39 protein-coding genes and 3 tRNA genes (1 of these 42 running past the window's edge) are annotated in these 57,671 nt (G+C 32.4%); 19 read left to right on the forward strand and 23 right to left on the reverse strand.

Annotation, left to right across the window (positions count from 1 at the left end; genetic code table 11):
• On the forward strand, positions 1-2,144 hold a 2,144-nt coding region (locus RH81_RS05330), incomplete at its 5' end, for a T9SS type A sorting domain-containing protein (protein ID WP_033958789.1).
• 162 nt (positions 2,145-2,306) lie between these two features.
• Here the strand turns inward: RH81_RS05330 and RH81_RS05335 are convergent.
• Entirely contained in the window at positions 2,307-2,636 is a 330-nt protein-coding gene (locus tag RH81_RS05335) for a hypothetical protein (RefSeq protein WP_241478959.1), read from the reverse strand.
• Positions 2,637-2,772: 136 nt separating this feature from the next.
• Complete coding sequence (locus tag RH81_RS05340) at positions 2,773-5,322, reverse strand: ATP-dependent Clp protease ATP-binding subunit (RefSeq protein ID WP_033958792.1); 2,550 nt, start codon at positions 5,320-5,322, stop codon at positions 2,773-2,775.
• A gap of 257 nt (positions 5,323-5,579) precedes the next feature.
• Between RH81_RS05340 and gyrA the strand changes: the two genes are divergently transcribed.
• Both gyrA and RH81_RS05350 read left to right on the forward strand, forming a co-directional pair.
• Complete coding sequence (gene gyrA, locus RH81_RS05345) at positions 5,580-8,126, forward strand: DNA gyrase subunit A (protein ID WP_033958794.1); 2,547 nt, start codon at positions 5,580-5,582, stop codon at positions 8,124-8,126.
• Positions 8,127-8,161: 35 nt separating this feature from the next.
• Entirely contained in the window at positions 8,162-9,427 is a 1,266-nt protein-coding gene (locus RH81_RS05350) for a tetratricopeptide repeat protein (RefSeq protein ID WP_033958797.1), read from the forward strand.
• 52 nt (positions 9,428-9,479) lie between these two features.
• Here RH81_RS05350 and RH81_RS05355 read toward each other — a convergent pair whose 3' ends face one another.
• Together RH81_RS05355 and RH81_RS05360 are read right to left on the reverse strand one after the other, a co-directional pair.
• Positions 9,480-10,229 carry a C40 family peptidase gene (locus RH81_RS05355; protein WP_033958798.1) on the reverse strand — a complete coding sequence of 250 codons (750 nt, stop codon included), beginning with the start codon at positions 10,227-10,229 and terminating at the stop codon, positions 9,480-9,482.
• Positions 10,230-10,238: 9 nt separating this feature from the next.
• Positions 10,239-11,417, reverse strand: a complete 1,179-nt coding sequence (locus RH81_RS05360) for an acetyl-CoA C-acyltransferase (protein WP_033958933.1) — start codon at positions 11,415-11,417, stop codon at positions 10,239-10,241.
• Positions 11,418-11,589: 172 nt separating this feature from the next.
• On the opposite strand from RH81_RS05360, the gene RH81_RS05365 reads away from it, so the two are divergent.
• The 5 genes from RH81_RS05365 to RH81_RS05385 all read left to right on the forward strand — a co-directional run bounded on the left by RH81_RS05365 (position 11,590) and on the right by RH81_RS05385 (position 14,664).
• Complete coding sequence (locus RH81_RS05365; protein WP_033958800.1) at positions 11,590-13,632, forward strand: HD family phosphohydrolase; 2,043 nt, start codon at positions 11,590-11,592, stop codon at positions 13,630-13,632.
• Positions 13,633-13,723: 91 nt separating this feature from the next.
• Positions 13,724-13,812 (forward strand) — tRNA-Ser (locus RH81_RS05370).
• Positions 13,813-13,850: 38 nt separating this feature from the next.
• A tRNA-Pro gene (locus RH81_RS05375) sits at positions 13,851-13,925 on the forward strand.
• Between the two features lie 53 nt (positions 13,926-13,978).
• A tRNA-Arg gene (locus tag RH81_RS05380) sits at positions 13,979-14,052 on the forward strand.
• Positions 14,053-14,238: 186 nt separating this feature from the next.
• Positions 14,239-14,664: a hypothetical protein gene (locus RH81_RS05385; RefSeq protein WP_033958801.1), complete on the forward strand. Its 426-nt coding sequence runs from the start codon at positions 14,239-14,241 to the stop codon at positions 14,662-14,664.
• Here RH81_RS05385 and RH81_RS05390 read toward each other — a convergent pair.
• Genes RH81_RS05390 through RH81_RS05415 form a run of 6 tightly spaced genes read right to left on the reverse strand, consistent with a single transcriptional unit; the run spans position 14,651 to position 20,284 of the window.
• On the reverse strand, positions 14,651-15,832 hold the full coding sequence (locus tag RH81_RS05390) for a class I SAM-dependent methyltransferase (protein WP_033958802.1): 1,182 nt from the start codon (positions 15,830-15,832) through the stop codon (positions 14,651-14,653). The genes RH81_RS05385 and RH81_RS05390 overlap by 14 nt on opposite strands.
• A gap of 5 nt (positions 15,833-15,837) precedes the next feature.
• Entirely contained in the window at positions 15,838-16,926 is a 1,089-nt protein-coding gene (locus tag RH81_RS05395; RefSeq protein ID WP_033958805.1) for an AI-2E family transporter, read from the reverse strand.
• A gap of 20 nt (positions 16,927-16,946) precedes the next feature.
• On the reverse strand, positions 16,947-17,450 hold the full coding sequence (locus tag RH81_RS05400) for a TrmH family RNA methyltransferase (protein ID WP_033958808.1): 504 nt from the start codon (positions 17,448-17,450) through the stop codon (positions 16,947-16,949).
• Between the two features lie 8 nt (positions 17,451-17,458).
• Positions 17,459-18,118: a DUF4159 domain-containing protein gene (locus RH81_RS05405; RefSeq protein WP_033958815.1), complete on the reverse strand. Its 660-nt coding sequence runs from the start codon at positions 18,116-18,118 to the stop codon at positions 17,459-17,461.
• A gap of 45 nt (positions 18,119-18,163) precedes the next feature.
• Positions 18,164-19,285, reverse strand: coding sequence for a hypothetical protein (locus RH81_RS05410; protein WP_033958816.1), 1,122 nt, complete (start codon positions 19,283-19,285; stop codon positions 18,164-18,166).
• Between the two features lie 12 nt (positions 19,286-19,297).
• Positions 19,298-20,284 (reverse strand): transporter, encoded by a 987-nt coding sequence (locus RH81_RS05415; RefSeq protein WP_033958818.1) that lies wholly within the window; start codon positions 20,282-20,284, stop codon positions 19,298-19,300.
• 102 nt (positions 20,285-20,386) lie between these two features.
• Between RH81_RS05415 and RH81_RS05420 the strand changes: the two genes are divergently transcribed.
• From RH81_RS05420 to RH81_RS05435, 4 genes are read left to right on the forward strand one after another with little or no spacing between them, the layout of a single operon-like run.
• Positions 20,387-20,668: a DUF4834 family protein gene (locus RH81_RS05420; protein ID WP_033958820.1), complete on the forward strand. Its 282-nt coding sequence runs from the start codon at positions 20,387-20,389 to the stop codon at positions 20,666-20,668.
• Positions 20,669-20,696: 28 nt separating this feature from the next.
• Positions 20,697-23,138 carry a YfhO family protein gene (locus tag RH81_RS05425; RefSeq protein ID WP_033958822.1) on the forward strand — a complete coding sequence of 814 codons (2,442 nt, stop codon included), beginning with the start codon at positions 20,697-20,699 and terminating at the stop codon, positions 23,136-23,138.
• Positions 23,125-24,414: a glycosyltransferase family 4 protein gene (locus RH81_RS05430; protein WP_033958824.1), complete on the forward strand. Its 1,290-nt coding sequence runs from the start codon at positions 23,125-23,127 to the stop codon at positions 24,412-24,414. Before RH81_RS05425 ends, RH81_RS05430 begins: the two co-directional genes overlap by 14 nt.
• Before the next feature lie 26 nt (positions 24,415-24,440).
• Positions 24,441-25,901, forward strand: coding sequence for a polysaccharide biosynthesis C-terminal domain-containing protein (locus RH81_RS05435; RefSeq protein ID WP_033958825.1), 1,461 nt, complete (start codon positions 24,441-24,443; stop codon positions 25,899-25,901).
• A gap of 103 nt (positions 25,902-26,004) precedes the next feature.
• Here RH81_RS05435 and RH81_RS05440 read toward each other — a convergent pair whose 3' ends face one another.
• Positions 26,005-27,204, reverse strand: a complete 1,200-nt coding sequence (locus RH81_RS05440; RefSeq protein ID WP_033958826.1) for a hypothetical protein — start codon at positions 27,202-27,204, stop codon at positions 26,005-26,007.
• Between the two features lie 245 nt (positions 27,205-27,449).
• On the reverse strand, positions 27,450-28,136 hold the full coding sequence (locus RH81_RS05445) for a hypothetical protein (RefSeq protein WP_033958827.1): 687 nt from the start codon (positions 28,134-28,136) through the stop codon (positions 27,450-27,452).
• Positions 28,137-28,357: 221 nt separating this feature from the next.
• On the opposite strand from RH81_RS05445, the gene RH81_RS05450 reads away from it, so the two are divergent.
• On the forward strand, positions 28,358-29,455 hold the full coding sequence (locus tag RH81_RS05450) for a DUF3667 domain-containing protein (protein ID WP_052172430.1): 1,098 nt from the start codon (positions 28,358-28,360) through the stop codon (positions 29,453-29,455).
• Here RH81_RS05450 and uvrA read toward each other — a convergent pair.
• Positions 29,452-32,238 carry an excinuclease ABC subunit UvrA gene (uvrA, locus tag RH81_RS05455; protein ID WP_033958832.1) on the reverse strand — a complete coding sequence of 929 codons (2,787 nt, stop codon included), beginning with the start codon at positions 32,236-32,238 and terminating at the stop codon, positions 29,452-29,454. The two genes, RH81_RS05450 and uvrA, sit on opposite strands and share 4 nt — an antisense overlap.
• Positions 32,239-32,468: 230 nt before the next feature.
• On the opposite strand from uvrA, the gene RH81_RS05460 reads away from it, so the two are divergent.
• Together RH81_RS05460 and RH81_RS17125 are read left to right on the forward strand one after the other, a co-directional pair.
• The gene (locus RH81_RS05460) at positions 32,469-33,053 is read left to right on the forward strand and encodes an RNA polymerase sigma factor (protein WP_033958835.1); all 585 of its coding nucleotides are present in this window, start codon (positions 32,469-32,471) and stop codon (positions 33,051-33,053) included.
• Between the two features lie 57 nt (positions 33,054-33,110).
• The gene (locus RH81_RS17125) at positions 33,111-33,254 is read left to right on the forward strand and encodes a hypothetical protein (protein WP_173424366.1); all 144 of its coding nucleotides are present in this window, start codon (positions 33,111-33,113) and stop codon (positions 33,252-33,254) included.
• 28 nt (positions 33,255-33,282) lie between these two features.
• Here RH81_RS17125 and RH81_RS05465 read toward each other — a convergent pair whose 3' ends face one another.
• Complete coding sequence (locus tag RH81_RS05465; RefSeq protein ID WP_033958836.1) at positions 33,283-33,942, reverse strand: endonuclease III domain-containing protein; 660 nt, start codon at positions 33,940-33,942, stop codon at positions 33,283-33,285.
• Between the two features lie 35 nt (positions 33,943-33,977).
• On the opposite strand from RH81_RS05465, the gene bcp reads away from it, so the two are divergent.
• Positions 33,978-34,433: a thioredoxin-dependent thiol peroxidase gene (bcp, locus tag RH81_RS05470; RefSeq protein ID WP_033958837.1), complete on the forward strand. Its 456-nt coding sequence runs from the start codon at positions 33,978-33,980 to the stop codon at positions 34,431-34,433.
• An 83-nt stretch (positions 34,434-34,516) separates the two neighbouring features.
• Here bcp and RH81_RS05475 read toward each other — a convergent pair whose 3' ends face one another.
• On the reverse strand, positions 34,517-35,968 hold the full coding sequence (locus RH81_RS05475) for a hypothetical protein (protein ID WP_033958840.1): 1,452 nt from the start codon (positions 35,966-35,968) through the stop codon (positions 34,517-34,519).
• Between the two features lie 94 nt (positions 35,969-36,062).
• On the opposite strand from RH81_RS05475, the gene RH81_RS05480 reads away from it, so the two are divergent.
• Genes RH81_RS05480 through RH81_RS05490 form a run of 3 tightly spaced genes read left to right on the forward strand, consistent with a single transcriptional unit; the run spans position 36,063 to position 38,038 of the window.
• Positions 36,063-36,824: an MBL fold metallo-hydrolase gene (locus tag RH81_RS05480; protein WP_033958841.1), complete on the forward strand. Its 762-nt coding sequence runs from the start codon at positions 36,063-36,065 to the stop codon at positions 36,822-36,824.
• A gap of 9 nt (positions 36,825-36,833) precedes the next feature.
• Positions 36,834-37,349, forward strand: coding sequence for a hydrolase (locus tag RH81_RS05485; RefSeq protein WP_241478960.1), 516 nt, complete (start codon positions 36,834-36,836; stop codon positions 37,347-37,349).
• A gap of 17 nt (positions 37,350-37,366) precedes the next feature.
• Entirely contained in the window at positions 37,367-38,038 is a 672-nt protein-coding gene (locus tag RH81_RS05490; protein ID WP_033958843.1) for an HAD family hydrolase, read from the forward strand.
• 6 nt (positions 38,039-38,044) lie between these two features.
• On the opposite strand, the gene RH81_RS05495 is transcribed toward RH81_RS05490, so the two are convergent.
• The 8 genes from RH81_RS05495 to RH81_RS05530 form a co-directional block, all read right to left on the reverse strand.
• Positions 38,045-38,692 (reverse strand): alpha/beta hydrolase, encoded by a 648-nt coding sequence (locus RH81_RS05495; protein ID WP_033958846.1) that lies wholly within the window; start codon positions 38,690-38,692, stop codon positions 38,045-38,047.
• Between the two features lie 3 nt (positions 38,693-38,695).
• Entirely contained in the window at positions 38,696-39,028 is a 333-nt protein-coding gene (locus RH81_RS05500) for a membrane protein (protein WP_033958849.1), read from the reverse strand.
• A gap of 9 nt (positions 39,029-39,037) precedes the next feature.
• On the reverse strand, positions 39,038-40,294 hold the full coding sequence (locus RH81_RS05505; protein WP_033958850.1) for a dihydroorotase: 1,257 nt from the start codon (positions 40,292-40,294) through the stop codon (positions 39,038-39,040).
• Positions 40,291-42,216, reverse strand: a complete 1,926-nt coding sequence (locus RH81_RS05510) for a BatA domain-containing protein (RefSeq protein WP_033958851.1) — start codon at positions 42,214-42,216, stop codon at positions 40,291-40,293. Before RH81_RS05510 ends, RH81_RS05505 begins: the two co-directional genes overlap by 4 nt.
• Positions 42,217-42,301: 85 nt before the next feature.
• A complete protein-coding gene (locus tag RH81_RS05515; RefSeq protein WP_033958853.1) occupies positions 42,302-44,632 on the reverse strand; it encodes a T9SS type B sorting domain-containing protein in 2,331 nt (776 codons plus the stop codon).
• An 80-nt stretch (positions 44,633-44,712) separates the two neighbouring features.
• Positions 44,713-50,373, reverse strand: a complete 5,661-nt coding sequence (locus RH81_RS05520; protein ID WP_052172431.1) for a T9SS type B sorting domain-containing protein — start codon at positions 50,371-50,373, stop codon at positions 44,713-44,715.
• 164 nt (positions 50,374-50,537) lie between these two features.
• Entirely contained in the window at positions 50,538-55,382 is a 4,845-nt protein-coding gene (locus tag RH81_RS05525) for a T9SS type B sorting domain-containing protein (RefSeq protein WP_033958855.1), read from the reverse strand.
• A gap of 515 nt (positions 55,383-55,897) precedes the next feature.
• Positions 55,898-57,671: the 3' portion of a T9SS type B sorting domain-containing protein gene (locus tag RH81_RS05530; RefSeq protein ID WP_033958857.1), read on the reverse strand. Its footprint extends 11 nt past the window's final position; 1,774 of the gene's 1,785 nt are visible here — the last part of the coding sequence; its start codon lies beyond the right edge, outside the window; it ends in the stop codon at positions 55,898-55,900.

Consider the following 57,671-nt stretch of genomic DNA (forward strand, 5'->3'; position numbering starts at 1 on the left):
TAGTAAAAGATTACACATCATGTGGAGGAACAATCACAATTACTTACAATGGTAAGGATTTATGTGAGCGTGACTTAGTAGCAGGACCATACGTAATAAACGTTGATCCAGCACCAACACCAGTATTCTATTCAATAGAAAATGCAGATATTACTTGTGAAGATTTAGGTTCTTATGTTCCTGAAAGTTTAGGATACAGTAATGGTATTGAAGGTCCTTGTGGAATCAATGGAGAAGTTCAAGGTATTGCAGAACAATTTGAAGGTAGCTGTGGTACATTTGAAGTTAATTTCTCTTATGTGTCTTGTGGTGTAGAAATTACTGCTAAACAGACTATTAAAGTAATTGACAATACTGCGCCAACATTTAATGGGGAGTTACCTCAAAATATGACTATCGAATGTGGTAGTGATATTCCTGAGGCAGCAATATTAACCGCTAGTGATACGTGTTCAGATGCAACTGTAGAATATACTCCTGAGGAAGAAATAACTTCAAGAGAATGTAAAGCTGATGATGCTGGTAACCATACATTATGGATTTCTAACAAATCAGGTTTAGGAGCAAGCAGTAAGAACTGGACTGCAACTCAAGCAACTTCATTTGAGCAATTCTCAAATGGTACAGCTAAGTTGACAGGTACTTCAGCAAATGTTGATAACTCTAATCAGATATTCCAATTTGTAGTATGGTTTAAAGATGCAAGTACGTATAATGAGTGGACTTCTACTCCTAATGCAGAATCTTCAACTGGATACCGTCAGCCTAAATTAAATGCTGGTACTACTAATGGAGCAACATTAGATGATGCTCAAACTTGGACATATTATCTAATGGATGAGTCTAAAGACAACAAATTAGTTGGACAAGGTGATTATGCAGGAGTAGAGTTATCTCTATCTCATAATCCTTCTAACTTAGTGTTTGGATTACAATATGGTCAGAAAGCAAGTTTACAGAGCAATGGTTTAGGAGTGTCAACTTGGATTAGAATTCAAGGAGATTACAACGGATCAACTTATAACAGTAATGGTGATTTCAATATCGCATTATCTGATTGTGTTGAAAATCCTAATTTCGAAACTAACGGTCAAAATAACTGTAATAGAACAATTGTTCGTACATGGGAAGCAACTGATGCTTGTGGTAATGTGGCTACACATACACAAACAATCACAGTTAGTGATACTATGGCTCCAGTTATTGATTGTGCAAAAGATGAAGACTTTGGTCTTGTAACTGAAGTTCCAACTAATTTTGCTAATAAAGCACCTTATACAGATAACTGTAGTGCTTCTGGTGAAACTACTGATTTCACAGATAGTGAGATTACTGCAGTTCCTGGAAGTGGTTCGCAGGTTGGATCAGAATTCAGATTTATCTTTGAAGAAGGTTACATCTTAACTTTTGGTGATTCACCAGCAGGAATAGTTAATGATGCTCCTTATTATACTGGTCATGTAACAGATTACGCAGGTAATTTATTACCTCAGTATGGTAACTTTGAAATGATTTTCTACTTCAATAATATTTATCAAGACTATAGTATAGTTCGTAATGGAGAAGAACTTGGTTATGGACCAATGGTTGATGGTTTACCATCATGTGTATCTGAAGATTGGTACGTAGAAAGTGTTAACGGTCATAACAAAGCATTAATTGTTGAGTGTGGACAGTCTAACTCTACTATTGAGTATGAATTCACACGTACATTCTACGCAAGTGATGATTGTGGTAATGTTGGAGAATGTTCTGTAACATACACTTGGACTACTGCAGGAGAAATTGCAAGAGAACAAGCAGCTTCAATGGAAGAGAATTTTGAATTCTTTCCAACTGACAGAGATCCAGAATCTAAAGTCAACCAAGAAGAAGTTAAAATCGACTTTAAAGCGTTCCCAGTACCATTTGATAATGAGGTAACTCTTACATATGAGTTTGATTATAGAACAAACGTAACTATTGAGTTCTTTGATACTAAAGGTTTATTAGTATTATCAGAAACAAACACTAGATATGTTTCAGGTTCAAAAGGTAGAACTACATTTGATCTATCAAGAACTTCTAGTCAAGTATTCTATGTGAAGTTAACGACTAATCAAGGTACAGTTACTAAGAAGATAGTATCTTCAGGTAAGAAGTAAATAGATTAAAATAATTAGGGAATTTCCTAAGGGTATATATAAAAGGCAGCTAGAAATAGCTGCCTTTTTTTGCTTTAGTTTGAACTAAGTAGCATTCGATAGATTGTGTGGTTTTTATTTGTGGGTTGTCTTGAGATAAGAATAATAGAACTAAAAAATATATTACGATTGTTTATGTGATAAATTTATAATAGAGTTTGCCCAAGTTGTGGCTTCATCTATAGTATCAAATATCTCAAAGGGTTTATTTAAGAAGAGTTTTTCTATTTCGGCATTGCGCTTAGCTTTGTAATCTGAAGAAACAACACAGAATCCTGCTAGGTTTTTAATTTTAGACGTTTCATTATAAATGGCAGGATCTACTGCGTAAGAATGTAAACGATGTGTGATATAAACAAAATTTGTGTTTGTAAAGTAGGTATCAGCAACATTTAATAAAACTTTATTATGCTCAGGGGTTACTGTAACGCCTTCATTGATAACTACTATCATATAGTAATCATAAATGTGCATCGTGCAAAAATCATATTTTAACACATCAGTCATATCTAAAGTTAGTAATAACTTCAATGGAAAGCAAAAAAAAACGCCTTGAAATTTCAAGGCGTTTTAATTTTAAGTAATACTATTAAGATTCAGTTTTCTTTTTTGGTTTCTCAATTTTAATAGTTAATTCATCAGACTTAGCATCTAAATCCATAATAATTGTATCTCCATCATGCAATTGAGAATTAATTATTTCTTCAGCCAATGCGTCTTCTATATACTTCTGTATAGCTCGTTTTAGAGGTCTTGCCCCATATTGTTGATCAAATCCCTTTTCGGCTATATAATCTTTAGCTTTGGTACTTAATTTAAGTTCGTAGCCTAAATCTTTGATACGTTCTATCAAGAATGCTAATTCTATATCAATAATCTTATTAATATGCTTTTTCTCTAATACATTAAAGACCATCACATCATCAATACGATTTAAGAATTCAGGAGCAAAGGCTTTTTTAAGTGCATTTTCAATTATACTTCTTGAGTTGTCAGTAGCTTGAGCTACTTTTGCTGAAGTACCAAAACCAACACCTTGACCGAAGTCTTTCAGTTTTCTAGCCCCAATATTCGACGTCATAATTATAATTGTATTTCTAAAATCAATTTTACGACCTAAACTATCAGTAAGATAACCGTCATCAAGAACTTGAAGTAACATGTTGAACACATCTGGATGCGCTTTTTCTATTTCATCAAGAAGAATAACAGCATAAGGCTTACGTCTAACTTTTTCAGTAAGTTGACCACCTTCTTCATAACCAACATATCCTGGAGGAGCTCCTATAAGTCTAGAAATGGCAAATTTCTCCATATACTCACTCATATCTATTCGCACTAAAGCATCATCACTATCAAATAATTCCCGAGCTAATACTTTGGCTAATTGCGTTTTACCGACACCAGTTTGCCCTAAAAAGATAAATGAACCAATTGGCTTATTTGGATCTTTAAGTCCAGCACGATTACGCTGAATAGCTTTAACAACCTTTGCTACGGCTTCGTCCTGACCAATAACTTTTCCTTTTATTAATTCTGGTAATTGAGCTAATTTATTGCTTTCAGTTTGTGCAATTCTATTTACAGGAATTCCAGTCATCATTGAAACCACATCTGCAACATTGTCTTCCGATACAATTTCTTTGTGTTGTTTTGTTTCTTCTTCCCATTTTTCTTGAGCTAAAGCTAAGTCTTTTTCTAAACGTTTTTCATCATCTCTGAGCTTAGCTGCCTCTTCATACTTTTGTTTTTTAACAACAGTATTTTTAGTTTCTTTTACTTCTTCAAGTTTTTTTTCGAGCTCTAAGATTTGTTTTGGAACATCAATATTTGTAATATGAACTCTAGATCCAGCTTCATCTAATGCGTCAATAGCTTTGTCTGGAAGAAAGCGTTCAGTCATATATCTATTCGTCAATTTTACACAAGCTTTAATAGCTTCGTCTGTATATTCAACATTGTGATGTTCCTCGTATTTTCCTTTAATATTATTAAGGATTTCAATAGTTTCTTCAACAGTTGTAGGTTCAACAATTACTTTTTGAAAACGACGTTCTAATGCACCATCTTTTTCGATGTATTGCCTGTATTCATCAAGTGTAGTAGCACCAATACATTGGATTTCACCTCTCGCTAAAGCTGGCTTAAACATGTTTGAAGCATCTAAACTACCTGTTGCGCCTCCAGCACCAACTATGGTATGGATTTCGTCAATAAATAGAATGATATCATCATTTTTTTCAAGCTCGTTCATTACGGCTTTCATACGTTCTTCAAACTGACCTCTATATTTTGTTCCAGCAACCAAACTTGCTAAATCTAATGTAACTACACGTTTATTAAAAAGAATTCGAGATACTTTACGCTTTACAATTCTAAGTGCTAGACCTTCAGCAATGGCAGATTTACCAACACCAGGTTCTCCAATTAATAATGGATTGTTTTTTTTGCGTCTACTTAAAATTTGTGACACACGTTGTATTTCTTTTTCTCGACCTACAACGGGATCTAACTTGCCTTCTTCAGCCATAACAGTAAGGTCTCTTCCGAAGTTGTCTAAAACAGGTGTTTTAGACTTTTTCGCAGACTTTGAACCCGTTTGACCAAAAGGATTTTGTTTTGCTTCGTCGTCTTCAATCGGCTCATCATCAGAAAAAGATTCTGATTTTGGCTCATCTATAAAATCATCTTCGTTTGTTATCATAAATTTAAATTGTTCTTTAACATTATCATAATCTACTTTTAACTTGTTTAAAAGTTTTGTAGTAGGATCGTTTTCGTTTCTTAAAATACATAATAATAGGTGAGCTGTATTTATAGAAGTACTTTGAAAAAGTTTAGCTTCTAAAAAAGTAGTTTTTAAGGCACGCTCAGCTTGTCTAGTAAGGTGAAGATTTTTCTTCTCATTAGATGTTACTGTAATATTAGGATTTGCGGGACTAAGAATTTCAACTTTTCGTCTTAAATGATTTAAATCAATATCTAAAGCACTTAATATATCTATTGCCTTTCCACTACCATCGCGAAGTAAGCCTAACATTAAATGTTCGGTACCTATAAAATCGTGACCTAGCCGTAAAGCTTCTTCTTTGCTAAACGCAATTACATCTTTAACTCTTGGGGAAAAATTATCATCCATAGTAAACTCTTTCTGCTTTAAAAATAGTAAAAACAAGTATAAAAAGGCAAAAACTATACCTTAATATATATTAATAGTCTAATAGTCTAAAAAAACTTTACAAAATCAAAGTTTTTAACCACTAACTTATTAAAAAAAGGTTACAAATTTTGTTAATAAAAAATATTAAAAAAGGGTTTTAAAGGTTCTGCAAACACTATGAAATTGGTTATCTTAGCGTGTTTGTAAAACCTACAAAAAATCTAATAATTTTATTTATGACAGAAGGAGAAAAAGTAATCCCTATTAACATAGAAGATGAAATGAAATCGGCTTACATTGATTATTCAATGTCAGTCATTGTGTCACGTGCATTACCAGATGTAAGAGACGGTTTAAAACCTGTTCACAGACGTGTATTATATGGTATGCATGAACTAGGTGTTAGATCTAATACAGCCCACAAAAAGTCGGCTAGAATTGTTGGGGAAGTACTTGGTAAGTATCATCCACATGGTGACACTTCTGTTTATGATGCGATGGTACGTATGGCTCAAGAATGGAGTTTACGATATATGTTAGTTGATGGTCAAGGAAACTTTGGTTCTATTGATGGCGATAGTCCTGCAGCAATGCGTTATACAGAAGCACGTATGCGTAAGATATCTGAAGATATGCTTGCAGATATTGATAAGGAAACAGTTGATCATAAGTTAAATTTTGATGACACTTTACAAGAACCTACGGTATTGCCTACGCGTATACCAGGTCTTTTAGTTAATGGTGCATCTGGTATTGCTGTTGGTATGGCTACTAATATGCCACCTCACAATTTAAGTGAAGTTGTTGATGGAACTATAGCTTACATTGAAAATAATGACATTGAAATAGATGAACTTATTACTCATGTAAAAGCACCAGATTTTCCAACGGGAGGAACGATTTATGGATACGATGGTGTTCGCGAAGCTTTTAAGACAGGTCGTGGACGAATTGTCATGAGAGGAAAAGCTGTTATTGAAGAAGTACAAGGCAGAGAAACTATTATAGTTACTGAAATACCATATCAGGTTAATAAAGCTGATATGATTAAGAAAACTGCTGATCTTATTAATGATAAAAAGATTGATGGAATTTCTTTAATTAGAGATGAGTCTGATAGAAATGGAATGCGTATCGTTTATATATTAAAACGTGATGCTATTCCAAATATCGTATTGAATATGTTGTATAAATATACAGCATTACAATCTTCATTTAGTGTTAATAACATTGCCTTAGTTAATGGACGTCCGCAATTATTGAATCTTAAAGAGATGATTCATTATTTCGTGGAGCACAGACATGAGGTAGTTGTTAGACGTACTAAATACGAATTACGTAAAGCAGAAGAGAGAGCACATATCTTAGAAGGATTAATTATTGCTTCAGATAATATTGATGAAGTTATTGCACTTATAAGAGCATCGGCAAATGCTGATGAAGCTAGAGCAAAATTAATTGAACGTTTTGAACTTTCAGAAATTCAAGCGAAAGCAATTGTAGAAATGCGATTACGTCAATTAACTGGACTAGAACAAGACAAACTTCGTACTGAGTACGAAGAATTGATGAAAACTATTGAAGACTTAAAAGACATTCTTGATAAAAAAGAACGTCGTATGAATATCATCAAAGATGAACTTTCAGTTGTTAAAGATAAATATGGTGATGATCGTCGTTCTTTAATAGAATATGCTGGTGGAGATTTAAGTATCGAAGATATGATTCCAGATGAGCAAGTAGTAATTACTATTTCTCATGCAGGTTACATCAAAAGAACATCACTTACAGAATATAAAACTCAAAATAGAGGAGGAGTTGGTCAAAAAGCATCGACGACTAGAAATGAAGATTTCTTAGAACATTTATTTGTTGGTACAAACCATCAATACATGTTATTCTTTACGCAAAAAGGAAAATGTTTCTGGATGCGAGTTTATGAAATTCCAGAAGGAAGTAAAACGTCTAAAGGAAGAGCAATCCAAAATCTAATCAATATTGAGCAAGATGATAAGGTGATGGCCTTCATTTGTACTCAAGACTTAAAGGATGAAGATTACATTAATAGTCATTATGTTATTATGGCGACTAAGAATGGTCAGGTTAAGAAAACATCTTTAGAACAATATTCTCGTCCGAGAACTAATGGTATTAATGCAATTACAATTAAGGAGGGTGATGAGTTACTAGAAGCAAAATTAACTACAGGAAACAGTCAAGTAATGCTTGCACTTAAATCTGGTAAAGCTATTAGATTTGAAGAAGCTAAGACTCGTCCAATGGGAAGAAACGCTTCAGGTGTTAGAGGAATTAGATTAGCACATGACAAAGATGAAGTTATCGGAATGGTAACTGTTGAGAATCCTCAAGAAGAATCTGTACTTGTTGTTTCAGGAAAAGGATACGGGAAAAGAACGTATATTGATGATCCAGAAGATGGAGAAGCAGTTTACAGAATTACAAACCGTGGAGGGAAAGGTGTCAAAACCATCTCAATTACTGAAAAAACAGGAGATTTAGTAGCGATCAAGACTGTAACAGATGAAGACGATTTAATGATTATTAATAAATCTGGTATTGCTATAAGAATGGCAGTAAACGATTTAAGAGTTATGGGTCGTGCTACACAAGGTGTGAAATTAATCAACCTTAAAGGAAGCGATTCTATTGCAGCTGTGGCCAAGGTGATGAAAGATGATGAGGAAGAATTAAATGAAGATGACGCTGATATTCAAGATGTTAATGAGGATGGCACAACTCTTGATAATAACGAAGAAGAATAATAACAATAATTAACACCTAATAAAACAAAGTAATAATGAAAAAGCAAATTATAATTGCTTTAGCACTTTTAGTAAGTACTATTTCCTTTTCTCAGAAAAATGAACTAAAAGCTGCAGAAAAAGCAATTAAAAACAAAAATTTCGCAGATGCGAAAGCAGCAATACAATCGGCAGAGTCACTTATTGGCTCAGCAGATGATAAGACAAAAGCAAAATTTTATTTTTTAAAAGGTCAATCTTTATATGCAAATGGAGCTGGATCTAATGAAGATACAGATGAAGCTATTGTAAGTTTTAATATGGTAAAAGATATTGAATCTAAAGCTGGGAAAATCAAATATTCTTCAAATGTAGAAGAAATGAAGAAGACCATGTTAGCTAATTTTCTTACTTCAGCTAACACAGCTTTACAAGCCAAGCAATTCATGAAGTCTTCTGACGGTTTCAATAAAGCATACCGTATGTCTACTAAAGACACATTGTACCTTTATTATGCAGCATCTACTGCAGTTACCGCTCAAGATTATGATGTTTCTTTAACCCTATATAAAGAACTTAGAGATATAGGATATACTGGTATTGAGTTGGAATACTCTGCAACAAACAAGGAAACAGGAGAACCAGAAAACTTTGATAATAAATCTTTAAGAGATTTTGCACTTAAGGCAGGAAGTCATATTGTTCCAAAACAAAAGAAAACAGATTCAAGATCTGGTGAGATTATTAAAAATATAGCACTTATTTACATTAGTAAAGGTGAAGATGAAAAGGCAACAGCGGCAATTAAGGAAGCTAGAGCTGAAAATCCTGACGATGTATCACTTATTATTTCTGAAGCTAACATTGAGTTGAAATTAGGAAACAATGATAAGTTTAAAAGCTTAATGGAAGAAGCTACATTGAAGGATCCAGTCAATCCAACACTTCGTTATAATGTTGGAGTAATGACAATGAAAGAAGGTGATTTTGAATCAGCTAGAAAATCTTTTAGTAAAGCTTTAGAATTAGATCCTTCAATGCAAGATGCTGCGATCAATATTTCTACAACATTTATTGATGAAGGAAATAAGCTTGTTGAAGAAATGAATAGCCTTGGTACATCTAGTGCCGATTTTGAAAGATACGATGTGTTAAAAGCGCAAAAAGTTGATTTGTTTCAAGAAGGTGCAAATATTTTAATTCAGTTTTTAGAAAACAATCCTAATGGTAGTAATAGTATTTTTCAGCAACTAAACAATATCTATTTGGCTATTGGTGATGTTGATAAAGCTAAAATGTATAAAGGAAGGATTAAAGAATAGTTAATATATTTATTCGATATAAAAAAAGCCACTCTAAACTGAGTGGCTTTTTTTATATTATTTTTTTGATAACCCTGAGCTTATGAGTATGTGATTTCTTATCAATGTTATAAATACCAGAATGGTCTAAACGATCAATTCTAACTTTACCATGTGCATGGATGATATAATTGTTTTCCATAATAATTCCGACGTGAATTATTTGTCCCTCACTATTATCAAAAAATGCTAAATCTCCAGGCTCACTTTCTTCAATAAAACTTAAGGCTAGGCCTTGAGAAGCTTGTTGAGAGGCATCACGCAGTAAATTGTAGCCGTTTAGTTTATATACCATTTGGGTGAAACCAGAACAATCAATTCCGAAAGGTGTTTTTCCTCCCCAAAGATAGGGTGCATTCAAATACATGAATGCTGTTTTTATCAAGTTTTCTTTTGGTTGTTTTATAGATGACGTCTTCCCATCAAAGGTATGGTTTAATAAACCTAAAGCATTTAAAGAAGCCCCAAGTGGAATGGTATATAATTGTTGGTTTTCATCTTCAATATATTCTACTAAATCATTAGAAAGCAAATGATCTTCACTCTTAATAGACTTGTAGTCTTCTTCAGTAATTTCTAAATACTGTTTGTTGTCAATCCAACCTTCATATTTGTCATGAGCTAAACGAATTCGACTCCAAGATTTACGTTGTTCTAAGACCTTGAAAATTTCACCATAAAGCACTTGAGAGACTAACTCACAAGGGTCATTAGGTTCAACTCTAAGTGGAACAATACTCAGATTACAAATTCCGTATTGCATTAAGATAAATTAATTGCGTTCTAATACTACAGCAGAAGCACCACCACCACCATTACAAATAGTAGCAGCTCCAATTTTAGCATTATTTTGTTCTAATACATTTAACAAAGTAATCAAAATTCTAACACCAGAACATCCCAAAGGGTGTCCTAAGGAAACAGCTCCTCCATTTACATTTATATTACTATCATTTAGTCCTAAAAGTTTCATGTTTGCTAAACCTACAACTGCAAAAGCCTCATTGAATTCAAAAAAATCTACATCGTCAATTGAAATTCCAGCTTTATCTAATGCTTTTGGTAAAGCTTTCGATGGTGCAGTTGTAAACCATTTTGGTTCGTGTGCTGCGTCAGCATAACTTTTTATAGTTGCCAAAGGTTTTAATCCTAATTCTTCAGCTTTCTCCTTGCTCATTAGTACCACAGCTCCAGCTCCATCATTAATAGTAGAAGCGTTTGCAGCTGTTACTGTTCCTTCTTTTGTGAAAGCTGGACGTAATGCTGGTATTTTATCCATTCTAACATTGCTATATTCTTCATCTTTAGATACTATTACAGCATCACCACGACGTTGAGGCACTTCAACAGGTACAACTTCATTATCAAATTTGCCTGCTTCCCAAGCCGCAGCTGAACGATTATATGATTGAATAGCATAAGCATCTTGATCTTCACGTGAGAAATTATGTTCTGTAGCACATGCATCAGCACAAACTCCCATTGCATTTTTATCATAAGCATCTACCAATCCATCTTTTTGCATACCATCTTCCATAGAAGCAGGACCAAACTTAGTTCCAGTTCTTGCATGGTAATAATGTGGTATTAAACTCATGTTTTCCATTCCGCCAGCAACAATAATATCTGCATCACCTAATGCAATAGATTGTGCGGCTTGCATTACAGCTTTCATTCCAGAAGCACATACTTTGTTAATCGTTGTACAAGGAACAGTATCTGGAACTCCAGCATAAATTGCTGCTTGTCTAGCAGGAGCTTGACCTGTACCTGCTTGAACAACATTGCCCATTAATACTTCCTGAACCATTTCTGGTTTTAAATTTATTTTATCTAACGCTCCTTTTATTGCAGTAGCACCAAGTTTTGGAGCAGGAACTGTTGATAAAGCACCTAAAAAGCTTCCAATTGGTGTTCTTGCTGCTGAAACAATTACGACTTCTTTACTCATTTCTATTCCTTTTGTGTTATTTGCCGTAAAATTAATCAATTTTAATAGATTTTTTGCTATCAAATTGAGAACATCAAAAGTTTAATCTATTAATTTTATTACTTTTGAATGAATACAAACTAAGACAAATATTCATTGACTTAAAGGTATTTGTAACTCCTTAATACACAAGATGGAAGATTTAATAAATAAATGGTATAAAAATCATTCACTTTTATATAAAGTGCTTTTGTTTTTGAGTACTACCTTTTTAATTGTGTACCTATTTCCTAAAAGCGGAAAATTTAAATATAATTTTGATAAAGGAAAGCCTTGGCAGTCGGAAAACTTATATGCTCCATTTGATTTTGCAATCAAAAAGTCTTTAGATGAAATTGAGATTGAAGAGACGGAAATTAAAGAAGCTAGTTCAATATATTTTGATATTAATACTAAATTAAAATCTGAAGTTTTTGATACATACAATATCAAATTTGAAGATAAATTTTCTGATACAATACCTAATAAAAAAGTACTATATGATGTAGGGAAGTCTGCAATTGAGAATTTATATATTTTTGGAGTACTTGACGAGAATTATAAGTATTCTGAAGATAAAAATATAATTTTAGTAGAGGATCAAAAACAGATTGCTAAAGGAACTTTTGGACAGTTGACTGAGATTGGAGAGTTCAGGAAAATCCTAGAAGATGCTTTAGTTTATAACGATTTGTCCTCTTATGAAACGACCTTTATATCTTTGTTTTTTGATATCGTTTCTTCTAATGTTTCTCTTAATTCATCACTTACAGAAAATTCACTCCTTGAAGAATTAAATAGTATTTCCAGAGTGAGGGGAAGTATTGAAAAAGAGACTTTGATAATTTCTAAAGGAGAAATTGTTGAAGGAAATAAATTTGATATTTTAAAATCGTTGGAAGCCGAGTATGAGTCTCAAGTTTGGAATGAATCAAATTATAATTTAGTCATTTTCGCATACGCTTTATTAGTTGCTTTGGCACTCTTAATGCTCTTGCTTTTTTTAAGAAAGTATAGGATTGATGTCTTTTTAGATAATACTAAGGTCACTTTTATTTTCTTCAATATTTTGTTGATGATTCTATTGACAACCTTGATTATAAACTACAACTCTGCGCAAGTATATGTTATTCCGTTATGTATTCTACCATTAGTATTAAAAGCTTTTTTTGATGCGCGATTAGGATTGTTTGCACACGTACTAACAGTACTATTATTGGGCTTTATTGTTCCTAATAGTTACGAATATATGTTTCTTCAAATTATAGCAGGTATAGTAACGATATTAACTGTTTCAGAATTATATAAACGTGCTAATCTATTTATATCTGTAGGTCAAATTACATTGATTTATATAATAGCATATTTTGCATTTTTTGTTATACACGAAGGGAATATAACAAACCTGAAATTGGAAACTTTCGGGCTTTTTATTTTATGTGGTTTAGCAACATTGTTTGTCCAACCGTTAATATACATTTATGAGAAGTTATTTGGTTTGGTGTCTGATGTATCTCTTTTAGAACTTTCAGATACAAATACTAAGTTATTAAAAGAACTTTCGAATAAAGCACCTGGTACGTTTCACCATTCATTAAATGTAGCAAATTTAGCAGAAGCCTCTGCCAATGAAATTGGAGCAAATGCCATGTTGGTTAGAGTAGGAGCTTTATATCACGATATTGGTAAAATGAAATCACCTACTTATTTTACAGAAAATCAGGCGACCGGAATTAATCCTCATGATGAACTTTCTTCTCGAGAAAGTGCAAAGATTATTATTGATCATGTTATAGATGGAATAGAAATTGCCAAGAAAAATAATTTACCAGATCGGGTTATTGATTTTATTAGAACACATCATGGTACAAGTATGGTATATTACTTTTATATGAAAGAGAAGGAGCTAGATAGCACGATTTCTGATAGTGATTTTAGATATCCAGGACCAAAGCCATATAGTAAAGAAACCGCGATTTTAATGATGTGCGATAGTGTTGAAGCTGCATCTAAAAGTCTAAAGGAACCTTCTTCTACTAAAATAGATAAGTTTGTAGAATCAATAATTGCAAAACAAATGGATGATGGGCAGTTTTTGAATGCAAATATTACGTTTAAAGAGATACAATCTATCAAGAAAGTCCTTAAAACTAAGCTAGCCAACATCTTCCATTTGAGGATCGAATACCCAGAATAATTTTTTAAAAAAAGTTAAAAAAATAGTTGCGTTCTTTGTAATGATAAGTTACATTTGCATCCGCAATTTATTGCAAAGTTCATATACAAAAGGAGAGGTGCCTGAGTGGCCGAAAGGAGCGGTTTGCTAAATCGTCGTACCTAGAAATAGGTACCCAGGGTTCGAATCCCTGTCTCTCCGCAAATTTCATTAGAAATTTATTAACTAGATAACCAATTCGGAGTGTAGCGTAGCCCGGTTATCGCGCCGCGTTTGGGACGCGGAGGTCGCAGGTTCGAATCCTGCCACTCCGACTAATTATTTTACAATACTCAAGATAATTTATTATTTTGATTTTAAGAGTTACGGGCTCGTAGCTCAGCTGGATAGAGCACCTCCCTTCTAAGGAGGCGGTCACAGGTTCGAATCCTGTCGGGCTCACAAAAAGACTTAACAGAAATGTTAGGTCTTTTTTGTTTTTAGTCGAATTATACATGCATTTCGTCGATAATTGAATTGAAAACATGCATTTCGTCGAAAAAATGAAACATTTAATCGATAAAATAATGTGTTATTGATTTTATTTAAACTACATTTGTACTATAATTTTCATTAAACCCCAAACCAATGAAAAACCTACTTAAAGCAATTGCTTGCGCAATTGTTATTCTTACATGTGCTAATTGTTCTGTTGAATCAACAGATACAATTCAAGAAGATTCTTTAATTACTCAAGAAGAAACAACCGATGTTGAAGTACCAGATGTTCTCTGTACTAGTCAAGATCCTCAGGCTATATTAACTAATAATAGTTTATTGCCTGCTGATTTTGAAGTATTTGATCAGTTTGGACTTTTAATGACACATTCTTATGGAGTTGCAATTGGTGATAGCTCACCAGTATTGACATTTCCTGATGGTGTAACAACATTTATTGTTAGCACTTCAGCTTCTAGTAAAGAGATAAAAATTGATATGGGAAATTGTATGGTTTATGAAGTTGCAATTGATGAATTCAATCATTTAGACACAGACGTGCCTACTCAACTTTAGAACAGAATAAAACTATTTTTTCGTTTAAAAGATTTGTGGTAAAGAAAAGGTAACTGTTACCTCCTTCTTTAATACCAAGCTTTTTTCGAATATACTGAACCGTTTCAGGAAAATTTCTAGTAGTAATATTTGCCTTAGTAGACAACTCTTTTTTAAGGAGTTGTTTATTATAGGGCATTATTTTATTTATTTTAAACCGTCTTCCCGGAAACAAAATTAGATCTTCAGAAGTATAGAGATGGCTATTACTATGCAATTTATGAATTCCTAATTTTGATGACATAAGTTTAAAAGCTCCAGATTTATAAATAGCAACGTTTGGTTCATATAAAAATGAAAGCGGTTGGCTATACGTTGGTTTAGTAATTTGTTCTTCACCTAAATCATAACTAAATTTTTCTTGTTTGTCATTAACTATGTCTACTGCACAAACTTTGATATTATCACAATATTCTTTTTTTAGAATCCATAATAATTCTTTGACTTCATTTTTTACTGAGACAATATGAATGGATTCAACATGTTTTAATTCGTTTAGTCCAATTGAAATATCTAAAAGAGGAGATGTTTTTATCATGATCTGCTCTGTTTTTGAAAAGAGAAAATCTAGATTCTTAGGTACATTTGGTAAACAATCTTCAAGAAAAAAAACTTTACCCTTTTGGTCATGTCTTCTTGATGGATCAATATATATCCAATCGAAACTCTCATCATTACTTTTAATAAAGTCAATACCATCCGTTGGAACAAAATCTATATTATTAGTCTGTAATAATTTTGAATTATATGCTACAATCTGAGAGAGCTCTTTGTTTATTTCGCAATGAATGACCTTAGTAAATCGTTTGGAGAAGTAATGACAATCAATACCATATCCACCTGTGATATCAATAATTCGATTTCCAGAAATTAATTCAGACTTATATTTAGCAGTAATTTCTGAAGACGTTTGCTCTATATTAAGCTTGTTAGGAAAATAAATACTCTCAGTGCCAAACCATGTTGGCAATTTGTTTTTGCTCTTTCGTTTGGCTTCAATTTGCTCAACAATAGCTTTTGTATTAACATTATGAATTTGTTTTCCTTTTAATAATAGCTTTGTGACCTCTTCATTGAGATGGGAATTAATATACGATTGAACCTCAGTATGTAGAATGTCTTGATTCAATTGGATTAGAGATCTTTTGTTAGTTTTTGTACTACTTTGTTTTCTGAAAGAAACTCTTTTAAAATCACTTTTATAGCAGTGTAAGTTGGTATTGCTACTATCATTCCTACTATTCCAAATAGCAGTCCCGCGATTATGATTACTAAAAATATTTCAAGAGGATGAGACTTCACACTCTTTGAAAAAATAAATGGCTGACTGAAAAAATTATCTACTAATTGAGCAATTACAAAGCCAATCATTACATATGTAGTTTTTGGTAGAATTACGGCACTGAAGCTCTCCCCTAAGTTGCTTGACATGGTTAATACAATCATCAAGACACCACTAACTAATGGTCCAACATAAGGAATAAGGTTTAGTAATGCGCATAAAAAAGCAATCACTATGGCGTTATCAATTCCAAAAAGCAGTAATACAATTGTATAAATAACAAAGAGTATAAGAATTTGAAATATCAAGCCTACAAAGTATCTTGATAGCAAATCTTTGATTTTTTCAGATGAGTTTTTCCAACGAGATTCTTTAGAGTCTGGAATAAACGTAATAAGTCCACTTTCAAAAAGACGACTATCTTTTAAGAAGAAAAATGAAATGAATAAAACCGAAAACAAACCAATAAGTGAGCTTCCTAATCCTCCAATAAACGAGTTTAAAAAATCAGGTAATATTGAATAATCTAATTTCGAAAGCATACCTGAGTCTTTTATGGATTGCTCGACATCGACTTTGGTCAACCCAAAATGAGTTGTGATTTCTGAGTAAAGATTTTCAGCGTTTAGTTGTAATTCATCAATATCTAGGAGTGATAAGTTTTGACCTTGCTCTACTACTAATGGAATAAACATTCTAATAAGTCCGAGTAATAGACCGATAAATAAAACCATAGTCACAATTACGGCAATCGTATTATTGAACTTTAGTTTACGTCTTAAAAACAGTACAATAGGTCTTCCAATAAGAGAAATCACTGCTGCAATGGCAATGTATACGATTACAGATTGAATTTTATATAAAAAGAATAGTATGAGGCAAACACCTATTAAAATAGCGAATGCTCTTAATATGCCGTTTGCAATGATTTTTGAATCCATAGTCTAAAGATATAAAACTGTTATAAGAATTGCTTGGTAATTTCGTATAAAGCCACTGAAGTTGCTTGAACAACATTCATACTACTATTTTGACCAAACATTTCTACATGAAGGGTACTATCTGATAAACTCAATATCGCTTCTGAAACCCCAAATTTCTCATCACCAATAATAAGAGCAATAGGTTGTTCATTGGAAAACTGATATATGTGTAAGGCTTTGCTAGTGTCAGTTATTTCTAGTACAATGATTTGATAGCCTTTATTCTTAAGTTGAGTTACAACTTCAAGAGCAGTGTCGAAAACCTCAAAACTTACAGATTTTTCAGTTGCTCTAGATGTTTTATTCATTTTTCGTCCAAGCGGAATATGCTCACCACACAACACTAGTTTTTCTATACCAAATGCATCAGCCGTTCTGAACAAACTACCTACATTAGGCGCATTCGTAACATTTTCACATACTAAAGTAATTGGAAATGTTCGTTTAGTAAACGATGTGGAGTAGTGGTCAAGTTGTTTCATGAATATACTTAGTTCTCAAACGCATATTTCACAATGTTAGCACCCATTTTAAGGGCTTTTTCTCTAACTCCAGGAGGATCGTTATGCACTTCAGGATCTTCCCAACCATCGCCTAAATCACTTTCAAAAGTAAATAGTAATACTAATCTACTTTCATGAAATAGTCCAAAAGCTTGAGGTCGTTTGCCATCGTGTTCGTGAATTTTAGGTAATCCATTTGGAAAAGGATAGGCTGCACTGAAAATTTCGTGAGTTCCTGGTAATTCTATTAATTCTTGATTAGGAAACACTTTTTTCAATTCTTTCTTGATATAAGGTTCCATGCCATAATTATCATCAATATGAAGAAAACCACCAGAGATTAAGTAATTACGAAGGTTTTCGGCATCTTCATCACTAAAAAAGACATTGCCATGACCTGTCATATGTAACATAGGAAACTGAAAAATATCGACACTACCTACATCAACAGTTTCCGGCTTAGGATTCATTTTAGTGTTAATATTCGCATTACAATAACTAATTAAATTGGGTAACGCTGTAGGATTGCTATACCAATCACCTCCACCTTTATATTTAACAATGGCTAAATCTTGAGCTTTAGAACTCAAATTAATGAATCCTATAAAAATTATAGAAAGAAATAAAGTTTTAAAGAGTTTAGGCATATCTCAAAAATATAAAATAACAAGTACCAATACGTGCTTTTAACGTTAATTAAGGTTTTTTCTAAATGTTTTTCTGCGTCTGTATACAACTGGGTCAAAATGTTTCCAGATTTTCTGAATGGCCTCGTTATCTTCTAATTCAGGAGTTCTATAGCAGGTTTCCATTCCTAAATCTTTGAAAGTTTCGTAATATTCATTAAAAATAACAGCATGAACACCTTTGTTTTGATATTCAGGAAGGATACCAATGAGGTAAAAAATAATATCTTTATTATTCTTTTTTGCATCTAAAATATGCCTAAACCCAAAAGGGAATAATTTACCATTTGCCTTTTTTAGTGCATTCGAAAAACCTGGCATAACAATAGCAAAGCCAACTAGATTGTCATCTTTGTCTACAACAAATTTGATGTAATCAGGATTTATAAAGCTTATAAATTTTTTCTTGAAGTATTCCTTTTGAATATCAGTAATTTTCACAAAAGAAGAAAGTGAAGCATAACTCGCATTAAATAAGTCAAACATCTTATCTACATAAGGCATGACTTCTTCCGTTTTCGTGAATTTTAAAGCTGTTAAACTGTAACGTCGTTTAATTAATTCTTGAGCTTTTGCGAAAAATTCTGGCTTAACATTTTCAAAAGGGAATGTGCTCTCAACGTATGTTTTCTCAGGTTGATAGCCTAAAGCTTCATAATGTTTTACATAATAAGGATGATTGTACCACGTAACCATAGGTGCAATAGCTTCAAATCCTTCAGTTATGACACCAACCTTATCTAAGTTTGAAAACCCAACAGGTCCTTCAGTATATTCTAAGTTATTTGCTTTACCGATGCTTTCAACTTCTTTTAGCAATGCTTTTGAAACTTCCAAATCATCAATAAAATCAAACCAACCAAAACGCATTTTCTTTTGGTTTTGCCCATCTACTTCAAGCCAATTAATAATTGCAGCTACGCGACCAACTAATGTATTGTCTTTGTAAGCAAGAAAAAATCGAGCATCAGCATCCTGAAAAATTGGATTCTTGTTTTTGTCAAAAGTTTGTAACTCTTGACTTATAATTGGAGGAACCCAAGGCTTTGAGTCTTTATAAAGTCCAAAAGGAAATTTGACAAATTTCTTTAGATCCTTCTTAGAATAGATTTCTTTTACTGTAATCATATAATTTCAAGATTAAAGACTTCCGTCATCATCAAAGTCAGCATTATCTTTTTTCTTTTTTTTGCCTTTTTTCTTTTTTGGTTTTCTCTTATCAGCATCTTCTCTTGAGTTTCCATTGTCAATTTCCTTGTCTTTATGAAAATCAAGTCGGTAAGAAATCCCTAAATTAACGCTAAATACTGTAGGTGTGTCTTTAGTGTTTAATGTTACTGCTGTGTCCAGCTGAAAGTCTTTACTCCATAAATAAGCACCTCCAAAACGAAATAAATTATCAGCATAATATTCGCTGTCAATTCCTTGTGTTTCGGCAAAAATAACCCATTGAGGATTGAAAGAGTGCGTTAGTGTAAGTATGTATTGGAATTCAGAGAAATCGGTTCCAATTCGATCTTTTATTAAATTCATAATAAATACCCAACCACCTGAAAAATTGTTTTGAGTAGCAATCATAACTTTAGGACTAAAGCCTTCTACGTCTGGAGGTAAATATGAATTATTCTTTGTGTCAAAATTTGCACCAGCATAAACGGCTACAGCTGGAATTAAAGAATTCCATTTAAACGTTCTGTTGGCATGATAACTATATAAGTTAGGTTTTTCTTCTTCTGCATTTTTATAAGGATCGTATACGAGGTATTTTGCACCAATAGTGAAGTTTTTAAAATTAGAACGTTTATCTTCAAAAGCAATAAATCCTCTATTATCAGTTTTAGTATCGTTTTGATAAATTCCTTCAATATTGATTTCTAACTCTTCAAAAAGCAGACCATAACGAGCAGCAAAATCAACTCCAAAACCAGATACTTCATACTTTAAAGGTGTATGTTCTTCTTTAATAATATAAGGTCCAACTTCTAATTGAGCAACATTTGTACCCACTGAAAAAGCGCTTCTAGAAACTCCAGGTCTATTGGAGTTTATAACTTCGGTGTATTGAGCAAAAATGGATTGGGTAGCAAAAACTAGGAGTAAGGTAAAGGATATTTTGATGAAATTCATAGGCTTTTGATTTAATTCAAATATAGAGATTTTATATTTTTTTTAAGTATTTATAACTGTTTTTAAATCCTTATAATTGTATTTTTGTCTAAATATCTATTTATGTTACAAACAGCATCATTCGTGGGTTTTTTTAGAACGATTTTAATTATCCTTTTGGTATATTATGGTATCAAGATTTTAACACGTCTTTTTGCACCATATTTTTTACGATATATGTCTAAAAAGATGCAACAAAAATTTGGAGGACAGTTTCAGCAGCAACAACAGGCTCAAAATCCTAAACAAAAGGAAGGAGAGACTGTTATAGATAAAGTTCCTCAACAACATAAATCTTCAGATAAAAGTGTAGGTGAGTACGTAGATTACGAAGAAATTGAGTAAATTTCGACCTCATTGATAATTCTATTCCATGCCATTATCTTTTAAAAAATTCATTCCACATCTTTTAGTTTTAATTGGTTTTGTGGTTATTTCTTTAGCTTATTTTAGTCCTGTTTTACAAGGAAAGCAAATCTTTCAAAGTGATATCATGCACTATATTGGCATGTCTAAACAACAGAAAGATTTTAAAGTACAATCTGGCGAAGAAACGTATTGGACAAATAGTGCTTTTGGAGGTATGCCAACCTATCAATTAGGAGCAAAATACCCACATAACTACATTAAGAAATTAGATTTATCACTTCGATTTTTACCAAGACCAGCAGATTATCTATTTATTTATTTTTTAGGGTTTTATGTGCTTTTACTTGTATTAAAAGTTGAATATAAATTAGCAGCGCTTGGAGCCTTGGCTTTTGGATTTTCAACCTATCTCATTATTATTCTTGGTGTTGGTCATAATAGTAAAGCACATGCTATTGCATATATGCCATTAGTACTTGCTGGAATTGTACTCACATTCCGTAAAAAATACGTTTTAGGTTTCTTATTAACAACAGTTGCATTGGCTCTTGAAATCTGTGCGAATCATTTCCAAATGACGTATTATTTAATGTTGTTGGTTATTGTTTTAGGAATCGCATACCTTATTGATGCATATAGAAAACAGCTATTACCACATTTCTTTAAGACTGTTGGTATTTTGGTTGTTGCGGTGATACTTTCTGTTGCCTTAAATGCTACTAATGTGTTAGCAACTCAAGAATATGTAAAAGAAAGCACACGTGGTAAAAGCGAATTAACCATTAATCCTGATGGTTCTCCAAGGGAAGTGACTTCTGGTTTGAGTAAAGAATACATTACCGAATATAGTTACGGACTTAAAGAAACGTTTAACTTATTTATTCCTAGGTTTTTAGGAGGTGGTAGTGGAGAAGATGTTGGTAAGGATTCCGAGTTATATAAATTTTATACTAACATTGGTGCAAGTCCGATAGAAGCCCTAAATGAAGTAAAAAATTCGCCAACATATTGGGGAGATCAAACCATTGTTGAAGCTCCGGCTTACGTTGGAGCGGTAGTTCTGTTTTTGTTTGTTTTTGCATTATTCTTAGTAAAAGGCAGACTGAAATGGTGGCTAGTTGGAGGTAGTTTATTATCCTTGATTTTATCTTATGGAGATAGCGAACCATTTGCCTTTATAACCAACTTCTTTATTGATTATGTGCCGTTATATAACAAGTTTAGAGCAGTAAGTTCAATTCAGGTCGTTCTTGAATTATGTATTCCTGTTCTCGCTATTTTCGGATTATCACGATTGTTCAATCAGTATGAAAAGGATGAAGATAAACTGAAAGCCTTAAAATTTTCGGCATTAATAGCTGGAGGACTTGCTTTACTTTTCTTAGTATTTAAAGGGACTTTCGATTTTGTAGGTGCTAATGATGGTTATTACAGACAAACCTATGGTCAATATGGAGAAGCATTTGTTGATGCTTTACGAGAAGACCGAAAATCATTTTTTACACTAGATACGTTGCGTACGCTAGTTTTAGTGTTATTGTCAGCTGGAACGATTTTTATGTTCTTAAGAAAGAAGCTTTCAGAAACTATAGTAGTTGTTGTGTTTGCCGCTTTGATTTTATTTGATTTAGTTGGAGTTGATAGACGTTATGTAAATAATGATAACTTCGTTTCTGCAATAAAAGTTACTAAGCCATACCAAGCTAATGCGGCAGATCTACAAATTTTGAAAGACGATGGTCATTTTAGAGTTTTAGATATCTCTGAAGAAGGTAGTAGAGCTCCAGCAAAAGCAGCATACTTTCATAATTCATTAAATGGTTATCATGCGGCCAAATTGAAACGTTTTGATGAATTGTACGATTTTCATATTTCTCGAAACAATATGAATGTATTGAACATGCTTAATACAAAATTCATCATAGCTGAAGAAGAAGGTCAGGTCTTTCCATATGAAAATGAAGATGCTAATGGTAATGCTTGGTTCGTAAGCTCTTTAGAGAAGGTGAGTAGTGCTAATGAAGAAATTCAAAAGCTAGATAGTTTAAATACAAGCATTAAAGCGATTACAACATCTGAAGCCTTAAGTACAAAACAATTCATTGTTGATTCTACAGGCAGCATTAAACTGACAGAATACAAGCCAAATTATTTAAAATATATTTCATCTAATAATAGCGTAGGCTATGCTGTGTTTTCTGAAATGCATTATGGAAAAGGTTGGCAAGCTTATTTAGATGGAAAAGAAGTGCCACACCAACGTGTAAATTATGTATTAAGAGGATTAGAAATTCCTTCAGGAGAACATAATATTGAATTTAAGTTTGAACCACAAGTCGTAAAAACAGGAAGTAGCATTGCATTGGCAAGCTCTATACTTTTCGGATTGTTACTGCTAGGAGGATTGTTTGTAGAGTTTAAAAAGAAAACCAATGAAAGTGCATAAAAAAGCACTTATTATCACGTACTATTGGCCACCAGCTGGAGGCCCAGGAGTTCAGCGATGGTTGAAATTTGTAAAATATCTTCCAGAATTCGGTGTAGAGCCTATTGTATATTGTCCAGAAAACCCGAATTACCCAATTATTGATGAGAGCTTGTTAGATGAGATTTCTGAAGAGATTACCATTTTAAAACATACCATTAAAGAACCGTATGGCTTAGCCAATCTGTTGTCTAAAAAGAGTTCTAAGCAAATTAGTTCTGGTGTGATTCCGAAGCAGATGAAACAAACATTTATCCAGAAGTTATTGCTTTACATTCGTGGTAATTTCTTTATTCCTGATGCGCGAAAAAATTGGATAAAGCCTTCGGTATCGTTTCTTTCAGAATATATTTCAAAACACCAAATAGATACGATTATCACAACAGGACCACCACATAGTTTGCATCTCATCGGACTTCAGTTAAAGCAAAAATTAGATATCAAATGGTATGCAGATTTTAGAGATCCTTGGACAACTATAGGTTATCACAAACAATTAAAATTATCGAAGTCATCCGCAAAAAAACATAGAGAATTTGAGTCTCAAGTGCTTCAAACTGCAGATCAAATTATAGTTACTAGCGAAAACACTAAAAAGGAATTTGCAGCAAAAACGAAACAACCAATTACAGTGATTACTAATGGTTATGACGCACATCATATTGAACGACCAGAGAAGGATTCAAAATTCACTATTGCTCATATTGGCTCTTTATTATCTGAACGTAATCCAAAACAGTTGTGGGAAGCGTTAAGTGAGTTAGTAAAAGAAAACCAATCTTTTTCAGACGCATTTCAATTACAACTTATAGGAGTTGTTAGTGATGATATTATGGAAACTATTAACCAGTTTGGATTAGCTAACAATGTCAAAGCCCTAGGTTATGTGTCTCATGAAAATGCAATAAAAGCACAAATGAGTTCTAGGTTATTGTTGTTGGTTGAAATCGATTCCGAAGACACCAAAGTGATAATTCCTGGAAAATTGTTTGAATATATGGTTTCAGAAACCCCTATCATTGCTGTCGGTCCGAAAGACTCAGATGTAGAAGTGATTTTGAAGTCGACTAATACAGGTCAGTATTTTTACTATGATCAAAAGCAAATAATAAAATCTCAGATTTTATCGTACTTTGAGGCTTATAAAGCCAATTCATTGACGGTAAATGCAATTGGATTACAGCAATACAGTAGAAAAGCATTAACCAAGTCACTAGCCGATTTACTTAAGGATTAGCTTTAAAATTTCAGAATTTTAAATTTATGGGAATAGTCATTAACCAGTCGTTTAAAAACACAATTACTACCTATCTTGGTTTTGGGCTTGGTGCTATTAATACCTTATTCCTGTACACCGAGTTTATGAGCGACCAATACTATGGTTTGGTGGCTTATATCTTATCTACAGCAAATATTATGATGCCTTTAATGGCTTTTGGTGTTCATAATACAATGATCAAATATTATTCAACATTTAAAACCAAAAACTCACTTAATAGTTTTATGACATTGATGTTGTTTTTGCCATTAGCGTTGACAATTCCAATTGGTATTATTGGTTATTTAAGTTACGATTCTATTGCAAGTTGGTTATCGCAAAAAAACGGCATTGTTGAAGATTACCTTTGGTATATCCTTATTACGGCATTTGCAATGGCTTATTTTGAAGTCTTTTTTGCTTGGGTAAAAGTGCAAATGAAAACAGTGTTTGGAAACTTCATGAAAGAGGTCTTTCATAGAGTAGGTGTTATGATATTGTTATTTGCATTGTATTTTGAATGGATAGCTGTTGAACAATTCCTAATTGGCTTAGTTGGAGTTTATATACTAAGAATGATAGCAATGCTAGTAAATGCCTTTTATATTAGACTTCCTGTCTTTCGATTTAATAAAATTGATAGACTTAGTTCTATATTGAAATACTCTAGTCTAATAATTATTGCAGGTTCTATTGCAACTATGATATTAGACATAGATAAGTTTATGCTTAATAACTATATTGAAATTGAAAAAATAGCTTATTACAGTGTTGCTACATTTATAGCAACAGTTATTGCAGTGCCACAGAGAGCGATGCATCAAATCATGATGCCATTAACCGCTAAATTTATAAACGATAATAATAGAGAAGAACTCAATGACTTATATGAGCGTAGTTCCCTAACTTTATATATTATTAGTGGCTTTATTTTCTTATTAATCGTATTGAATATTAACGAGCTCTATAATATTATTCCCGAAGAGTTTTCTGGGGGAATTGTTGTTGTTTTCTTAATTAGTATTGCCAAACTCTATGATAATCTTTTAGGAAATAACAATGCTATTTTATTTAATAGTGATTACTATAGAATGGTCCTTGTGTTTGGTGTGATACTGGCTATTTGTGCCATTATACTCAATGTTATTTTGATTCCTTTGTATGGAATTAATGGTTCTGCATTAGCAACTTTAATAGCTGTTGTAGTATACAATACTATAAAAGTGGTATTTGTAAAAATGAAATTTGATATGTTGCCATTTACAACGCAGACTTTGAAGATTTCAGGTTTACTTATTCTTTGTGTTCTTACATTCTATTTTTGGGAATTCCCATTTAATGCATACATCAATATTTTATTGAAATCTTTACTAGTTGGAGTAGTGTATGGTCTTTTGGTGTATAAGCTTAATGTTTCTGAAGATATTTCGGAGATGTTTAATAAGTACCTAAAATTGAAAAAGTAGTTTAACTAACTTATATAAACGGGAAAATCCCATAAGGTGCTTTAAGGCATACTGCTTATGGGATGTTCCAACTAACCAACCAAAATTTTAATATTTTTAGAACTTATCTTGTTCTTTTTGTTTTTGAACTTGAGCGGTTTTGCGTAGTTCTTTTACTTGCTTTTTTAGCTTGAGAATTACTTCTATTTTGCTTAACAGCTTTCGATGTACTTACGCTTCGCTTGTTACTAGATATACGAGTATTAGATGTTTTTGGTTTTCTAATTGACGCATTTTTTTTAACCGTTCTAGTGTTTGCTTTATTATTAGACACAGAAGTATTGGTTCTGGTCACATTTTGTCTTGTATTTGTAGCACTTCTGTCATTTGTTCTTCTAGTTGTGGTAGATAAACTTCTAGTGTTTGTGCTTCTCGTATTGCCATTAGTAGATAAGCTACCAGTGTTATTATCTCGTCTTGTATTACTTGAGATGCTTCTATTATCGTTACTTCTTGTCCCATTGTTAATTGAAAGAGAACGTGTCGTGTTTCTTCCAGAAGTACTAGTTAACGCTCTATCATTATTTCTAGTAGAAGTACTTCTAACGGTTCTATCGTTACCTCTTGTAGTAGCTTCTTGACTATATCTTGTATTTACACTATTTCCTCTTCTGCCAGTTGTAGCAACTGTATTACGTCGACCATTAACTCTTACAAGTTGTCTGTAATTATCTCTATAAGGTCTGTAATATGTGTGTCTTACAGGTGTATAATACTGTCTGTATGGTCTAGCGTAAACAACGCAGTAATTTATTGGTGGAATAACGTAATAACTGTGCCATGGTCTAAACACATAAGCTCTGTTGTATACATTAATATATCCTGTGTAATGTGTATATAAATTATGACTATTATAATGAACATAAAGCCCTCCAACTCGAGCAATTCTCCCATAGTTATTATAATGAATGTTTATGTGACCAACTTGTGATACGCGTCCATAATAATCATAAAAGATAGCTGTGTTCTCTATTTGAAGAATAGCTCCAAAATCGTCATACTGAACATAAGGATTGTAATCATATCCAGAGTTGAAACTAATAGACACTCCTGGTGTGTTAACTCCTACGTTAACATTTGGACCATAATCTTGCATGTAAAAATCAAACTGACCATCAGGAAAGATTGAAAATTCAATACCGTTTTCAACAAATATGAAAGAATTACCATAACCTTTAACAAAGTTGTTTGATATGTTGTTGGTTGCGAAAACTGATGTTCCTCCGAGGAATAAAACAGTCATAAGTATAATTAATTTTTTCATAATTGTAAGGGTTTTTTGTTACAACTGATAATAAACAATTAGTGTGCCAGAAATTCTTATGACATTGTAAAATATTGAATATCAATATTATAAATAATAAATTAAAGATTAGTGTTCTGTTTTTATTATGAGAGAACTATTTGAATTCATTCGGAACTGTTAGACTATTATTTTATATATAAAAATCCCGAAGGCTTGGGGAAGCGCTTCGGGATTGATAACTCATGTTAGTATTTAGGGATGAGTTATGATCGTTTAAATTTTTTGTTTTTCTTCGTTTTTTTGATTTTACCATTCTTTCTGTAGTAGTAAAAACCCTCGTCATAATCATCTATATCATTTATAGTGGTAAAGTTATTGCCACCATGACCAGAACCAACACCACAGTTTAATTCTGCGTTATAATGGTTTACAATTCCTGAAGTATGAATTAATTCTCCCCTACGATTGTAATTAACTCGAAGTCCACCAACTTGTTTAAGTAGGCCATTTCCTCTTTGGTAACTCATATATACAGATCCAGCACGTTTAATTCTACCACTTCTATCATAGTTAATAAATACATTTCCGATTCTACGAACTTGTCCATTATTATCATGTGTAATAACCACACCTCTTGGTCTTGGGTTAGAATAGGGAACTCTACTTACTGCTCCAGGAGCTCCATAAGTTGAATTTACAGAGGTTCTTCGTGTATTCGATCTGTAATACACATTTGATGTATTGTTTGTAATTTCAGTATTGAAATCGAAACTTCCATCTGGAAAAATTAAAAATTCTACACCTCGTTCAATGAACACTATAGGTTCGGCAAAACGAAAGCGAGCACTATCAAAATCTTCCCCATTTGAAACAGCATGTCCTGCTGTTGTCGCTGTTGCTGATGTTAATCCTATTAACACCGCTGCAATAAAAAGTAATTGCTTTTTCATAATTATAGGTTTTTAGATTTTACCATCGTTTCCAACTCGTTTGGAAACTTTTAGGTCTACATTATTTGTTTGAATTATTTCAATATGCGTGCCAAAATTGTAAAACACTGAACATCAGCACTCTAAAAAAGTATTTTGATCCGGTTATAAGTTCTAAGAATAAACCAAACCTATTTACATCTAATTTTTTATTACATTTATATCACTAACCAATAGTTGATATGTCAGACCAACCATTAATCACTTCAAATGAGCCTTCAAATTGCCAAAATTGCGATTCTATTGTAGAAAAAGCGTTTGAATTTTGCCCACATTGTGGACAAAAGACTAACGATGACCTTACTATTAGTGTCTTATTTTATAACACGATTAGCAATTACTTTTCATTTGATGCTCGTTTTTTCAAAAGTTTTGTGCCTTTGATGTTTAGACCTGGATATTTAGCTGAAAAATTTTTAGAAGGCAAGCGATTATTGTATTTGCATCCTGCTCAGATGTACTTGTTCATTTCTGTGGTTTTCTTTTTTATCATTTCGTTTAGTACAAGAGAATTGGTGCAAGAAGCCAATAAAATGAATGAAAAAGTAGCAAAGTCAGAGTTTGTAAATAACGGAGTTGATGCTTCTAAACCTGCTTTAGATTCCATTCAAATGGAGAAGATATTGAGTCCGCTCAAGGATAATCAGCAAATTATGGGACTTAAAGATTCTGATATAAAATTAGCAGATTCCTTACTGAAAACTGAAGGTGTTATGCCAAAAAATGTAGGCACTTCATGGGATTTTGATAAAGAAAAAGTAGATTCGTTAGTTGCAGCTGGTGCAGAAAAAGATGTTATATATAAAGAAATGGGCATGTCTGATGATCCCAGTTTTTTTGAAAAACGCCTTTTTGCGAGAATGTTGAGTTTGGTTAAAGGGCAAGGCGCAGGCTCGATTGTTCAGGCCTTTTTTGATAGTATCCCAATTTCAATGTTTTTCTTACTTCCGTTTTTTGCTTTAATACTTAAGATTTTCTATTACAATAAAGGGAGGTATGTGTTTCATTTGGTTTTCAGTTTCTATTACTTTTCATTCATATTTACAGTATTTAGTATTCTTTTTGCTGTAAATAGATTTGTGTATGATATACCTGATTGGATAGATTGGTTGATTGCTTTTTCTACGTATTTGTATTTCTTATTTGCTTTAATACGCTTTTACAAACAGCATTGGTTCCTTACTTGGGTGAAAAGTAGTTTAATTAGTCTAGTGTTTTTTCTGTTAGTAATACCTACTGCTTTTGGTATACTGTTAGCATTTTCATTTTTCACGACCTAACTAAGTTTATCTTTTAAGAACTCACCAGTAATAGAGTTTTTGTTTTTAGCTATGTCTTCTGGAGTTCCTTGTGCAATTAATTGTCCACCACGCTCTCCACCTTCAGGGCCTAAATCAATTACATAATCTGCACATTTTATGAGATCTATATTGTGTTCAATAACAATGATTGAATGTCCTTTTTTGATTAATGCTTGAAACGACTTTAGCAATTTTTTGATATCATGAAAGTGTAAACCAGTTGTAGGCTCATCAAATATAAATAACGCGTTAACGCTTTTAGATCCTTTACCTAGGAAGGATGCCAATTTAATTCGTTGTGCCTCACCACCAGAAAGGGTAGAAGAACTCTGACCTAAAGTCACATAGCCTAAGCCAACATCTTGCAAAGGTTGTAATTTACCTTGAATTTTAGTCTGATCGTTTTCGGCAAAAAACGCAATAGCATCATCAATAGTAAGGTTTAGGATATCATCAATGGATTTGCCATTAAAAACAACTTCTAAGACCTCTTTCTTAAAACGCTTGCCATTACAGGTTTCACAGGTAAGATGTACATCTGCCATGAATTGCATTTCAATTGTAACTTGACCTTCACCTTTGCACGTTTCACATCGTCCACCATCAACATTAAAACTAAAATGTTTCGCTTGATAATTTCTGATTTTACTTAACTTTTGACTAGCATATAATGCTCTTATATCATCATAAGCTTTTATGTACGTAACAGGATTAGAACGTGATGATCGTCCAATAGGGTTTTGATCAACAAATTCAATGTGTTTTATATTACTAAAATTCCCTTTTAATTCCGTAAACTGTCCAGGTTTGTCTCCAAAATCGGTTAGCTTCTTCTGTAAAGCTGGAAATAATATTTTCTTAACCAATGTACTTTTTCCACTTCCAGAAACGCCTGTAATTACAGTTAACATTTCTAAAGGAAAAGTGACATCAATATTTTGAAGATTGTTTTCTCTAGCGCCTAAAACATCAACATGATATTTTGAAGACCTTCGCTTTTTTGGGACTTCAATTTCTAATTGACCGTTAAGGTATTTTGCGGTTAAAGATTCTGAAGCCAAAATATCTTTAAAGGTTCCTGTAGCAACAACTTCGCCACCAAACGTTCCTGCTTCTGGTCCAATATCAATAATTTCATCTGCAGCTTGCATAATATCTTCATCATGCTCAACCACAATAACAGTATTTCCTAAATCACGTAATTCTTGTAATACTTTAATTAGTTTTTGTGTGTCTTTCGGGTGCAAACCTATACTCGGTTCATCTAGAATATACATGGAACCAACTAAGCTACTTCCTAGAGAAGTTGCTAAATTAATACGCTGACTTTCACCACCAGATAAAGAATTTGATTTTCTATTTAAAGTTAAATAGTCTAATCCTACATTAGAAAGAAAAGATAGCCTATTAGATATTTCTTTTAGTAAGCGATTTGCAATTGTAGTATCATGGTCATTAAGCTCTACTTGTTTAAAGAAATTTACTAATTTATCTAAAGGCATTTCAACCAAATCAGTAATAGTAGTATTACCAATTTTGATATAGTTAGCTTCTGAACGAAGTCGTTTTCCATGACATACACTACATTTTGTTTTTCCTCTATAACGAGAAAGCATCACACGATTTTGAATCTTATATGCTTTAGATTCTAATTCAGAAAAGAAAGAATTTAAGCCTTCAAAATATTGGTTTCCATCCCAAACGAGTTGTTTTTGTTCTGGTGTTAACTCGAAATAAGGTTTGTGTATAGGGAAATCGAACTTATGTGAATTATTAACCAATTGATCTCTGTATGCGCTCATGCTTTCACCTCTCCAAGAAAAAATAGCATTGTCATAGATGGATAAACCAGTATTAGGAATGACTAAATCTTCATCAATACCAATAATATCTCCGTAACCTTCACATTTTGGACAAGCTCCATAAGGATTATTAAAACTAAAAAGATGCACATTTGGTTCTAAAAATGTCATCCCATCTAATTCAAACTTATTATTAAATTCAACTCGCTCTTGAGTAGAAAGTGTTTCAATAATGCAAGTACCTTTGCCTTCAAAGAATGAGGTTTCAATAGCATCAGCTAATCGATTATAAAAATCATCTTCATGTTTTACAACAATACGGTCAACAACTAGAAAGATGTCCTTTTTTAGTTTCTTTTCAACGGCCTCATCAATTCTTAAGACCTTTTCTTTATGTTGAATTCTAGCATAACCTTGCTGTTTCAAAACATTAAGTTTGTCTTCCATCGTTCGGCCTTCTTCCAGTATAATAGGAGAGAGGAGCAGTAATTTTTCACGATCATCAAACGATTTCACCAAATCTAAAACATCTTTAGTGCGATGTTTTTTTACTAAATCTCCAGAAACAGGAGAATATGTCTTTCCAATTCTTGCAAACAAAAGTTTTAAATAATCATATATTTCAGTAGATGTGCCAACTGTAGATCTTGGATTTGTAGAATTAACTTTTTGTTCAATGGCAATTGCTGGAGCAATGCCTTTTATAAAATCAACTTTTGGTTTATTAAGTCGCCCTAAAAACTGTCTTGCATAACTTGAAAGGCTTTCGACATAACGTCTTTGGCCTTCTGCATACAAGGTGTCGAATGCTAAACTAGACTTTCCAGAACCAGATAAACCGGTAATTACAACCAATTTTTGTCTTGGGATAACAACATCAATATTTTTTAGATTGTGCAATCTAGCACCTTTAATGATGATATTTTCTTTTGGATTAACGTCTAAAATGTTAGTATTCATAGGAGTTTGCGCAAATTAAGATGTGCAAAGATACTACAAGTATTTCATCAAATAAAATGGATTATTATAGATTAAAATGTTAAAGTTTGGTGCTTTTTTTTGGAATTTCGGAATGATTGTTGTTATATTTGGTTTCATAACACATTAAAACAGAGAAGCCTATTTCATAATATTACTTTATAAAGTTTAACCCCAAGCTAAGATTTATTCTTTGCAATAAAGTAATGATTATGAGACACGAACTTATCACGGACGCTGTTTTAGTTAGAAACTACATGGATGGAGATGAAAATGCTCTATCAGTTCTAATTCACAGACACAAACAAAGAATTTACAGTTTTATCTATTCGAAAGTTTTTGATAGAGACATTACTGAAGATATTTTTCAGGATGCTTTTATTAAGGTCATTAAGAATTTAAAACTGGGCAAGTACAATGAGGAAGGTAAATTTTTACCTTGGGTCATGCGTATTTCCCATAACCTTGTCATAGACCATTTTAGAAAAAACAATAGAATGCCAAAATTTGACAATTCTGGTGAGTTCAGTATTTTCTCTGTTCTTGGCGACAATGCTTTAAATGCAGAAAAGCAAATCATAAAAGATCAGGTAGAATGCGACTTACGTAGAATTATTGAAGAACTTCCAGAAGATCAAAAAGAGGTGTTAATGATGCGTATGTATAAGGATATGAGCTTTAAGGAGATTTCTGAAAGAACAGGAGTAAGTATCAATACTGCTTTAGGTAGAATGCGTTATGCGCTCATTAATTTAAGGAAGGTAATTGATAAAAATAATATCATTTTAACAAATTGATACAATAAGTAAAGTTTTCTTGCGTTTAAAGGATTATAATAAACTAAAAAACGTAAAATGGCAAAACTTTACTCAGAATGTCCCCAAAAAAAAGACAACCTTAACCCAAAAAAAGAAACAGTAGATTTTCTTTTAAATTATTCTAAGGCTTTAAGTGTTATTCATTATAATGATTTGAAGTTTGAAGCACTTCAAAACTAAATTTTGAAAAGTCCTGATTCGTTAGTCGTCAGGACTTTTTATTTTTATAGTATTCATTTAATACTGAAGTTCTACCAATAGTCTTGGTAATTATATCTTTTTCCATATCCCAACCTCTTGCAGGCGAATATTGTCGTCCGTACCAAATAATTTGAAGGTGCAGATCATTCCACAATTCTTCTGGAAATAATCGTTTAGCATCTTTTTCTGTTTGCACTACATTTTTTCCGTTAGTCAAATTCCATCGATACATTAATCTGTGAATATGGGTATCTACTGGAAATGCAGGAATACCAAATGCTTGAGATAATACCACTGCAGCAGTTTTATGTCCAACAGCAGGCAACTCTTCTAAGGCTTCGTAGGTTTTAGGAACTTCTCCATTGTGTTTATCTATTAATATATGAGATAAGCCAAAAATGCCTTTACTCTTCATTGGTGACAGACCAACAGGTTTGATAATCTCTCTTATTTCTTCAACAGAAAGCTTAATCATATCATAAGGGTTATCGGCTTTTGCAAAAAGAAGTGGTGTGATTTTATTCACACGAACATCTGTACTTTGAGCAGACATTAATACGGCAATTAATAAGGTGTAAGGATCTTTATGTTCTAGAGGTACTGGTATAGTTGGATATAATTCTTTTAACGTATTAATAACAAAATCCACCTTTTCTTGCTTGGTCATAAGTCGTATTTTTACAGAAACCAAAGTTAGCAATTATGACACAATTAAAAGCAGGAGATAATGCTCCAAATTTTTCGGCAAAAGATGAACAAGGAAACACGATTTCTTTGGCTGACTATAAAGGAAAAAAAATAGTTGTTTTCTTTTATCCTAAAGCCAGCACACCAGGTTGTACAGTTGAAGCATGTGATTTAAATGATAATTACGAGCGTTTTCAAGCACAAGGCTATGAAATTTTAGGAGTAAGTGCAGATAGTGCCAAAAGACAATCTAATTTTAAGAACAAATACGGTTTTCAATACCCATTATTAGCTGATGAAGATAAAGCTGTAATTGAGGCATTTGGAGTTTGGGGACCAAAAAAGTTTATGGGAAAAGAATATGATGGCATCCATAGAACAACATTTATTATTGATGAAAATGGCGTTATAGAAAATGTTATTTCAAAAGTAAAAACTAAAGATCATACAGCTCAGATTTTAACCGATTAGTATGCTCTTTAATTTAAGTGTTAAGCAATAAAAAAACCGCATGATATTCATGCGGTTTTTTTATATGATTATTTAAGACTTATTTAGTCTCCTAAATAAACTTGTTCAGTTTCACATCCAAAGAGGCTCTTTTCTTTTATTAATTTAGCAACTCCTTCAGGTAACATAGCTTCCCATTCGTCATTCCCATCGGCAATCATTTTTAAAACAGTTCTTGAGAAAATAGTTAAGATAGATTCATCAAAATCAGTAATATCAACTACTTTTCCGTTGTATTTAAAGAACTTATAGAGTTCTTTCATTCTTGGGTGTACTTTTAGGTTTTCACTTGTTGTTATGGTGTTATCATCATTTTGCATAGGATATAAGTAGACTCTTAAATCTTTGAAAAACAATTTCCCAAAGGCTTCTAAGATTCCTCCACTTAAATGACGATAATATTTCTCATCAAAAATATCAACGAGATTGTTAACTCCCATAGCTAATCCCATTCTAGCTTTTGTATATTGAGAGAAGTATTCAACAAGTTTATAATATTCTTGAAAATTAGAAATCAAAACTGTCTGACCAAGAGAACAAAGCAATTTAGCTCTATCCATAAAATCTTGTTCATCAATTTCACCTTCAGCTCTAAGGTTAGATAAAGTGACTTCAAAGATAACTTGTGTTTTCTCTACATCAACTTTATTTTCCTTAATAAACATGTCATAAGATTTCTTATACATGTCCATATTTACTTTAGTAACTGGTCTAAAACTACCACGTAGAGTTAAAATGTTTTTCTTGTATAGAACTTTAGCAGGTAATACATTGTTTCCATCAGGAGCAAACATGACAGCATCGGTCATTCCGTTTTTAACCAGTTGTAAACTCATTAAACGGTTATCTACATCTTTAAAAACAGGGCCAGCAAAATTGATTGTATCAATTTCGATTTGATCTTTATCTAAATGATCGTATAGGTAACGAAGTAATTTTTTTGGTTCATTGTATTTATAGAAAGCACCATAAATTAGATTGGTGCCCAAAATACCAAGTGTTTCCTGCTGTAATCTTGCATCTGTTTCTTTAAAACGTAAGTGTAATACAATCTCATTGTAGCCTTGATTAGCATCAACTTGATACTTAATTCCTACCCAACCATGTCCTTTATATTTTTTCGCAAAATCAATTGTTGCTACTGTATTTGCATAAGTAAAGAACATTTTATTTGGATGCTCTTCTCTGGAAAGTCGTTCTTCAACTAAGTTGATTTCATGATCTAGCATTTTACGCAAACGCGCTTCGGTAACATAACGCTTATCATTTTCAATACCATAAATGGCATCACTAAAGGCTTTGTCATAGGCTGACATTGCTTTTGCAATTGTACCAGAAGCTCCACCAGCTCTAAAGAACTGACGAACAGTTTCTTGACCTGCTCCGATTTCAGCAAATGTTCCGTAGATGTTCTCGTTTAGATTAATTCGTAAACATTTGGTCTGTAACGAAGGAATCTGATCAAACTCTCTATCTCCTTTTAAGGTTATCTCCATGTTTTAGTCTGGGTTTTGTCAACTTCACAAAGGTATTAAAATAGGAGGTATAACTAAAAAAATTAGTTTTATTTTTGCTTTAAATTAACTCACATTGAAAATTACGTTTTTAGGCACAGGTACTTCACAAGGAATTCCAGTTATTGGAAGTGATCATCCTGTGTGTTTAAGTATTAATCCTAAAGACAAAAGACTGAGAGTGTCAATCTTAGTCGAATGGAATGATTTTACTTATGTTGTAGATTGCGGACCAGATTTTAGACAGCAAATGCTTAAAGCTAATTGTAACAAAATTGATGGCATTGTTTTTACACATGAGCATGCTGATCATACTGCTGGATTAGATGATATACGGCCTTTTTACTTTAGACAAGGTGATATTCCGTTCTATGCACATAAACGTGTCTTAGAGCAATTGGAGAAGCGTTTTGAATACATCTTTACTACTAAAGATAAATATCCAGGTGTTCCTAGTGTCATTCAGAACGAAATTAAAAATGAGCCTTTCAAACTTGGTGATTTAGAAGTGATCCCAATTAATGGCTACCATCATAAATTGCAAGTCTTCGGATTTCGTTTTGAGGATTTTGCATATTTAACAGATATGAAAACTGTTGCAGATGAAGAAATTGAAAAATTGAAAGGAGTAAAAGTATTAGTGGTAAACGCACTAAGGGAAAAAGAACATTTATCACATTTTAATATTGCTGAAGCATTGGCATTCATTGAAAAAGTACAACCTGAAAAGGCTTATTTAACACATATTAGTCATTACTTAGGTTTTCATGACGAGACACAACAAAAACTGCCTAAAAACGTTTTTTTGGCATACGATAACTTACAATTAGAACTTTAAACACTGACTATGAAACAAAGATTTTTCATGTACCTATTCATTTTCACTTTATTATTAGTGATTTTTCAATTTGTAAACTCTAAAAATATTATTGAAGGCTATGATCAAAAGCTTACCAATTATGTAGAGGCAAATACAAAACTAAAAGATTCAATTAGAATCATGCAAGATGATATGGTTTCTGATTTGTATGTGTTCAAGTTTGATACCAATGAAGACGCTATGGTGTATTGGGAGGAGCAAGGCTATAGAATTTCGGAGTTTGTACCTTTCATAGAAGATGAGTTAATGAATCTCAATATTTATGATACCGAAGATCATCCTCTGGTGCCTTATGCTTCAATGTCAGGTCAAAAAATGTTAATTGATCAAATACGAATGCTAAATCATAAATGGATTATTGCCAGTTTTACAGATGGTAAATATTGGGGAGAAATGCTTTTGTCTTATGAGATAGAAACTATTGAAGGTCAAAAAGAACTTAAGTTTAAAATTATAGAATCGTCTTTATATAGACCTAGATAATCTTAATATAATAACTAATGAATCTAATCGTATTTGACATTGATGATACACTAACTAAAAGTGAATACCAACATCAATTTGCTTATGTAAATACGATGAAAGAATTCGGAATCTCAGCGATAAATCAAAATTGGAAGGACTATCTGCATCATACTGATAGCTATATTCTAAAAGAAAATTATGAAAATAATTTAGAAGACAATTTTGAGTTTTCATTTATCGATGATTTTGAAACACGAATGACTGAGTTAATTTTAGAATTAGATGCTGTTTCTGAAGTTCATGGAGCTCAAAATATAATAAATGATCTTAATAAAAATCCTAATTACGCATTGACATTCGCAACAGGATCATTGCTTAAGCCTGCTTTCGTAAAGCTAGATCAAGCAGGTATTAATTACAATAAAAGCCTTGTAATAGGTTCAAATAAAATCTTCGAGAGAGAAGGTATAGTTGCCGAAGCCATTCAAAAGGCTAAGGCTTTTTATAAAGTCGACACGTTTGATAATATTATTTCTGTTGGCGATGGTCTTTGGGATTTAATAACGGCTAGGAATCTTGATGTTCACTTTATTGGAATTGGAATGAAAAACTATCAAGATTTTAAGAAAGAACATATTAAACTCCACATTAAAGACTGGAATAATTTCAATTTAAAGGATGCTGAAGATGTGTTTTTTAGAAATTAAAAAAATCTAAATTCTCTTTTCTAACCAACTTCGAAGTTCATAAAAATTTTGAGGTGCAACACCATGGCCAACTGGAAATTCCGAATAGGTATTCTTGATATTTAGAGTATTCAAAAATTCAGGAGTTTTTCTGGCCCAATCTACAGGAATGACTTGGTCTACACTTCCGTGTGAACAATAAAAATCTAAATGAGGATAGTCTTTAGATACTAAATCATCATTTAGCATATCTTCACTTACATAGCCACTTAAAGCAATAATGTTTTTTACTTTTTCAGGATAGGTTAGTGCTACGGCATAACTCAAAATTGTACCTTGACTAAAGCCTAAAAGCGTAACATTATTTGCGTTAACGGGATATTTAGCACAAGCTTCATCAATAAAGTTTGAAATCTTATCACGAGAATCAATGGCTTGTTCTACATCGTTCCATTTGTTCTGATTGGCATCAAAATTAATAGCATACCAAGCGTTTCCATAAGGCTGCATAGGATAAGGAGCTCTGACAGAAATAATAAATAGCTCTTCAGGTAATTCTTGAGCAAATGAAAATAAATCATTTTCATCACTTCCATAACCATGAAACATAATAAGTAATGGCGCATTTTCTTTTAAAGAAGACGGTCTAGTAATGTGGTGTAAAGATAAACTCATGATTTATTGTCCGATTGAAGCAAATAATTTCTGAAAGAAAGGACCTAAAAGTGGGACTTCATTCATTTTTTTACCTATTGCACCAAAAATGCCATAAATAAATAAAACAATAAAGAAAATCCAAAAGGATGTAGAAATCATCCAGCTATCAAAAGCGCCAATGAAGTAACCTAAAACCATTTGAAGTAACCATAATCCTAATGCTTGTCTGATGTGAAATGATACTAGTGGGTTTCTTTTTTCACGATTCATAAAGAACGCAATTAATGTTCCTATGAGAGTTATGTAGGCTACAATAGCCAAATTATCATTATTGCTGTTTGATGTGTTTTCCATGGTTTGTTGTTATTTTGATATTATCTTTTTATTGTTAGCGATAATACCATAAACTATTCCTTGTAGTTCTTTGTTCTCGAACATTGAATTTTTTGATCGTGAAATCATTTGTTCTCTAGAAAAGATAGAATTCTCATTTGGATTAAATAATGACAAGTCCGCTTTATTACCAATAGTAATAGGAGAGGATTCGATTCCAAAACGTTGTTTGCCTTTGGTTAGTAATTCGATAGTCTTTTTAATTGTAAACACTGAATTCAAGGCTCCAAAAGCACTTTCTAATCCGATAGTTCCATATTTGGCAAAATCAAATTCAATCTTTTTGTCTTCAATATCTATAGGGTTGTGGTCACTAGTAACCATATCTATAGTTCCATCTTTTAAGCCTTCAATTAATGCGTCAACATCTTTTTGCGTTCTTAATGGAGGTAATACCTTAAAATTGGTATCAAAAGTGACAAGCTCTTTATCAGTAAAGATTAAATTGTGAATCGCTACACTGCACGTCACGTTTAGTTTGTTTTGTTTTGCAGCTCTAATCAATTCTACTGCCTTTGCAGTAGATATTGTTGGTATATGAAGTTTGCCTTCTGTGTATTCTAAAATGAATAAATCCCTTGCTATTTGCAATTCTTCTGCTAGTGAAGGATTTCCTTTTAATCCGAGAGAAGTACTTGTTACATTTTCGTTCATCACACCTAATCCGCTAATTTCAGATTCTTGTGGAAATGAGCAAACCAATCCTTCAAAATTACTAGCATATTGCAACGCTAGTTTCATCAAGTTAGGATTGTCAATTGGATGTTGATAGTCATAAAAAGCAACTGCTCCAGCATTTTTCATATCGAACAACTCAGCAAGATCTTTTCCTTCACTATTGCGAGTTAAGGCTCCAATTGGATAAAGATTAGTTGCATGTTTTCCTGCTTTTAATTTTAGAAAAGAGATATTTGCATTTGAATCAATTACTGGATATGTATTTGCATTTACTGCAACAGAGGTGAATCCAGAATGCGCTGCGGTTTTGAGTCCGTTTTCAATCGTCTCACGCTCTTCGTAACCTGGTTCTCCAAAACTCACGCTACTATCAAACCAACCTTGTGATACATGAAGGTTATCAAGTTTAATTTCTTTGTAGTTTTTAGGATTTGAAATGCGTTTTGAAATATTGGTAATGACACCTTTTTCGATTAAGATATCAACCGTTTCATTGTGAAAATCGCTTTTAGGGTCAACTATAGTGGCAGATTTTACAAGTGCGTTCATTTCAGGAATTTTAAGATGAGCATTTCAATAATTATAAAAGCTAGTGCAAAAATAACAAACCATTTCCATAGCTCGTTAACATTAGTTGCACTTTTTATATCATTTATTGTAGTTGTAATCGATTCGCTTACGGTTGCATTTTCTATGTTAGTCAAATCGAAGTAAGCAAGATTGCTTTCTTTGCGACTAAAATTAAAGCTCAAGTTTTTTAAGAAAGTCTCTTTATTTTGAACAGCAATAATTCCAGATGAATTTGGATAATCACTAGTTTTTAAAGCTACTTTATTGGTGTAAGTCTGTTGCAGTGGAATAACCGAGTTTTCGCCATTCACTAAAGTTAAAATATCATCTTGTTGCAGTTCGGTTGCTATATCAATACTATTTTCCTCTCCTAAATTATAATAAAGTTTAGGCACTTTTAAGCTTTGTTTTCCTATGTTGTATAGAACAGGAACTATTAGTGGTGAATTTTTAAAATTGGAATTCTCTGTATTTAGTGCTGCAGAAAAATGATAGACGTTTTCTGATTGAGATAGGAACGAAGAGCCATCTTCAAAACTCAAAATTGAAGTCCCAGAATTAGAAGCATAATTGTAATATGAATTTACTTTTGGATACTGGAAATTTCGAATTTGTTTATCAAAAACATTGGTTAATAACGGGTGAGAAAAATTTATGGTTGTCACTCTTTTTTCTTGCGGATTAATAGAATCAAATCTTGATAAATTATAATTAGTAAATAATTGATTATAAGTATTCAATCGTATATCATTTGAAGGGATTATTAATACATATCCACCATTGTCTGTAAATGCTTTTAAAGCTGTTGTTAATGATAATGGAATCTCTTTTAATTCATTTAAAACAATTAAGTTCTGATCATCAAGACGGTTGTAGTTTAGCGCATTAAATGGAGTTGAACTATAGTCGAATTCATCACTTGTATAAATCTTTTTTAAGAACGTATCGTCTGCTTCATTAATAGATAAAACTTTAATAGATTCACGCTGATCAATATTAAAGTATAGTTCATTATCATATTGAAGATTGGCATCTTCAATGGTGATTTTTCCATTAAATACCGTATTTGAAGGGATTGTAAAAATAGTACTGGACTCACCTTCAATATCAACGGCACTTTTTGCTATTAGCTTATCATCATTAAATAAGGATACTGGCAAAGTTTCAATAGGTTCGCCTTGGTTTCTAAGTTTAACCGTTAGTTCTAAGTTCTCTACAGTAGATTTTGAAATGTAAAGACTATCTATTGTAATATTAGATGCACTACTTGGTTTTAACTGAACTAACGTTATATTGGTTGTGCTGTCTTTGGCAATTGAAAGGATGTTATCTTTTTGTTGAAAATCTGAAATTAACACCAAGTTTTTAATAGAGCCTTCATCTTTAGAAAATACATTTTTGCCCTTCAAAAGAACGGCGTCATAACCTAACTGACTAGGAGAATGCTTTAATTGTATCAAATCATTCTTAATGGCTTTAATACTTGTATTGTAATAGTTAGCATCATTAGTGAATAAAGAAATACTTTCGTTTTCATCTATATTTTCAATGATGTCTTGAATAGATCTATTGAGTAACGTGCCGTTAAGACCTTGCGCTTGCATGCTAAATGAGTTATCTAGGTAAATAACTGTTTCGCTTTTAGTATTGAAGCTGTCTGAGTTTGAAATATAAGGTTGTGCAAAAGCAATGATAACACAAGCGAGTAGCAGCATACGTGTCAAAAGCGTTAACCATTTTTTTAGTTGTGAGCTTTTACGAGTTTGAATTGTAAGTTCTTTTAAAAACTGAACGTTGGTAAAAGGGACCTTTTGAAACTTTCGAAGTTGAAATAGGTGAATAATTATAGGAATGATGAGCAGTAGTAAAGCGTAGAGAATTTCTGGATGTTTAAACTGCATTCCTAGGTTGTAATTTTTTTAAAATTGTTTTAATGCTCAAATATAGAAAATGATAAGGGATTTGTGGCTTTAGCTTTTGAGAAAATTAACGTTTTAACGTGAAATGACCAGTAAAGGTTCTTCCATTAATAAGAGTTGCTATAAACCAATAGTCAGAAGTAGGTAATGGTTGACCATTAAGTGTTCCGTCCCAACCTGGACTTAAATGGTTGAGTTGGGTAATTAATTTTCCGTAGCGATTAAATATTTTGACATCTATACCTTGGTTAAAATCAGCATTTACACCGTAAACATGCCATCTTTCATGAACAGTATCTCCATTGGGCGTAAAGAATTTTGGAAAACCTATGACAGAAATTGTTTGTTCAATAATTCCACAGCCATTTAAATCTCTAACAAAAACAGTATGAAATCCAGGAGGAACATTGGTAAATATATTACTCTCTTGGAAAATCGTTCCAAATTCTTCTAAAGCGAACTCATATACACCTTCACCAGAAACGACAACAGTTATTGTATTATTACTTGTGCCTTCCTGAATGATTATATCTTCAATTGTTGCAATATTTGAAGGGTTAACAGTTATAGTTCTACTAGAAGAACAACCGTTTGGATCAGTGACTATAACCGTATAAACTCCAGGTTCATTAATATCATTAAACGACGTGTTTACTGGAGTTGTAACACCATTTAGTTGCCATTCGTAATAATAGTTACTAGGTGAATCATTGAGAACTCCACCAAATAATGTGATGGTTTCTGGAATTGAGTTTAAACAGTATATAAGTTGTTCGTCATCTGTGAGCACTGGAGTATACAATACTTCAAGTTGAGCAGTTGAAATAGAAAAACATTGATTGTTATTTTCAACTTTCACATAAATGAATTGGCTATCCGGAATTATATTTTGATAAATGACACTTAAAGCATTACTTTCTTGAAAGGCATCACTTTCAGTTTCATAGAATGTGACATTCGATCCAACAGGAATTTGAGTTTGAATGGCATCTATAATTTGATTTAAATCAAAATTAGCAAAACCATCAGTAACTTCACCATCACAGGATTCAAGGGCTGGAATGTTTAAAATGTTATTTGATATTTGTAGTTCTATTTCAGCAACAACAAAGCAATTTGCTTGGTTTTCAACTCGTGCATAAATGGTTTGAAACGGAGTAGTGTTTTCAAAATTATTTGGATTAGCAATAGCATTTATGTTTTGAAGCGCATCATTTTCAGTTAAGAAAAAGTCTTCAATAAAAATAGAATTGTCATTATTAGTGACACTACTTTCAATATCATAAAGGTTGTATAACGTTAATCCATCTTGATTCTCATCACATTCCACTAAAACCGAATCAAAAGCAATAGGCTTGTCTGCATATTCGATAACAACTTCACCATATGAAATACAGTTGTTGACTAACATGACTTCAATATTATAGGTTCCTGAGTCAGTAACTGTGTACGTTGCGTTGGTTTCAGAAATTAATTCTACATCATCTTTAAACCATTTAAAGCTATTACTGTTAGCCTGAGAAGCATCTAGGACTAAAGTTTCGTCTTCACACAATCCATTTTGGGTTGCTAATAAACGATTTGGACCTAAATTTGTTGAAAGTTGGAAACTTCCAGCTTCTAAAAAAACAGCAGAATCATATCTATAATTTTGCTCATCAGCAATTACTAGCTTAACACGATAGGTTTGATTTGGAATTACGTCAGCGGTTGCGGTGAGAACCTTTGTTTGTCCGTTAAAATTTATAGGAGCATTACTGCTATTCCAGCTTTCAAAGTAAAACTCATTTTCAGCATCACAGCCATTAGGGATTTGAGGATGTACTGTCGTTACCTTAACTGGTGTTTGCGTATTTGGAACTAATGCGATATTAGTGAATTGTTGTTCTCCGATTGGTCTAATTAAAAATCCGAATAAATCTGAATACTGACAAGTACTTGAACTGCCTTCTTGGTATTCTTCGGAAGCAAATAAATATCTAAAACTCACTTGTGAAGCTATAGATGTAAAATCGAACTCAAGTATAGTCGCATTGATTGTATTTGATTCGTTAAGAGCAAATTCTAAATCTGAATCACCACTCCATCCTGGAGCATCATCATCACTTATAGATGTGTTTGGTCCAGGTACATTAGATAAACGGCCAGTACTTAAAACAATTCCACTTTGAAAAGGGAAAGTCGATCCTGCAGCATCAAAATACCCAAAACTTTGATCAGTATTATTAAAATCACCTCCAACAACATTGGTAACAACTACGTTTTCAATACAGTCACTATCAATAAGTATGTCTTCAATTAGTTGTTGCGCAGTGTAGGTCTGACTGTCTACTTGAATGTTTTGTCCAAGCGAAGTCAAACTTACAAGAAAACAAGTAAGTAATAATATACGATACATTAGCAATTTTTCCGATAGCAAAGATAAGCATAGCACAAATTTAAATCACTAAAAATTTGTTAATATGAGTCCATTAATTTTTATAGTCGTAATGAAAAATGGCCTTTAACCTCAAAAATATTATTGCCATCTCTTACTTGTGCTAAGAACCAATAATCAGAATTGGGCATTACATTGCCATTATAAGTACCATTCCATCCTGGAGAATTAGAAGTAAGTGTTTTAAGGAGTTTTCCGTAGCGATCAAAAATATAGATGATTGTTCCTGGTAATGTTTCTACACCAGTAATATGCCACGTATCAAAATGGCCATCATCATTTGGTGTCATGAATTTAGGAGCATCAATGATTACAATTTCTTTCGTTACTGAAGCACAACCATTTAAATCAATAATGGTAAGGATATGATAGCCTATACTAACGTTTTCAAATACATTAGATAATTGAGGTTCATCATCGTCTAACTGGTATAAATAATTACCAATGCCGTTAATAGTGACTACAATATTATTGGGATCAGAGAAATCAATACTTTCAGTAATAATGATACTTGCTGCCTCAGATTCTGTAACGGTAAAATACTCAGTTATTTCACAACCATAAGGAGAGGTGACGGTTACTGAATATGTACCAATGTCTGTGATTTCAATTTCGGGAGTTGTTTGATTTGTACTCCAAAGATAAGTGTCACCAACTTGGTTAGTGTTAGCACTAACAAATAAAGGTAAATCATCTAAACAAATCAATTGGCTACCAATATCGAGAACCGGTTTAGGATGAATAATAATATCAAATGAAGTAATGTCATAACAGCCTGTAATGTTGTTTTCTAGGCGAACATATATGGTTTCGTTGCTATTGGCTTCGTAAATATTTTCTAATGCATTAGTGCTATCTTCAGCAGATAATAAATCGTTATAATACGAAACGGTAAATTCATTAGGATTTTGTCCGTTTAGCACCATAGTATTCTGCGATGATAAATCAAAGGTGTAGAATCCATCATAGTCATCGTCACATTCAACTATGTCATCTGGTGCATATGCAATTGGATTCGGATTAACAATTAAATCAAACTCATGAACGTGATAACAATGCGTTGTTGAAAATTCAACACGAGCAAAAATAGTATCACTTGTAGTTTGATATTCATAGTCATTATCTAACGGGTTGCTTTGGTTAAGAGCATCAAGTTCTGTAGGATAATAAACAACAATAACATTTGCTGTTTGTAATAAAAAATGTGAATTGATATCAGTAAGCGTAGCAGTTTCATTTGCACAAACTTCAAATGATTCTAAAGGATTTATAGCAGGAGGTAAGTCAACATTCAATTCTAAAGGAACAAATGTAAAACAGTTAGCAACTGTATTAAAGACTTTAATATATATTGTTTGAGGACTAAAAAGATTGTTATAGTCTGCAGGATTAGGAATTACGTTCATATTGTTTTGAAGATCTTCAATAGATTCAAAATAAGAGATGACATTATCAGGATTAACAGTATCGAAGAGTTCTGATTCGGTTTGTGTTAAATCGAAAGACGTAATACTATCATAATCAGTATCACAATTGGTAATTGAAGATGGCACATTTGGATGGTTATTTACAACTAAATCAAATTGTGTTAAACTAAAGCATCCAGTGATATTGTTTTCTATACGAACATGAATAGTTTCTCCATCTTGTCCAATATAATTATAAGTTAATGGACTGGTTCCTAAATCGGCTTCTGCTCCAGAATTGAAATAGGTTATAGTAAACTCATTAGCAACTTGAGCACCAAGAACAGCATTGTTTACAGAGAATAGGTTAAAGTCTCTAATACCATCGTTAGAATCATCATCACAGGCTTGTAAGGCTGGTGGTTGATTGGCAATAGGCAATGGGTGAACAATAAGTTGAAATGGATAGATGTAGAAACAGCCAGTTGTACTAAATTCAACACGAACAAAAATAGTATCGCTAGTTGAAGTGTAGGTGTAGTTCGTGTCTAGAGAGTTAGAGCTGCTTTGAGCATCAGCTAAAGACTCGAAATAACTAAAAAGAACATCAGTATCATCATCTACAATCACGTCATTGATTACATTTAAATCAAAACTACTGGTTGGATTAATACAAATACCATAAGTTTCAAACTCATTAATTAAAGGAGGTAAGTTGACATATAAATTTATAGGCAATACACTATAACAGTTAGAAATAGTACTGTTAACTTTTATGTATACTATTTGAGGATTAGAAATATTGGTGTAATTCCCAGGATTAGAAATAACATCTGTGTTAGTTTCAGTTCCTAAAAGTGATTCGTGGTATGAAACTACTAGGTCATCTTGTCGAATATCAAGAACTTCTATCTCCACATCTGTTAAATTAAAACTCGTAAAACCATCATAATCATCATCGCAATTAGTCAAATCTGGTGCTAAATTAACTTCAGGAACTTGAATGACTCCAAGGCTAAAGTCAGTAATAGAATAGCAAAAGGAACCATTTTCAATTCTTACGAATAGTAGTTGTGGATTAGAAATATTAATGTAATTGAGTGGTAATTCATTTAGGTTTAAATCAGCATCATCATAACTTAAATGAAAAGAGATGTCTAAATTTTCTGGGATACCACTACTGATTTCAGTTACCTTAAAATTTAAATCAAAAATATCTATTCCATCGTTAGAAATGTCATCGCAAACTTCAAAATCTGTTGGTACATTATATAAAGGAAAAGGAGTGACATTTATAGCTAATGAAGACGTGCCAAAGCAATCTTGATCTGTAAGATTTTCAACGCGGACATGAATTGTTTGTGGATTTGATAAGTTTTGATATGCATTGTTTTTATCAATAATATTGGTTCGATCAATGGCATCCTGCGCATTTTCAAAATATAGCGTTTGTTTGCCGAGTTGACCATTTAGAATTTCGTCATCTTTTAAATTGAAAAAGAAATCATTTATTTCATCTCCATCACTTTCACAAGTTATAAAATTAGATATGGGAATAAAGACAGGTAAGGTATTTACATATATATCGAAACCTACAATGGTATAACACGTTGTAATTATATTTAATACTTTAGCATAAATATAGGCGGTTCCTGTACTATAACTTTCTGGAGTTAAAATTGGATTGATACCATCTATTGCGTCATCTATATTGGTGTAAAATGTAATATCAAGATCGATGGTATTTGCGACAATTTCAGGGATCTTACTATCTAAATCTATAATAGAGATTCCATCTTGATCATCATCGCAAATAATAATATCAGTTGGCAGCATTACTATAGGAGGATCGATAACTAGAACCTCCAGAGGTGAAATATCATAACAAGTCGTTTGAGTATTTGTAACTCTTGTATAAATCGTTATGGGATTAACAGTATTAGTATAGGTTTGCGGTAAAACATTTTCATCATCAATAGCATCTTGTTCTGTTAAATAGTATCTAACACTTGGAGAGTCAATTCCTGCGCTAACATAATCGTCAAAGCTTGATAGAATAATAGAGGTAAATCCATCAAAATCATTATCACAATATTCTACAATAGTAAGGTCTTGAATTTTTATTGCTGGATAAATAACAAGGTCAATAAAATTAAATTGAACACAAGAATCTATTGTAGCCGTAATATAAATTGTTGTAGTAATGGAAGTTGCTGTATATAAAACGGTTTTATCGATCTCATTAGTATTGTTTAGTTGGTCCTCTTCAGTTTCAAAAAAAGAAATCTCAAAGCCTTGATAATTATTTAGTACAGCTATTTCTACATCGTTTAAATCAAAATCAGCTATTTCATCGTTTGAAGCATCATCACAAATGCCATAATTACTGGTGTTAAAACCAGATTGAACTATATTAGTATGGAGCTCAATAGGCATAATTGAATAGCAACCAGTACTATCATTTGTAACTCTTATATAAACTATTTGAAGGTTAGATGTGGTATTCTGAAAAGCTGTTGGATCTGGAATTGGATTAATTGCTTCTTCAGCATCAATTTCTAATTCATGAAAACTTAAAGAAACTCCAGTAAGTCCTTGAATGATGTCATCTACAACCGAAGTTATATCAAAAATTTCAAACCCATCATCGTCAGTTTCACAAGCTGAAATCCATTGGATTCCTTGATTTATTATTGGGTTTTCAAGTACAGAAATATTAATTGAAGTTGTATCAAAACATCCTGTAACATTATTTTGTACTCTAATATATAAAACTTCAGATGTATTGGTGTTAACATATGGTATTCCAACAGGATTCAGGCCTGTTTCAGCGCCATTTTGTGACGTGAAAAAAGAAACGACAAGATCTGGATTTATTGCTAATATTTCAGCAGCTGTGTCTACAAGATCAATTAGTGTAATACCATTCGCAACATTATCATCGCAAACACTTATGTCTGAAGGCTGATTAAAAATAGGAGAGTTGTTAACCACCAAGTTAAAGGTTGTAAACCCTAAACAGCCTGTATTTGTTTCTTCAACCCTTGCGTATATGGTTTGTGGATTAGTAGTGTTTTGCCAAGGCACAGTAATAGTTGCAGTTTCGTTTATTGCGCCTACATTGGTTAAGTGATAACTTATATCATAATTTCCGGTTGGTACATTGACTAAAACCTGACTGTCTTTTGTTGTTAAATCAAAAATTGTTTGACCATCATTTATGGCATCGTCACAAAGAATAAAATCAGGAAGTTCTACGATATCTTGTTCTGAACCTAAATTTACAATGACTTCATCTTCAATAATACATGAACTATTACTAATTTGAAGATTCACTGCAACACTATAATTTCCAGAATCTGATACTAGATATGTAGAGTTTGTAGCACCAGGAATGACAAGTCCATCTTTAGACCATTCATATGTGGCAATATTATTTTGTACATCTCCATTTAGAATTAAAGATTGTGAACAGGTATTTATATCTGGTCCTAAATCTACAGAAGAAAGCGTAGTTGCACTCTGAATAAAAACTGCTGAGTCATAATTTTGGTCACTTTGATCAGCAATTATAAGTTTTATTCGATGTAGAACATTTGGTTGAATATTTGCTGTAGCGGACATAACTTTAGTTCTTCCGTTATAATTTGTGTCTCCAATATTATAACCATCAAAATAATTTTCATTTTCAGCTGGACAAAACCCAACAATTTCATCATGAATAGTATTTGTATTTACTGGGATTGAAGTTCCAGGAATTAAGGCAATATTTACAAAAGGTTCTGAAGTACCTGCTCGTTTAATAAGAATCGCAAAACCATCAGAATATTGACATGGAAAGTTTGTATTATATTCTTCTGAAGCCAAAATATAATTGAACGATATTTGATTGGTAGCAGAAAGAAAATCAAATTCAATAGAAGTGGCATTTAAAGTACCTGAAATACCTAAAACACTTTCTAAATCAGGATCTGTTGGCCAGTTAGCCGTGCCTTCATTCAATGTATTCGTATTAGTGCCATTTCCAGCAGAGTTGATATTTCCTGTAGATAATACAATTCCGTTTTCAAAAGGGAAGTTTGAATCTGCTTTATCGAAATCACCATAGCTGTTAAAACCACTAAACTGTCCGTTTACAGAAGATGAAATATTAGATATGTCGACGCAACCTTGCCCTAAGTTTGCTTGTATTAAAGCTTCAAGGGAAGATGTGTTTTCAGTCGAAATTTGTTGCGCTGATGACGTGTAAATGGAACACAAAATTAGTCCCAAACACAAGCGCTTAAATAGCTTCATATATAACGGTTAGTTATAACAAATAGATAAAGCAAAGCTGTAGATTTTACAACGATGTCTAATCTGGAACTTGTGAATGTAAAAAAAATATGTGTTTATTGAAACTTTATGATGTATACGGTAGTTTTTATCAGTTTAAGTGCAACATAGTTGACTGTCATTTTTTAATATCTCAAAGCAAAATGTCCTTTAACGTCAAAAGCAATATTACCTTTCCTAACTTTTGCTAGAAACCAGTAGTCACTGGCAGGCATTAAATTCCCGTTATATCTACCATTCCAACCAACTGATGATGAGGTTAGTTGCGTTAAAAGTTTACCGTATCGATCATAAATATAAATGATAGTTCCTGGTAAGGTTTCAACACCTATAATATGCCAAGTATCAAAATAACCATCGCTATTAGGTGTCATAAATTTTGGTGCGTCAATAACTACAATCTCTTTTGTTACTTCAGCACAACCATTTAAGTCAATTATTGTAACAGTATGATAACCTATACTTACATTTTGAAATACGTTTGAAATTTGAGGTTCATCATCATCCAATTGGTATAAATAGTTACCAATACCACTGATGGTTACTGTTATATTATTCGGGTCTGAAAAATCAACAGTTTCAGTCAATTCAATTGATGCTGTTTCAGATTCTGAAACCGTAAACACTCTTGTTGTTTCACAGCCTAAAGAAGTAGTTACTGTTACAAAGTAAGTTCCAACTTCAGTAATTTCAATTTCTGGAGTTGTGTCATCTGTAGACCAAAGATATAGATCTCCAACTTGATTTGTATTTGCACTTACAAGTAATGGCAAGTTATCTAAACATATTACCTGATCTTCAATATCAACAACAGGTTTTGGATTAACAGTTGTAATAAACTGAGTTATTGTATAACAACCAGATATATTATTCTCAACTCGAGCATAAATAGTTTGTCCATCAAATGCATCATATAAAATTGTTAAAGCATCTTCTCCTTCTTCAGCTAGTAAATCGTCATCATAGTAGGTTACAGTAAAGTTCGATGGATTTTGTCCACCTAAAATCACCACATTTTGTTGACCTAGATTAAATTCAAAAAAGCCATCATAATCATCATCACAAGTAATCAAATCGTTTGGTTGAATTGCAATAGGTGCAGGGTTTACAATAAGGCTAAATTGATGTATATAAAAACAATGCGTTGTTGAAAATTCTACACGTGCAAAAATAATATCATTATTAGTTTGGTAATTGTAGTCTGAATCTAAGGCATTAGTTTGGTTTTCAGCATCTAGAAATGTTGGGTAATAATCTAATAATACGTTAGCAGATTGTTCAAGAAGTATTGAATTAATTTCTGTTAAATCTGTAATGTCTTCATCATTATCGCAAACCTCATGACTCGAAATTGCGTTAATAGCAGGAGGTAGGTTTACAATAAGTTCTAAAGGAACTGATACAAAACAGTCTGAAATAGTATTAGTTACACGAACATAAACTGTTTGTGGGTCTGTAAGGTTTGTATAATTCCCAGGATCTGTAATAGTATTAGTTTGTAAAAAAGAATCTTCAAAAGTAACATGATATGTAATTTCAATGTTGTCTTGTCTTACATCTAAAATATCAAACTCAGAGAGTGTTAAATCGAAAACAACAATTCCATCGTAATCTTCATCACATTGAATTAATGGTTGTGGCTCATTTACATCAGGAGCTGCAATAACATTAAGAACAAAAGAAGTATAAGATTCACAAATTGTTCCGTTATTAATTCTTACATAAATCTGTTGTGGATTTACACTATTGCTAAAATTTAAGGGTAGTGGGTTTATATTATTTTCTGCATTATTTTGCGATGTGTGAAATGTAACTTCTTCAATGTCTGTAGTGCCTTGAGTGATTTCTGTAAGTTGTACATTGAAATCAAATTCAACACTACCATCGTTGGTAATATCATCACAGATGAAAATATCTGTTGGGACATTAAACAATGGATTAGTACCAACTTCTATAGGAAAAGATGATGTAGCATAACAATTTGGATCTGTAAAGTTTTCTACCCTAATAAAAATGGTTTGTGGGTTTGATATGTTTACATAAATATTATCCTTGTCAATTGGGTTTACATTATTTTCAGCATCTAATGCTGTTATATAATAAAGTACTTCTTTTCCAGTTTGACCATTTAAAATATCGGCATCTTGAGTTGAAAATATAAACTCTCCTAAGCCATCATCGCCAATTTCACAAAATTTATATAGACTAATTGGGTTAATGACTGGCAGTGTATTAACAATAACTTCAAAGTTTTCTATCGAATAACAACCAGTAGTAGAGTTTTCAATTCTAACAAAAATAGCTTCTGTAACCGCTAAATAATTTGAAGTAACTAGAATATTGTTTATATCATCTTCTGCATCAGTTTGACTATTGTGGAATGTAATATTTCTATTGGTTGTATTTGAAACTATTTCTGAGATCTTAGAATTTAAATTAATAATTGAAACTCCATCTTGATCTGAGTCACATATAATGATATCAGTAGGTTCGTTACTCATAGGAGCAGGAAGAACTTCAATCTCAAAACTATTAACATCTGCACAACCTGTAAGTGAAAATGCTATTCTTGCAAATATTGTTTGTGGGTTAGTAGTGTTAGTGAAAAGTGTAGGTAAGCCATTACTATTTGTATTGGCATCATCTTCAGTCTCAAAATAAGTTACTGAATAATCAATTTGGTTATTGGTTATTTGAGCATCAAATTGGCTTAAATCTATTGCAGTAAAACCGTCTTGATCTAAATCACATACACTTACTGATCCTATTGAATCAAATTCTGTTATTGAGTTAATGATAAGTTCAATTTCTGCATTTTCTTGACACGTAGGACTTGTGATTGTGATATACAGAGTTTGTGGAACTGTCGTTGGTTCGAAAGGAACTGATGTATCAATTGGGTTTATTTGATTATCTCTATCGTTTTCAGTTAAATAAAAATCGATAAGAATTGTTACACCTAATATATCATCTAAGTTGCCTATTATTGCTTCTGAAACACCAATAAGGTCAAATGTTTCTAAGCCATCATTACCAGCATCACAGATACTAAAATTAACTAAATTTGTTCCGGTTATTAATAAATTGGTATGAATCTCAATAGGAGTAATACTTGCACATCCTGTAAGTTGGTCTTCAACTCTAATGTATACAATCTGTTCGAAAAGTATTACGTTTTGATAATTAGTTTCATTTGCAATGGCATTGATACCTAAATCAGCATCTCCTTGAGTTAGGTGAAACGTTACGTTTACACCAGTGATTCCTTGAAGAACATCATTAACAACTGATGTTAAATCAAAATTCGCAAATCCATCATGATCACTATCACATGCATCAATATATTGTGGTTCAGTATTGATTGAAGGATTAGCTAAAACTTCTATATCTAGTGTAGTTGTACTTGAACATCCTGTGTTGGCATCAGTAACATTTACAAAAAGAGTTTCAGTAGTATTAATATTAACATAAGGCAAAGGAACAGCGTTAATTCCGTTGTCAGCTTCACTTTGAGTCAAGTGGTAAGTTACTAGTAAATCTATATTTCCATTAGTAATTTCATCATCTCTTTGAGATAAATCAATAGCTGTTACACCATCTGAGTTTGAATCATCACATACGATTAACGCAGAAGGTGGAGTAATTGTAGGTTTTGGGTTTACAATTAAATCAAATTCTTGGTAAGCCAAACATCCATTTACTGTGTCTTCAATTTTTACAAATATAGTCTGTGGATTAGACGTATTTTGAATTGGAGCAGTAATAGGGTTTGTTCCATTAAGAGCATCATTTGCTGTGTAATGGTAACTTACAGTATAACTTGATGAAGGTACAGAGGCCAAAGCTTCTGAATCTTTAGTTGATAGGTCAAAGGTTTCTATTCCATTGCCACTAAGATCATCACAAAGTTGGTAATCTGAAATTGCATCAGCAGATTGAGTTGAGCTTAACACAACATTTACGGTGTCTTCTATAACACAAGTTGAGTTTGTTAATGGGATTTCTATTGAAACCGTGTAATCTCCCGTTTGTGTAACGTTTAAAGTAGATTGGTTTTCACCAGGAATTAAAACATTATTAAAAAGCCAAGAATAGGTTGCAAGTGGATTGTCAATATTACCATCTAAAGTAACATTACTAGCACAAGTTTGAATATCATTTCCAAGATCTACATTGGCATTAAAACTATTACCTTCAATAAATACAGCTGAATCATAGTTTTTATCCGTTTGATCGGCAATAACAATTTTGATATGGTATTGTACATTTGGTGTAATACCTGCAGTTGCAGTCATTACGGTTGTACGACCATTATAGTTTGTGTCTCCTAAATTAAAGCCTTCAAAAAATTGCTCATTTGAAGGTGCACAGAATCCAACTATTTCGTCATGTATTGTATTTGTATTTACAGGTGTTGTAGTTCCTGGTATAATCGCAATATTTGTATAAGGGTTACTCGTTCCAGCTTCTCTAATAAGAAATGCAAATCCATCAGAGTACTCACAAGGAAAGTTTCCGAAGTATTCTTCAGAAGCTAAGATGTAGTTAAATTGAATCTGATTAGAAACTGATATAAAATCAAATTCTATTGATGTAGCGTTTAATGTTCCAGAAATTCCTAAAGCAGATTCTAAGTCTGAATCTGTAGTCCAATTTGTCTCTCCTTCGTTTAATATATCATTATTTTGAGTGTTACCACCAGAAATAGGATTTCCAGTAGAAAGCATGATACCATTTTGAAAAGGGAAATTAGATCCAGCTTTCTCAAAGTACGCAAAACTATTGAATCCATTAATGGATCCGTTTACCTGCGAGCTAATGTTAGAGGTTTCTACACAACCTTGAACTAGGTTATTTTCAATTAGTTGTTGTTCAGTATATGAATTATCTATACTAATTTGTTGACCATAACTTGTAAGGCCAAAAAACAGGCAGAATAATACTGCGAGGGATTGTTTTAAAATATTCATTATTAAGCGGTTAAGTTCATGGTGGTTAACCACGAGGTTTGGGACTATGGGCTAAATTGATAATTTTAATTGTCGAAATATAGAACTGTATTAGATGAAATGCAAATTTTTACGACGAAATGCATAAAACATTAACATTTGATTTTTTTGCCAGAAACAAATTCTGAGGCTCTTTTGATAAGTATTTTACGTTCTTTAGGTTTGAAAATGTACAAGTAAATCATTACGTATATCATAAGGTAGGATTTTAAATATTGGGATATTGTCTGAAGTTGGAGCAGAATGAACTGCACAGTCACTCATATATAATACTTACAAGTTTGTAAAGCACGATGGCACTAAAACTATAATTGAATGGTGTGAAATATCTTTTCATACTAAGTAGGTTAGTAGTCTCTCGTTATTAATACAATAGTGAGGGAAAAGATTGTTAAGCGATTAATTTGAAATTGAAAATAGAGGATAAGATGTTAATAGACAAATAAATACGACGAACAACGTCAAATTTTAACAGTTTAGTAATTCACATAAACCCATCCAACCATTGGTCGATAGTTAGAATCATTAAAATTGATTACATAGAAATAGGTACCCACAGGAACTCGTTTACCATGGTTGTTAAGACCTCTATTAATTAAACCAAACCATCGTTTATCATTATGGCCTTCAAAAATTAGAGTGCCATACCTATTGAATATTTTTAATTCGTGATTTTCAAATACATCATAGAGCCCTTGAATATTAAACCAATCATTTGAGTTATCATTATTAGGTGAAAAGCCTTGAGGAATAAATGGAGGACAGTTTTCAACTAAAACATCAAAAGCGTAAACATCATAGCAAGGAGGATTGTCAATTTTTGCATAAATGGTCTGAGGGTTACTTGTATTGTTATAGTTTTCCGGAATAAGAATTTCATTGGTATCCAATTCTAAATCGAATAGACTTGTGTAAAAACTTATAGTGTTAGTTTGGTTGATGCCATTTGTCTCTATAACTTCAAATAGGTCGAAAACTGCTGAACTAAACCCTTCATTACAAGAGAGCATACTTGGTAATATTACTAAAGGAGGAACAATTAATAAATCTAGAACAGTTTCAAAGCTATTATTTGTTTCATTAATTTCAGTAACTGATCCATTACTCATACCATCATCATCTACAACAAGAGATAAGGTAAATGAATCACCTACGGTATCTGGTATTAATAGTGAAATAGTTCCAATTTCAAAGTCATTTATTTGAATTTCATTTTGTGTAATCGCTTGACCAATTAATAAACTATTTGCATAAAATGCTATATCTGTATTGACTGGTAGAGGGTCTGTGCTATTCGTATTAAAAACAGTGTACTCAATATCTATGGTTCTGTCGCCACAGTTAATACTGTAATCATTAAGCATAATTGTAGCATCTGGTAGCTGACTGTTAAGAACTGTAATAATATTATTAATCATTACAAAATCTTGACCAGAGGTAAGTTCTATAGTGGCTGCAGTATCACCTATTGTAATATTATTTTGAATATCGTAGACATCAATATCCATATTAAATAAATTGGAAGCTCCAGTAAAACTATTTGTTCCGTTAAAGGCATTATTGTTAGGATTTAATGGCGGATTTCCGATTAAATTCCCATTAATAGTTAATTGTTCATTTACTGCTAATCCTGCATCTCCTTCCCAAGCAACAAAACCAATTTTAGCGCCTTGATTGTCTAAAACATTTAAATTATCTAAAGTAACAGTTAAATTTGTTGGGACGCTTTGTAAACCATCGTAAACATTTAATTGATTTAAAGGAAGGCTGAGATCTTCATAAATGATTGTAATTGCCCAACCACCAAAATTTGTTCCAGTAGGACAGTATGGACCAATAACTCCAGTAAGATCAAATTCAGAAATTGTGTACGCAGTACTACCTTGATCTTGAACGATGGTTGTAATATCTGCAAATGCAGCAAAGAAAACTCTTATATCATCTAATGCATTACTAAAAGTTCTATCAGCCGAAACCTGAATTCCATTGACTTCAATATCAAAATCTCCAGTTCCCGATCCAGCCCAATATAAATAGGCCGCTATAATGTTTTGATTGGTATTTAAAGAAAGATTAGCTGAAGATGAGGTGAGTATACTACAAGGCCCTAAAGTACCATTCTCAGCAGTATTTAAGGTGTTTCCAATTGCAGTGTAGTCGAACCGACCATTATATTGCTGGAACAATTCAATATCTTGACCAAATAAAGCAAGTGGAGAAGCGTAAAGGAAAATGAAAATTACAAATTTG

The sequence above is a fragment of the Psychroserpens jangbogonensis genome (assembly GCF_000797465.1).
GTDB classification, from domain to species: domain Bacteria; phylum Bacteroidota; class Bacteroidia; order Flavobacteriales; family Flavobacteriaceae; genus Psychroserpens; species Psychroserpens jangbogonensis.

Coding starts and splice junctions, on each gene's coding strand:
- RH81_RS05415 (WP_033958818.1), bottom strand. CDS start 20,284: ATGAATTTCATCAAAATATCCTTTACCTTACTCCTAGTTTTTGCTACC.
- RH81_RS05420 (WP_033958820.1), top strand. CDS start 20,387: ATGTTACAAACAGCATCATTCGTGGGTTTTTTTAGAACGATTTTAATT.
- RH81_RS05385 (WP_033958801.1), top strand. CDS start 14,239: ATGAAAAACCTACTTAAAGCAATTGCTTGCGCAATTGTTATTCTTACA.
- RH81_RS05350 (WP_033958797.1), top strand. CDS start 8,162: ATGAAAAAGCAAATTATAATTGCTTTAGCACTTTTAGTAAGTACTATT.
- RH81_RS05460 (WP_033958835.1), top strand. CDS start 32,469: ATGAGACACGAACTTATCACGGACGCTGTTTTAGTTAGAAACTACATG.
- RH81_RS05400 (WP_033958808.1), bottom strand. CDS start 17,450: ATGAAACAACTTGACCACTACTCCACATCGTTTACTAAACGAACATTT.
- RH81_RS05445 (WP_033958827.1), bottom strand. CDS start 28,136: ATGAAAAAGCAATTACTTTTTATTGCAGCGGTGTTAATAGGATTAACA.
- RH81_RS05510 (WP_033958851.1), bottom strand. CDS start 42,216: ATGCAGTTTAAACATCCAGAAATTCTCTACGCTTTACTACTGCTCATC.
- RH81_RS05505 (WP_033958850.1), bottom strand. CDS start 40,294: ATGAACGCACTTGTAAAATCTGCCACTATAGTTGACCCTAAAAGCGAT.
- RH81_RS05430 (WP_033958824.1), top strand. CDS start 23,125: ATGAAAGTGCATAAAAAAGCACTTATTATCACGTACTATTGGCCACCA.
- RH81_RS05340 (WP_033958792.1), bottom strand. CDS start 5,322: ATGGATGATAATTTTTCCCCAAGAGTTAAAGATGTAATTGCGTTTAGC.
- RH81_RS05475 (WP_033958840.1), bottom strand. CDS start 35,968: ATGGAGATAACCTTAAAAGGAGATAGAGAGTTTGATCAGATTCCTTCG.
- RH81_RS05435 (WP_033958825.1), top strand. CDS start 24,441: ATGGGAATAGTCATTAACCAGTCGTTTAAAAACACAATTACTACCTAT.
- RH81_RS17125 (WP_173424366.1), top strand. CDS start 33,111: ATGGCAAAACTTTACTCAGAATGTCCCCAAAAAAAAGACAACCTTAAC.
- RH81_RS05515 (WP_033958853.1), bottom strand. CDS start 44,632: ATGTATCGTATATTATTACTTACTTGTTTTCTTGTAAGTTTGACTTCG.
- RH81_RS05500 (WP_033958849.1), bottom strand. CDS start 39,028: ATGGAAAACACATCAAACAGCAATAATGATAATTTGGCTATTGTAGCC.
- RH81_RS05365 (WP_033958800.1), top strand. CDS start 11,590: ATGGAAGATTTAATAAATAAATGGTATAAAAATCATTCACTTTTATAT.
- RH81_RS05360 (WP_033958933.1), bottom strand. CDS start 11,417: ATGAGTAAAGAAGTCGTAATTGTTTCAGCAGCAAGAACACCAATTGGA.
- RH81_RS05440 (WP_033958826.1), bottom strand. CDS start 27,204: ATGAAAAAATTAATTATACTTATGACTGTTTTATTCCTCGGAGGAACA.
- RH81_RS05490 (WP_033958843.1), top strand. CDS start 37,367: ATGAATCTAATCGTATTTGACATTGATGATACACTAACTAAAAGTGAA.
- gyrA (WP_033958794.1), top strand. CDS start 5,580: ATGACAGAAGGAGAAAAAGTAATCCCTATTAACATAGAAGATGAAATG.
- RH81_RS05410 (WP_033958816.1), bottom strand. CDS start 19,285: ATGATTACAGTAAAAGAAATCTATTCTAAGAAGGATCTAAAGAAATTT.
- RH81_RS05520 (WP_052172431.1), bottom strand. CDS start 50,373: ATGAAGCTATTTAAGCGCTTGTGTTTGGGACTAATTTTGTGTTCCATT.
- RH81_RS05525 (WP_033958855.1), bottom strand. CDS start 55,382: ATGAATATTTTAAAACAATCCCTCGCAGTATTATTCTGCCTGTTTTTT.
- RH81_RS05335 (WP_241478959.1), bottom strand. CDS start 2,636: ATGATAGTAGTTATCAATGAAGGCGTTACAGTAACCCCTGAGCATAAT.
- bcp (WP_033958837.1), top strand. CDS start 33,978: ATGACACAATTAAAAGCAGGAGATAATGCTCCAAATTTTTCGGCAAAA.
- RH81_RS05465 (WP_033958836.1), bottom strand. CDS start 33,942: ATGACCAAGCAAGAAAAGGTGGATTTTGTTATTAATACGTTAAAAGAA.
- uvrA (WP_033958832.1), bottom strand. CDS start 32,238: ATGAATACTAACATTTTAGACGTTAATCCAAAAGAAAATATCATCATT.
- RH81_RS05495 (WP_033958846.1), bottom strand. CDS start 38,692: ATGAGTTTATCTTTACACCACATTACTAGACCGTCTTCTTTAAAAGAA.
- RH81_RS05425 (WP_033958822.1), top strand. CDS start 20,697: ATGCCATTATCTTTTAAAAAATTCATTCCACATCTTTTAGTTTTAATT.
- RH81_RS05450 (WP_052172430.1), top strand. CDS start 28,358: ATGTCAGACCAACCATTAATCACTTCAAATGAGCCTTCAAATTGCCAA.
- RH81_RS05355 (WP_033958798.1), bottom strand. CDS start 10,229: ATGCAATACGGAATTTGTAATCTGAGTATTGTTCCACTTAGAGTTGAA.
- RH81_RS05405 (WP_033958815.1), bottom strand. CDS start 18,118: ATGCCTAAACTCTTTAAAACTTTATTTCTTTCTATAATTTTTATAGGA.
- RH81_RS05485 (WP_241478960.1), top strand. CDS start 36,834: ATGAAACAAAGATTTTTCATGTACCTATTCATTTTCACTTTATTATTA.
- RH81_RS05395 (WP_033958805.1), bottom strand. CDS start 16,926: ATGGATTCAAAAATCATTGCAAACGGCATATTAAGAGCATTCGCTATT.